Raw genomic sequence first — 57,671 nt, 5'->3', positions numbered from 1 at the left:
TCGGCTACGCGACGCGGTTGCGCAGCCGCACCCAGGGACGCGGCACGTTCACGGCCCGGCCCACCGGCTATGCGCCGGCGCCGGTCACGACGCCGGTCCGGTGACCGACTGGGCGGCCCCACTCCTGTGCGGGTGGGGCCGCCCTCGCGGTGTTGCCCGTGCCGCGGCGCTCAGGGATACGCCACCACGGTCGACGGCACCGTGGCCGTCCCCGAAGTCGGCGCCCCGGTGTCGTTGATGACGCACTCGTACTGCCCGTTCCCGCCCAGCGAGACGACGAGCAGGTTGTGGAAGCGCACCCCGGGCCGCACTGGGGCGGCGAAGCCGTGGTGCTGCACGATCGACGGGTCGACGTTGTAGTAGCAGTAACTGCCCAGGCCCCAGCCCTCGTGCGAGGTCACCGCGTCGCCGACCCGGTAGGCCGCGTAGCCCTTGACGGAACCGTTCTGGACGGCGGCCTGGTCAGGGGCGTCGTACGCTTTTTCGTTCTGGAAGAAGATCGTGCGGCCGCGCTGGCCGAACCACTGGACGTCGTACTTGTTGAAGTGCTCCACGAACAGGCCGGTCGCCAGCACGTCGTCGCCATTGACGACCACGCCGTAGTCGGCCCGGTTGGTCTCCCAGCCGACTCCCTCGCCGTGGTCGGCCCGCCACACCCAGGTGTGGTCGACGATGGTGTGTCTGCTGTTGATCACCATGCTGGTCGTGGCCTTGCCGGCGCCCGCGCCGCCGATGCGGACGAACACGTCCTGGACCGTGATCGGGTTGGCCGAGTGGTCCCTGGACGCCCCGCGGGGCCCGATCTCCAGCAGGGTCGGGGAGTTGACCGGCCCGGCGTCGACCAGGAACCCGGCGAGCCGGACCCCGTCGACGTCGGCGACCTGGACGGCCGTGGCGCCGCCGTCCGGGATCAGGGTGGCGTAGCCCAGACCCAGGACCACGGTGTTCGGGCGTTCGATCCGGATCGGCCGGTCGAGGTGGTAGATCCCCGGGGTGAGCAGGAGATGCAGTCCCTGCGCCAGTGCCTGGTTGAGCGTGGCCGCCGGGACGCCGGGCCGGGCGACGTAGAACCGCGTCAGCGGCATCGAGACGCTCCTGCTCCGCCTCACCCACGACTACGGCGCCCGTCGCCTCTACGTCACCGAGAACGGCTCCGCCTACCCGGACGTCGTACGCCCCGACGGAACCGTCGCCGACCCGGACCGCCAGGAGTACCTGGTCCAGCACCTCGCGGCCTGCGCCTCCGCCGCCCGCAAGGGTGCCCCGCTGGCGGGGTACTTCGCGTGGTCGCTGCTGGACAACTTCGAGTGGGCGTACGGCTATGAGAAGAGGTTCGGCCTCGTGCACGTCGACTACCGGACACTGGCCCGCACCATCAAGGGCTCCGGGCGTCGGTACGCGGACGTCATCCGGGCGCGCCGAAGCCAGGCACGCCAGGCGGCCTGACACCGGCCGCGGTGGGGGTCGGGGCCGGGCCCGTGCCACCGCGACCGGACGACCCATGCCGGACTGTCATGCGCACCAGCTACCCCTGGTCTGGAATGCGCACAACATGTCGCGCCGTCTGGAGGTACGCCGCAGTCCGCGTTCACCGTCTACTTCGCGAGCCTCGCGTTTACGACCGTCGACCGCCACACTCAATGCTCGGCGCGCACATTGCGGATGTAGCCGCGCAATGCCTCCGGGCTGTGAAAGATGCGATAGTCCGCGGCTTCGAGTGCCGCCTGTTCCTCCTCAGAGGTATCTGGCGCGAGGACGACCGCCACACCACCGTCGGCTCGCAGGCCCTGCGGCCAGAATGCGGCTGCCACGATGATGGCGGCTCCGGTGCGCGGGTCGATCACTTCGCTGTCCAGCTCCGGGGCAGCCAGGTCGGCTTCACGCACTTCTGACAGGAGCTCGCGGAGGCCGGGAACCTCGTCGGCAAGGTCGGGCTTCGCTGTGGTGTGCAGGGCTGTGGGAGAGGAAGCGGCCAGTGTCGGTTGGACATCCGTGAGGGCCACTGGGGACGGGCCGTCGTGCAGGCCCTGCAGGAAGTCGTTCGCGGCGCGGGCAAGCAGGTCGCGGCGGGCGGCGAGGAAGTCCGGGTAACTGGACACCTTCCAAAGGTCGCGGTCCGTGGGAATCCACTGTGTCGCCAGTGCACCCGGCATGCGCGACTCGATTTCCTCAAGGTACTCGGCTGGTTCCTTGGCTCCGATCTTGAGGTTGGTGTCCTGGGTGAGGAAGCAGAAGTTGGCCACGGCGTTCACCTCGGCCCGGCTGTAGTCGTGCTTGTAGAGCAGGGCCTTGGGGAAAATGTGATGCACCTGCAGCGAGCTGAGGCGACCCAGCATTCCGTCTCGCAGAGGCACGCCGCTGACAAAGTCCTGTGCACCGTAGACCCGGGTCAGCATGTACAGCAGGGGATAGAAGCGGGAGCCCATGCTGGAGCCTACGAAGTCGTCGGAACCCACCTCGAGGTGGCCACCACGACTTCGTCGCAGCACGCTGACCAACTGGTCGACGCCGCCATCGTCGAGAGCCTGCAGATCCTGGTTGAGAACGGTCTCCGTGGCGCCGGTGTGCCGCCCCCAGAGGAAGCTGTGCACATACCAGTAGAAGAGCCGGTCACGTGTCATGGCATCGGGGAACGAACCACCATGACGATGGAGCAGGCGGCTCATCACCGGGAAGGCGCCGCGGCCGCTGAGGACCGCACCATGGTCGAGGCCCAATCGCCCGCCGAGCGCGTTGAGCAGATACGACACGGAGTCGATGGTCTTGGCGAGCCCCGACTGGAAAGTCGGAACATCCACGTCGGCCAGCTTGGAGAACTGTGCCTCACCGGTGACGAGGGCGTTCACGTTGCGCAGGAGCCAATCGAGTTTGAAGCTGAAACCGGCGGTCGACCAATCCTCAAGAGCCTGGTTCATGGTGGGCCGAGCGGCCGGCCAGGCCGCACAGATGGCGGCCAGGGCGAGGTCACCTTTGGAGAGCTTGGTGCCGCCCGAATTGACCCGGTTGAAGATCTCCACGACCACGTCAATGGTCTTGTCCTCGCCGGTCACTTCGTCGATGTGGACGCTGCGGTCCCTGATCTGGGTGATGCGATTCAGGCGTTCGATGTACCTCACCTGCAGGTCTGCGTCACCGTTTGCCAACTGAGTCACGGCCACGAGCTGACTGGCCAGTCCGCTCTTGAAGAGCGCGGTGACGTCCACCCAGACGGGGTTGTCCTTCATCTTCGCCGGGGCGTAGAACTCGAAGGACTCAGTCTGCAGATTGAAATGGAGACCGGTGAGCGCCGAGACGTTGCCTTCAAAGAAGCTCGGGGCTCGGCCACGGGTGACGCCGTACAGGGTGGTGACGCGCTGCTGTCCGTCGAGCAGCAGGTGGATCGTACCGTCGCGGCCTGACGCACCGCCGCGCGTCTGTACACCGTCGGCCTTGGTGCTCCAGGTCAGGAACCCTCCGATCGGATACCCGCGGTAGAGAGACTGGAAGAAGCCGCGTACCTGATCGCGCGTCCAGACATAGCCGCGCTGGAACTCGGGCAGCGCGATGTCTCCGGCGTCGACCTTGTCCAGAACCTGCGAGATTTGCACTGTCCTTGAAGCCTGTCCGTCCGGTCCCGGTGACTCCATACACCAGAACGATTCCTACTGATTGAAATTACCAGCTGTAGATGGGCTTTGACGGCCTTCGCACTCAGACGCCCGCCTCCGACAGGAAGGCGCTGGGAGCGCCGGACCAGGAGACGTAGAGGCTGTCGCGGGCACGTGTGCAGGCGACGAACAGCAGGCAGCGCTCTGACAGCATGTCCGTCTCATGCTGCTTGGCGTCGACATCGGGTGGGGTAACCGCCTTCGGGAACGGCAGCGCGTCCTCGTTGACGCCGATGACCGCTACGCAGCGGAACTCCAGCCCTTTGAAGGAATGCATGGTTCCGACCCGCACGGTCGTCACTTCGCCGGCCTTGTCGGCGGCGCGCAGCGGCGCGGCGGGTATACCGGCGGCCTTTAGATGCGCCACCGTCTTCGTGCACGTCTTGTTGAACCGGGTGCTGACCCCGATCTCCCCGGCGCCGACACCCGCGTCCATCCACGCCCGTATCCGGGTGACGAGCGCGTCCAGTTCGGACTCCTCTGTCGCCGCCGCGTGCACAGCGGGTCCGTCTCCGTGGAGGGCGGAGCGGTATCCGAGCAGGGTGTCGTTGCGGTTCTCGTCCTCCAGCTCGGCGATCGGGCGGCCGACGAGGAGGGCCGTGGACCAGCGCAGGATCTCCTGCGTGCTGCGGTAGTTCTTGCGCAGCTTCACCGACCGCCCGGAAACCTTGATGCCGAGCGACTTCAGCGAGACCTTCGAGTCGTAGATGCGCTGGTGCGGGTCGCCCGCGATGAACAGGTCGTCCGGGCGGGCCGGAACTGCGGCGCGCAACAGACGCCACTGCGCCGGGTGCAGGTCCTGGGCCTCGTCCACTACGACATGCCGGTACTGCGGCCCCTTCTCCTCCAGCAGCCGCGCCGCCTCCGCACATGTCCGCAGCCAAGTGCGGGCCCCGTCCTCGGCCAGGCCGGCCGTGAACCGTTGCACCGTCTCCCACACCAGGGGCCGCTGGGCGGCGGTGAGGCGGCTTCCGCGGCCACGCCGGTCCGCCGCCTCATACTTGGCCAGGGTCCTGATGTCCTGGGCCAGGATGACGTGCCGGTATTCCTGGGCAAGGAACTGCGCGCTGCCGGTGAAGCCCGTCGCCTTGGCGGCCTTGCCCCAGCGGCTCTCCTCCTCGTTGTGCATCAGCGGCCGCAGGGCCACCGCGCCCGGTGCCTCGGCCACGACACGGCTGGCGAAGCCGTCCACCGTCGAGATGTCCACGCGCTCGCGCAGCTCCGGGTCGTCGACCAGGGATTCCAGGCCCGAGCGGAGCGCGTTGACGAGCGCGTTGGTGTAGGTCGTGAGGAGGATGCGGTCGCCGTCGCGCAGGTGCCCGAGCAGGTGCTTGACCCGGTGTAGCGCGACGACGGTCTTGCCGGTGCCCGGTCCGCCCGTGACCTGAGCGGGACCCGAGTACGACGCCCGGTAGGCCACCTTGCGCTGGGAGGGGTGCAGGAAGACCCGCCAGGCCGCGAAGGGCTTCTCCAGGATGTCCCGCAGCTCCTCGGAGGCCGTGACCAGTGCGATACGTGCCCGGCTGTGGTGGATCGCCGTCTCGTAGTCCTGCGTGTCCACCGGCTGTGTGGACGCCTGAAGGGCAGGTGCCACAATGTCCTGCCACACCTCCTCCACGGTGCAGCCCGCGGCGAGGTACTGCAGTACCTCGCGTTGGTCCTGCGGCAGCAGCGGCGCGAAGACATCCAGCTGATCCTGGTCGACCAGCGACCGAGCCTGCCGCAGCGTCTCGTCGTCGATGCCGAGAGTCTTCAGGCCTCCGTCGGAGAACTTCGCGAACAGCCGCTGCTTCGGCGATGTCTCGGCAACCCGTTCGTACGCCGGCGTGATCTCGTCCAGGGTCGCCGCGTCACGGATCTCGACTGCCCGGGTCACCGCGTTGATGCTGGACTTCTGCTTCTTCGCCCAGTCGATGGCCTTGTCGTGCTGCATGACCCGCAGCAGAACGAAGGTGTCCCCGGAGTCCGGAGCGAGGACCACACCGCGCCAGAACTGGTCGATGCGGATGGTCCGGATCTGCTTGTCCTTCGCGTTCGTCAGGCTCTCCAGCTTCAGTCCCGGGTCCTTGAAGAGCTGATCGAGGGTGAGCCGGTTGAACTTCTCCCAGGCGTCGAGAACGCCCTTCCTCACCGGAGGCTGGAGCTTGGGGAGTTCGGTGAAAAAGCCTATGTCGAAGGCGAGCTGTGGCATGCCCTTTTCTCTTCCTCGGCCTGAGTCGACTGGTTCCTGTGCTCGGCGACGCGTCCTGCGCCCGCCTCCGTCAATCGCGACCGGGCTCGTCCTCCGCTGATTCCTCAAGTTCGTCGAGTGCGCGCCACGCCAGATCCGCGAGGGTCTCGCCTGTGGCGGTTGCCCAGCGGGCGGTGCCTTGGTTGGCCACGGGCCGCTTCTCCCACTGTGCGAGCTCCCACATACGTGTAATCAGGCCGGATGGCGAGTACTGCCTGCCGTCGGCGGCCCAAAGGAGTGGTTTGGTCCGGTGGTTGACCCACGTTGCCCTCGCACGCCGTTCGTCCTCGGCGAGCCAGTCCCGCAGTGCCTCTTCTTCCAACGGGTACCCGGACTTGAGCGTGAGTGGCTCCCCATTGACGAGGATCTGCTTGTCGACGAGAACGGTGACCGCGTTGGGGCGGCGACGCTTGCGTTGTGCCTGGATCCGTCGGTATTTGTCCGGCGCCTCGGCACTGCCACCGTTTGCGATGACGTCAAGGACGTGCTTGGAGAGCTCACGGCATCGCTGGATGTCCGAGCAGACGGCACGAATCTGGGAACGCTCCTTGAACAATTCGTCGATCGACGCGGCCACGATGGGCAGCAACTGCTTGACGAGCTGTCTGGTCTTCCCTGTGGCGTCCTTGGACCACTCGAGTTTGGGGTCAGGTTCATCGATGGCCTCGATGTCCAACAGCCGAAAGACGAGATGGGCGATCACGTAGACGCCGTGCTCGGTCAGGGCCGCGCCGCGTCCTTCGTAGCGGCTGCGCAGCCCGTACAGGGTTCGGCGGACCTCACGCAGGACCTGCACTGCGTTCCACAGCAGGTACGCACCTGGCTGCGGTCGGAACAGGACATCGTAAATGCCCTGCGTTCCCCGCTCCCACAGCACGTCGAGCGAAACCCCCATGCGGGCCGCGTACTGAATGTCGATGTGAGCGCAGGCCAGTGCGCAGGCGGCCTCGACCACTGAACAGCCGGTTTCCTCCGGCGGCTCCAGCTCGCTGCGCCGCACGCTGTACTCCAGCCCGAGCTCGGCGCGCATCTCCTCGAGGATCGCCGCCTGGACCGGGTCAAGGGCGATGAAGTCGCGTGCTCCCACACTGTTCTGCCTGTTCGTGGCCTTCGTCGTCTCTCTGGCGAAGTCCTCGGCCGTGCCCGTCACGATGATGCGCACGCCGATCTGTGCCTGTGCCGCGGTTTCGTCGGAGGCCAGCGCTTCGGCCACGGACCGGACAGTCTGTGCGCCATTTACCACGCTGGCATTGTGCAGGGTGAGTGTGAGCGGGTGGTGCTGCGGGGCGCGTCTGTTCTGCTGGGCCTTCTCGACCGAGTCGCACAGCACGGTGATGCCGTTGTTGAAGTACCAGAAGTGGGACGGCTCTTGGGTGAGCGTCTCGATCAGCGCGTTGTTGATCGGGGTTCGGCCGAGTGGGTTGCGGATGTTCAGGTTGAACAGGTCCGAGCCGCTCGCGGCCCATTCGGCCACCTCTTCGGCCACGACGACCCCCTGGTAGGACTCGTACGGGGAGCTGATCCCGAACCATGGGAAAAGAGTCGCGCTGAGTTGAACCGGCTCCGGAGTGAGGTCCTCCCGGACGGAGGCCCACACCTCGGGCGCCAGGATGATCCGGTGGTCCAGGATCTCTCCGTAGCGATTGAACTCCTTCTCGCCGTTGACCAGCGCGTCCTGGAAACCGACACCGGGCTCGTCCGGGCGCATCAGGACCACGACCTGGGTCACCGGCACGGGCCCGCGGTCCATGACGGTCTTGGCGTACTCGGCCAGCTGACGTCCTTGCGGGTTGAACGGGGCGAAGTCCTCGTCGTCGATCAGGCGCAGGCCGGCGAAGAGCTCCAGTACCGCCTTACGGTCGGCTGCCGCCCTTCCCTCAGGGCTCCACTTCCCTTGCACCAGGTACACATGCGGGTTGGGGCCGTCCACCACCGCGATGGCGTCGATGCCCTGGTCAGCGTGCCCGTCGATGACGGTGCGTGCCGCCTCCTGCGGGCTGAAGCCAGTGACGATCCGTACGGCTTGTGCGGTCAGCGCCCGCGAGAGAAGACGCGGCTCTTGCTCATGGGCGGGCATGCCCTCCAGATCCCCGGTGTCCAGCAGGCTGCCGTAGACCGTCTGCAATGCCGCACCGACCTGTCGCACCTGTGTGGCCACACTCGGCGTGGTCTCCGCGGCCTTCTTCGCGCTCACGTCTTCGTCCCCTCCCACCGGCGAAGTGCACCAAGTAGGCGCGGCAATGCTGCGCCCGCCCACTTGATCGTTCCATGATGTCGCGAACTCCGTGTGTTTACGCTCGGTTTCGGCCGCGTGGCGGCCAGTTCGATCAGGAGGCCGGCCCGTCGAGGTCCAGCCGGATCACCGCGAGCGTCTCGGCGACCTCGGCTGTCAGCTCGTCGTCCGGACCGAACACGAGACACAGATCCGCGTGTAGCGGGTCCAGGACGTCGAAGGCGTCCGCCGCCCGCCCCTGCGCGAGGAGCAGCACGCCGATGTCGCGCCGCAACTCCACCGCGTTCTCACTCACGTCGCCGTCGACGGAACGGACGACGTCGAGGACGCCGTGCAGACCGGCGAGCGCCTCGGTCACCTGGCCGAGCTCTCCTCGGCAACGGGCCGCCTGCGCCCGGCTGTCCAAGGCGTCCTCGCTGCTCGGGCCGCTGACGCGCCCGTATGCGTCGGCGAGTGCCTCGAACTCGGGTAGCGCGGCCCGGTGATCACCCGCCAGCTGCCGGCTGAACGCCCGGCGACGGCGCAGCCCGAGGACCGCCTTGCTCTGCGAGCCGAGGGCACGCGCGGCCGGCTCGACCATCTCGCCCACCACCTCGGCGGCCTGCGAGTACCGCTCCTCCTCCATCAGGGCACGGTAATGCGCGTGCACGTCGAGGATCTGCTCCCGCAGCGCCTCCCGCTCGGCCGCGGGGACGGCGGGCGGTACGTCAGGACCGCCGGGGGAGGCGGCAGGGCCCGCGCTCACGCCCGCGGCTGCGGCACGCGAGCGGGGTGCGTAGGGGCGGCGGAAGATCCCGGTCGGGTCGGGCGCCCCCGCGGGCCCCGTCTGTTCGGGCGCGGCGTTCTCGCCGGGCATGGGCAGGAAGGGCCGCAGTCGCTCGTACACCTCCTGCACGTCCGCCGGCCGCGCCTCGGGCGCTTTGCGGAGCAGGTGCAGGACGAGTTCCTCCAACGCTGCCGGTACATCGGCACGCAGCTGTCGCAGCGGCGTCGGTGCCGCGTTGACGTGCTGCATCATCAGCTGCCACTCACTGTCCCCGCCGAACAGGGGCCGCCCGCAAAGCAGTTCGTGCAGTACACACCCCAGCGCGTACATGTCGGTGCGCGGCGTGACCCGCCCGCCGCGCACCTGTTCCGGCGCCATGTACTGATGCGTCCCGATCGGACTGCCCGTCGCCGTCAGCTTGGTGACGTCCGTCCGCAGGATCGCCGCGATGCCGAAGTCCAGCACCTTCACCGTGCCGTCGCGGGCGACGAGGATGTTGCTGGGCTTCAGGTCACGGTGGACGACGGGTACGTCGTGCGCGTATGACAGCACGGTCGCGACCTGTGCCGCCACGGCCATCGCCCAGCTGAGGGGCAGGGGCGGGTGCTGGTCCGGGTGCACGTACGCGGTCAGGGGTACGCCGTCGACCAGCTCCATCACCAGGAACAGCTGCTCGTACGACTCGTCGAGGTCGGCGTCGTACACCTGCGGCACACCCGGGTGCTGGATCCGCGCGGTGATGCGGGCCTCGCGTTTGAAGCGCTTCTCCAGCTCCTGAGCCAGGTGCGGTGACGTGACGGCCTGGGGGCGGATGAGCTTCACGGCGACCGGCCGGTCCAGTACGGCGTCGTAGCCGCGCCACACGTCTCCCATGCCGCCGTGGCTGAACTGCTCCAGCAGCTCGTAGCGTCCCGCGATCCGCCGTTGTTCTGGCACCTGGCCCCCGTCCCGTCCCCGTCGTCGTCCCAGTCGAGCGTCCGAAGGGTCTTCGATGTGGTTGGGGATCAGTCTCGTGGGTGGGGTTTGGTGAGTCCAGTCAGGGCGGGCGTGTGCTACGTGATCAGGACAGGCGATCAGGCCAGGCGAGGGGCGGTGCACTCCGCCCAGACGGTCTTGCCGGGCCCGCCCTCGGCACGGGGTGAACAGCCCCAGCGGTCGGCCAGTGCCTCGACGAGGAGCAGGCCGCGTCCGTTGTCGCCGTCCTGGGGGTCCTCGGGCAGGGTGGTGGGGAGGTGGGAGAGGCGTTCACCGCGGGTGTCGCTGACCTTGATCCGTACGGTGCTCGTGGCCGGGGCGGCGGTGAGGAGGACGTGGAAGTCGCGGCCGCGGACGTGGCCGTGCTGTACGGCGTTGGCGCACAACTCCGACGCGATGAGGGTGATGGCGTCGTGTACGTCGCTGCCGTAGGGGATGCCCCAGGTGTCGAGGCGGTGCCCGCACAGGCGCCGGGCCAGGCGGGCGCCGCGCGGGGTCGAGCTGAAGCGCATCGTGAACTGGTGCACCGTGAGGGGGGATTGTGTTGCGGTCATGCACTCACGGTGACCTTCTGTGGCCTAGCGTGACCAGTGGTGACGCGCTGACGCCGATCTTTCGTACGGGGCGGACGCGGGCGCTGTACGGGGCGGTACGCGGGGGAGAGGCGGCAGGGCGATGACTGAGGTGAGGGACGAGGAATCGGCGGCCGGAGGACGAGACGGGGACGGGCGTGGTGGCCGCGTTCGGCCGGCAGTTGAAGCTGTTGCGGACGCGGGTGGGGCTGGAACGGGCCGAGTTCGGGAAGAGGGTCGGGTACTCGGCGGACACGGTGGCGTCGATCGAGCAGGGGAGGCGGATTCCGCAGCCTCGGTTCATTGACAAGGCGGACGAGGTGTGGGGGCTGGGGGGTTGCTGACGGCGCTGAAGGAGGAGATTGCGCGGGCTCAGTATCCGTCGTTCTTCCGGGACATGGCTCGGCTGGAGGCGGAAGCGGTTGAGCTTTGCGCGTACGACACGCTCGTGGTCAACGGTCTTCTCCAGACTGAGGAGTACATGCGAGCGATCCTTTCCATGCGCCGCCCACTGCTGGACGAGGAGACGATTGAACTGCGCGTTGCCGCACGTCTGGCACGACAAGGGATCTTCAATCGTTGGCCTGCCCCGCTACTGAGCTTCGTCATGGAGGAGTCCTTGCTACGCAGGCTGCTCGGTGGGAAGACTGTGCTCCGAGGACAGCTTGAACATCTGCTCCTGATCGGCGAGAAGCGCAATGTTGAGCTTCAGGTGATGCCGTTGGACCGCGAGGACAACGCCGGTGTGGACGGGCCGTTCACTGTGATCACCCGCAGAGGTGGGGAGCAGTTCGTGTATGCCGAGGTCCAGGGGCGCAGCAATCTTCTGACCAAGCGCGACGAGACGAGTCTTGCAGCGGCCCGTTATGGGATTATCCGAAGCCAGGCGCTCAGTCCGCAGGAGAGCCTGGACTACATCGCGATGTTGCTGGGAGAGCTATGAACGCCGCAGTAAGCGAATCCGTGGCTACCGAACTGGCCTGGTTCAAGAGCAGTTACAGCGGCGCTGAAGGCGGCCAGTGCCTGGAGGTCGCCGCGACCAGCGAAGCTGTCCTCGTCCGAGATTCGAAGCGACATTTCGGTCCCGTGCTGGCTGTCGGGGCGCAAGCGTGGGCAGGCTTCGTGCGTATGGCCGGGCGCTGAACCGGCGGACATGTGGCGAACGGGGCTCGGTGCCAAACACGCACCGAGCCCCGCTCATGTCAGAGCTCGTCCAGCCCCTCCTCCCGGCGGATCATCCGCCAGGCGGCCCGGCGGGCGCTGCGGTCGAGGTTGGACTTGAAGTCCCGGTCGGTGCCGAAGTACCGCTTGCCGAGGGTGTCGATCGTGGAGACGTGATCCATCATGTTCTCCTCGAACTTCTTGTCGAAGACGATGCCGAAGTTCTCCTCGTCGTTGACGAGGGCGGCGGCACGGACCTTCGGGTCCTCCTTCGTGGCGTTGAAGGCCGGGAGGACGTCCTCCTCGGTGAACTCCGTGCCGAACTTGGCGTTGAACTTCTCGATCAGCTCGGACAGCAGTGACTTCTCGGCGTCCTTGGCGCCGCCAACTCCGTCGCCGAAGCCTTTGAGCTCGGACGGACCCACGGGGTTGAGGGACACGTCGTGCTCGCCGGTCTTCTCGACGCGCAGGTGGCTCAGATCCACCTCGCCTATGTCCACTCCGCCGTCCGCGAGGCGGGGGAGGCGGTTGAGGAGGTACCGCCCGTACAAGTACAGGCGCTCCAACTCGGCGTCCTGGTACGGCACGATCTGCGCGAGGAATCCGTACTTGCGGACGTAGTCGTTGAGGTTGGCCCGGAACTCCTCCGCCGTCTCGACGTCGTCCTCCTCTTCGCTCTCCAAGAGGGCGGTGAAGCGGGTGACGGCGGGGGAGAGGAGCCGGTACAGCTCGGCGTGCAGCTTCTCCCACTTGGACTGGGAGCCGCCCGCCTTCGCCTGCGCCTCGAAGTACGCGACCACGAATTCGTCCATGTCCTGCTCGGAGATGACCGGCACGGACATGACGCGGCTCTGGGCCGTGTAGAGGAGGTTCGGGTCGGAGGGCAGGGTGTGCGCCTCCTCGAAGTACGGGCGGAAGGCGTCCTGTATGTCCTCGGCCTCGTTGACGAAGTCCAGGACGGCGAGGTCGGCCTGGGACTTGCGTTCGGCGGTGCGGTTGAGGCGGGAGAGGGTCTGCACGGCGGCGATGCCGCTCAGTGTCTTGTTGACGTACATCGTCGTCAGTAGCGGCTGGTCGAAGCCGGTCTGGTATTTCTCGGCGACGACGAGGATCCGGTACTCCTGCTGGCCCTTGCAGCCGGCCTTCGCGGCCTTGTCGTCGGCGCGGGTGTAGGCGAAGGCCTTCGGCAGGGCGCCCTCGGAGAGGCCGCCGTTCTCCTTGACCTCGGTGGTCTCCTCGCCGTCGATCGTGAGGGAGCCGGAGATGGCGACCAGGACTCCCAGGTCCGGGTACTTGGTGTCGTAGTCCCGGTCCTTGATGTAGCTGCGGATGGCGCGGGCCATCTGCACGGCGGATAGGCGGGAGGCCGTGACCACCATCGCCTTGGCGCGTCCGCCGAGCCGACCGCGGGTGTGCGCGACGAAGTGCTCGACGATCACCTGCGCGTGCTGCGACACCGTGTGCTCGTGCATCAGCGCGAACCGTGCGAGCAGGCTGTTCGCCTTGGAGGGGTCGACCTCCTTCTCGTCGTGGTTGAGGTTCGCGAGCTTCCAGTACGTGTTGTACGTGACGTAGTTGCGCAGCGGGTCGAGGATGAAGCCTTCCTCGATGGCCTGGCGCATGGAGTAGGTGTGGAAGGGGCGGTAGACGGCCTTGCCGTTCTCCACGCCTTCCGTGCCGAAGAGTTCGAGGGTCTTGGACTTAGGTGTGGCGGTGAATGCGAAGTAGGAGAGGTTGGTGGCACGGGAGCGTTCCACCGCCTTCGCCTTCAGCTTGTCGTCCACGGTTACCGTGGTCGCGCCCTCGTCGTCCGAGTCGGCGTCCAGGCCGAGGTCGCGCAGTGCGGATTTCACGGCGGTCGCTGCGTCGCCGGACTGGGAGGAGTGCGCCTCGTCGACGATGATCGCGAAGCGGGTGCCCTTGATCTCGGTGGGGTTGCGCTTGATGTAGTCGAGCAGTGCGGGGAACGAGTGCAGGGTGACCGTGACGATCTTGCCGGTGTCCCGGGAGAGGGCGCGGGCGAGCTGCTCGCTCTTCGCGCCGTGCTTCTCGTCGACCTTGACGACCAGGCCGTCCGTCTGCGAGAAGCTGCCGACCGTCGCCGACAGCTGCGCGTCCAGGGCGCGGCGGTCGGTGATGACGATGACCTTGTCGAAGACGGGCTCGCCGGGCTTGATGCGGCCGTCGGCGACGGCGTCGGTCCTGAGCACCCGCGGATCGGTACGGGCGTGCAGGTCGCTGAGCCGGTGGGCCAGCCAGCCGATGGTGTTCGACTTGCCGGAGCCGGCGGAGGCCATGACCAGATAGTTCTGGCCGGCGCCGTGGACGGACGCGTGTGCGGTGAGCTTGCGGACCACATCCCACTGATGGAAGCGGGGGAAGATCGTCGACTTGGTGGTGCCGCCGCCGGGTGTCTTGTGCTTCTGCTGGTGCACGAAACGCTGGAGCAGGTCGAGCCAGTTGTCGCGCTGCCAGACCTGTTCCCAGAGGTACGAGGTGGCGTAGGTGCCGTGGGCCGTGGGCGCAGGGTTCCCGGCCCCGCCGGGCTGGCCGGGGCCGTTCGAGCCGGTGTTGAAGGGCAGGAACTGGGTGCTCTTTCCGCGCAGTTGCGTGGTGACGAAGACCAGGTCCGGGTCTACGGCGAAGTTTGCTATCACGCGTCGCGTGAAGATCAGCTCGGTGGGGTCGCGGTCGGTCCGGTACTGCTTCTTGGCGTGCTCGACGCCCTGACCGGTGAGTGGGTTCTTCAACTCGGCCGTGGCGATGGGGATGCCGTTGAGGAACAGGGTCAGGTCGAGGCGGTAGCCCCAGTCGGCCTGCTTCGTGGCGTAGGGGAGTTCGCGTACGACGGTGAGGCGGTTGGCCCGGTAGCCGTCGAGTACGGAGTCGGCGGAGATGAGGTTGGGCTTGAAGTAGGCGACGCGGAGGCGGACGCCTCGGTCCTTGACGCCGTTGCGGAGGACGTGGAGGAGGCCGTCATCGGCTATGGCCCGGTCGAGACGCTGGGCGAAGCCGCGCTGCGCCTCGTTGGGGTTGCCGCCGTAGACGGTGAGGAGTTCGTGCCACTCGTCGGGCTGGGTCGCGCCGATGAAGGTGAACAGCTCGTTGGTGTCGAGGCCGAGGTCGGGTCGGTAGTCCTCGGGGTTTGCCTCACGCCAGCCGCGTTCGCAGAGGGAGGCGACTATGGCGGACCCGAAGGAGGACTCGTCGTGCACGGGGCTCATACGGTTACTCCTTCGGTTACATTGCGGCCGCTGGCGGTGGACACGTCGAACTGGCCGGTTACGGCAGCGGTGATCAGGGCTTGGCGGCGCTCCGTCAGAGTCGTGATTTGCCGGCGAAGTGTGCATTCGAGTCTCTGAGTGAACTCCGTGGACCGCAGTACCATGTGAGCCAGCTCGGTCTGGCTGGCTTCATCGCTTGGCCACTGGAGGGAGAAGTTCGCCATATCTTCCATGCCAAGTGTTCGCTGGGCACTGTCATTTCCAGTAGCCAGTAGGGCTTGCTCCTGGAAATCCGCAGCATTGATCCAAGCAGCCAGTAGTTGACGGTTCACGTTTGCTTTTGGCCGCAGGACGGCAACAGCCCTGTTGACATTGGCTCCAGCGATGCTGTGTGGGGCTACTGCTGCGCGCCCTAGGGTGCCAACCACGCTAACGAGTACATCGCCCGCTCGTACCAAAGTCGTGGGGTGCTGGGCAGAGACCTCGGGTGCGATTGTAGTCAGATTCTGAGCTCGCCCGGGAAGGTCCAGGAGGTCGTTTACTCGAACGAATTTGACTCCGCCCTCCTCGAACTTAGGTACCAAAACTCCATACCTGGGGCGGCTGGTCAAGAGAAACTTCAACTTGGTCCGAAACGTATTGGCTTCCTGGAAGAGGTGTCGGATCGACGCCTCTTGACGGGACTGCAGCAATTGACGCTGTTGTTCTCGGTGCACCACGATTTGGTCTATGCGAGTGGTCTCTTCGTCCAGGAAGTCGGCGATGCGGCGCTGCTCCTCCAGCGGGGGCAACGGAACGCGCAGTTGCTCGATGCCAGGCATGTAAATGGTCTTGTGTGTCGACCCCGTGGCGACACGCTTGAGATCCGGCGCCATGCCACGAAGGGCATGCAGCAGAAAGCGAGGCTCCAGCTTCGGACCGCAGGTCCAAGTGGCGAAATCCTGACTCGTGGCCATGTCACGGCCCATGATCGCGGAAAATCCCACCGAAGCGGTGCGAGAGAGGATCACGGTTCCGGCTGGATGCTTTACGGCCGCCGAGTTCGCCAGTCCGAGTGGGCTGACCATCTCTTTGGTCTCTGTGATGACGTTGGTCTGGCCGTCACGCAGCTGCCATACGTCGGCGAGTGTGATCCACGGAACCGTGCAGTCCTCCCAGTACTCGGGCTTGCTGCGGCTGGGCGTGTGCCCAGATCCCAAGCGGGCTACAAGCCGGATCGGCGCTGTGGGCCATCGCGAAGCAGAAAGCCAGGGTGCCAGACGCGACTCCGTCATTCCGTTACCTCCCCCAACAGCCCCTGAATCTCCGCTTCCAACGCCTTCAATTCCGCGTCGATCTCCGCCAACGGCCGAGGCGGCTCGTACACATAGAAGTGCCGCGTGAACGGAATTTCGTACCCGACCTTCGCCTTCCCGTGGTCGATCCACGCATCCGGCACATGCGGGTGCACTTCCCGCTTCAGGTACTCCTCGACATCCTCACCCAGAGGCACGTTCTCGTAGTCCCGAAGCTCACTGTCCGGCTCGGGCTGGCCCTTCACCAGCTGGACCTCACCCTCCGGATCCCGCACCCCGATGGCGTCACGCAGCGCCTTGTTGAAGGGCGCGCCCGTCGGCCATGTCGACCCGGCCGCGACCACCGCGTCCTTGAGAGCGAGCCAAGCCTCCTGCTTCGTAGCCCAACTCCTCACCTCCATCGACTCGAAGGCGTCGAACATGACCGAAGCCTGCGGCAGCTTCTGGATCACCTTCGACGCCTCCAGCGCCGCGAGCGTCTCCTCCGTCACCTCGAACCGCAGCTTCAACGGCCGCTCGACCGTGATCCGCTGGTACCCGAAGTCCTCGTTCCAGAAGACCTTCACCTTGCCGTGCAACGGATGCTCCGCATCCCCCGCCGCAGCCAGCGCCTCGCCGTACAGCTTGACCACCGTCGCAATGTGGTCCTTGCCCAGCTCCTTGCGCTTGTCGCCCAGCGACTTCCGCATCTTCTGCCACTGGTCCCGCGCGTCCAGCAACACGACCTTGCCCTTGTGGTCCGGGCTCTTCCGGTTGGTCAGGATCCAGAAGTACGTGGAGATACCGGTGTTGTAGAAGAGTTGGTCCGGCAGGGCCACGATGCCCTCCAGCCAGTCGTTCTCCAGGATCCAACGGCGGATCTCCGACTCCCCCGAACCTGCCGCGCCCGTGAACAGCGGCGAACCATTGAAGACGATCGCCAGTCGCGAGCCGCCCCCGCCGTTCACATCCACCGGCTTCATCTTCGAGATCATGTGCTGGAGGAACAGCAGCGAACCGTCGTTGATGCGCGGCAGCCCCGCCCCGAAGCGGCCGGCCTCGCCCAGCGACTTGTGCTCGTGCTCGACCTCCTCCTTGACCTTCTTCCACTCCACGCCGAACGGAGGGTTCGCCAGCATGTAGTCGAAGGACTTACGGGCGTGTCCGTCGTCGGAGAAGGAGTTACCGAAGGCGATGTTCTCCGGGTTCTGGCCCTTGATCATGAGGTCGGACCGGCAGATCGCCCACGACTCGGGGTTGAGCTCCTGCCCGTACACCTCCACCGTGGCGTCCGGATTGAGCTCCGTGATGAGGTCGTCCATCGCCGAGAGCATGCCGCCCGTGCCGCAGGCCGGGTCCAGGACCGTGCGCACGGTGCCGGGTAGCTGGAGTCCGTCACCGTCCGGGGCGACCAGTAGCCGCACCATCAGCTGGATAACCTCACGCGGCGTGAAGTGCTCACCGGCCGTCTCGTTGGACTGCTCCGCGAAGCGGCGGATCAGTTCCTCGAAGATGTAGCCCATGTTGTGGTTGGGCACGATCTTCGGACGCAGGTCCAGGTCCGTGAACTTGCCGATGACCTTGTAGAGCAGCCCTGAGCTGTCCAGCCGCTTGATCTGCTGAGCGAACTCAAAACGGTCCAGAACGCCCTGCGCGTTGTCGGAGAACGCCCCCACATACACCTGTAGGTTCTTCGCCGCGCTCCCCGGATCTCCGGCGATCTTCTTGAGAGTCAGATCGGACCTGTTGTAGAAGGAGTGGCCTGAGGCCCGGCGCAGGAAACGGTCCGGGTCGATCCCGCTGTCCTCGTACTGAGCCGCCAGCTCCGCGACCTTCTCGCGCGTCGGCTCCAGCACGCACTCAAGCCGCCGCAGGACCGTGAACGGCAGGATGACCTTGCCGTAGTCGGACTGCTTGTAGTCCCCCCGCAGGAGGTCGGCGACGGACCACGCGTGGTTCGCCAACTCCGTGTGCTTGCTGCTGTTCAACTGGATCCCCGGATTCCTTCCGAAATGTCCCAACCCACCGACCGAGCCGAGCCAAGTCCATCGGCCGACCGGGACGGTCTGACAAGTGTGGTCTATGTGTGAAGGTCTGCGTGCCTAACGGGGCGAATCGCCACCCCTGCCGCTGCCGCGTACCTCCGCGGTTTCCTTCGACGGCAGCAATTGGCCTCCCGTGAGCCCGCCCGCCAGCAACCGCGCCGTCTCCTCCGCCAGCCCCGTCGCCCGCCGCGCCCCCGCCCGGAGCTCGTGCACGTGCCGGAACGCCTCCCCGTACCGCCGCTGCTCCTCCAGCGGTAGCAGCGGCACGCGCAGTCGGCCCGGGCTGACCGTCAGGACCGTGCTGCCCGTCGACGCGCCCGCGATGTTCTCCTCCGCGCCCAGGAACCCGACGAGGAACCAGGCGTCCAGGCGTGCCGGGTCCGGCCGGAAGAGATGGACGTGAGGGCCGAGCGGCGCCCCCGTGTCCTCGTCGCCCGCGACCCGGGCCATCGGGCCGTCGCCGCTCGCGACCGCCCTTACGAGGACGTCCCCGACGGCGATCAGGGGCGCGGCGGTGCCACGTAGCTCCGCCGGGTCGCCCGTGGGGCCCGACCCGCGTGCAATGTCCGACCCGGTGAGCACTGCCTGGGCATGCGGCTGCTCCCCGCTCCCGCCCTCGCTCCCGCCTTCCGCCCGGCCCCGCGTACCCTCCGGCACCGTCCGCAACAGCGTCAGCGCCCCACCTCGCGCGAGGTCGGACGCCGTCGCCGTCCGCCACTCGCGTGCCGAGCCGTCGCCCGCCGTGCTCCAGCCCTCGTGACCGGCCGTCCGCGCAAGGGACTTCGCGGCTCCGACCAGACTCCGGCGCGCCGCGTCGACCTCCGCCGACAGCTCCGCCGGATCGACCTCCGCCCGTGACGCCCGTACGAGCCGTGCCGGGGTCAGGTCCACCACGTCGTCCAGCAAATCCACCACACTTGCCGCGTGTGCGACGCCGGGTTCGCTCTCGAAGGCTTCCGGGCTCTCGATGAACGCCCGCCACACTCCAAGCACTCGGGCCGTCAAAGCCGGCCAATCCAGGGATGCGGACCGGCCCACCCCCCGCGAGCGGGCGGCGGGCACCGCCGTACCACCACGCCCGACTGCCACCGTCTCGGCCGCCGCATCCACGAACAGGACCGACTTCCGCTCCGGCCCACCCGGCTCCGGCCGCTGCAACACCCACACCTGCAGCCCGACGTGCAACGGCACCGACGCCCCGACCGGCAGCGCGATCACTGCCCGCAGTGCCCCACTGCGCACCAGCTCAGCCCGCACACGACGCCCCGACGCACGCCCGGCCGCGGCCGGCGGCAGAAGCAGGGCCGCGTAGCCGCCCGGTGTCAGATGGGCCAGCGCGTGCTGTACCCACGCCAGCTCCGACTCGGCGCGGGCCGGTACGCCGTACGCCCAGCGGGGGTCGTACGCCAATTCGTCGTGGCCCCAGTCGCGGACGCCGTAGGGCGGGTTGCAGACCACCGCGTCCACTACCAGGTCGGGGAAGGCGTCCGCGCGGAGGCTGTCGGCGGCGCGCACGGTGACCGTGGCCTCGGGGGCAGTCAGCTTCAGGCTCACGAGGCTGCGCTGGGCCTGCACGGGAAGCGTGTCCTGACCGTACAGCTCGTGTGAGCCCCGGCGGGCAACAGCCGCCAGCAGGCTGCCGCTGCCGCAGGCCGGGTCGAGGACGCGGGCTGGTGAGCCGGGGATCAGGCGGGCGAGCAGGTCCGCGAGCGGCGCGGGGGTCTGGTACGCGCCGGATGCGGCACTGTCTTCCAGTTCCCGTTCCGCGAGCACGGCCAGCGCGGCCTGGCCGCCCTCGTCGCGTACACACGCGTACAGCGCGCGGAGCATCGGCGCGTCACCCGCCTCGAAATGGACGGGGTCAGCGGTCGGTACGGCCTCGGCCACTGTCGCCGCGTCGCGCTCCGCGCGAGCGACGAGCTCCGCGTCCGGCAACCGCGTGGCCGTGGTCAGCTCCTCCGGTGAGCGCCCCGCCGCCGAGAGGACGAGGAGCAACGAGTGCTCCGACCGACTGCCCCCGCCCTGGCCGTGCAGGCGGAGAGTCGTACGAAGTTCCTCCGCCGGCGTCGCCGCCGATTCGTGACCGCGCGAGGCGAGCCACGCACGCACGGCCTCCAGGTCGTACAGCGGACTGCTCTCCGTGCCGCCGGTCGGCGCGGGGAAGTCCTCGTGCCGACGACGCCAGTTGCTGACCGTGGCGCGCGTGACGCCCGCGATGCGGGAGATCTCGGCGGCGGTCACCTGTGCGGATGGCTGGGGCATGGCGGGAGTCCTGAGCCTCTCTGGAGTGAACAGTCAACAACCTACAGCACTCGTCAAATCCGTCAATGTGTTTGACGATGCTTTCACGGCATGCTTCTCTTGTGTTGCTTCCGAGTGGGAGCTGCTGACCTCCGGGGGAGTCTCATGCGTCTGACCATGCCGACCGCTGTCGTCGAGGGAACCCAGCTCACCGTGGCGCCGTTCCGCGCCGACGCCGTCGTCGGAACGATGTCCGTGCCGACACTCGTCCAGCTCGTGCCGTCGCCCCGCGCCGAGGAGGATCCGCGCAAGCTGAAGGCCGCCTCGGGCCTGGTGCGCCGGCACGCCGAACTGCGGGCGACCGTGCAGCGCACGCTGAAGTCCTCACAGAAGGGCAAGAACGTCGACCCGTACGCCGAATACATCGCCGCCGGGCTGAAGGGCGAACTCGGCGCCGCTTGGTCAACGCCGCCGGTCACCCTGTGGCACGCCGGACCGCTCGCCGCGCTGAGTGACGAACTCGTGCCCGGCAGCGGCCTGCGGACCCTCACCATCGCGCCGGGCACCATGGTCATCGCCATCGACGGCGAGACCCAGACCGCCGCCTGGCACGACCTCCACGACGATCCCGAGGCGCACGGCCTGACGTACCCGGAACTCGCCCAGGTGCGCCTCTCGTTCGAGCTGTACATCGACCTCGCCCCCGCCGACGCCCGGCAGATCTTCTACGACCGCAACGTGCAGGGCGTGGCCGTCGCCAAGAACCTGGCCATGTCCATGGACCAGCGCGACTACGGCACGCAGCTCGCTCATCTGGTCGCCGACTCGGTGCGGGTCGACGTGGACGGGCAGCGGGTTCCCTTCGGGCGGCTCGTGAACGTCAGCAAGCGGCAGGTGTCCGCGAGCGACCGCGAGGTCGTCACCCTCTCCGCGCTGCGCGCCCTCGTCGTCACCACGCTCTACGGGCGGAACGGTCTTCAGCGGTCCGCCGAGTCGGTGCACGAGGACGAACTGCCGGCGGGGTACCGGCCCGAGCAAGTGGAGGCCGCCGTCGTGCCGATCCTGGGACAGCTGATCGCTCGTCACGCTCGCGACTTCACCGAGCGCGGTGCCATCACCGCGCCCGCCGTCCTCGCCGGGATCGGCATCGCCGCCCACCACACCATGCCGTGGAGCGACCCGGCGTCCGCCTTCCGTACCGACGACCTGGTGCCTCCTGGACGGCATCCACTGGGAGCGCGAGGCGAAGTACTGGGACGGGGTCGCCGCCAAGACCGGCACCTCCGGCCGCCTCAACTTCAGCGGTGGAGTCAAGGACTCCGGCGGCCGGGTCGCCGAGGCGATCCTCTACCCGGCGACCGAGACGGGGCGGAAGATCCGCGGCCGCTGAGTCCCGGCGCGCGAGCCCGGTCGCCGAAGGGAGCTCTGGGATGCGGTGGTGCCGCCCCCTCCTCCCGCATCCCCATCACGTCACACGCAACGCGACGCCACGGAAACGGAGCACGTCCATGACTTTCCAGCATCCCTCCCCGCAGCCTGACCACGGATCGCAGGGCCCCTTCGGCCTCGGCACCCCCACCGGCCCCGAACAGCCCGCCCGTGCTCGCAGACGGTGGATGAAGTACGGGGCGGTCGCCTTGGTCTCCCTGTTCATCGGCGTCGGCATCGGCAACAGCAGCGGCTCGGCGGAGACGGGCAGGGACACCGCCGACACCAAGGCCGAGCCCCGGCCGACCGTGACCGTGACCGAGACCGCCGAGGCCGAAGCCGCGGCGCCCGCGCCCACCGTCACTGTGACCAAGACGGTGAACGCGAAGCCCAAGAAGACCAAGGAGCCCGGTCCCGCGACCAGCTTCTCAGGGGAGGGCGAGTACCTGGTTGGCGAGGACATCAAGGCTGGTACCTACAAGACGGTCGGCCCGGACAGTGAGTTCGGTTGCTACTGGGAGCGGGCCAAGGATGCCAGCGGCGAATTCGGCTCCATCATCGCCAACAACAACCTGAACGGGCCGGGGCGGGTGACCCTCAACAACGGGGAGTACTTCAAGACCAACAGGTGCCGGCAATGGACGCGGGTCGGCTGAAGCGACAGCGTCGCGGCGACTTCGCGCCCGGGGCTGGACGCCTCCGCGTGTCGTTTCTGCTGGTGACGATGACGTTTGGCTACGAAGTCGGTGATTGTCTGCCTTACGATCGGGGCGTTCACCGCGACGGAACCGCTTTCGGGGAGGGAATCGGACGTGCGCGGGGAAGGGGGGACTGCGTTGATGACGACGGAACCGGCTGCCTCAGCAGATGTGGAAGACCTGAGGCGCGCCGAACTGCAGCGGCGCGAGCAGCGGCGCCGGGCCCGGGAGAGCGGCGCCCTGGCCCCGTTGCGCGCCCGGCGACGGTCTGGTGAGAGCGACGTGCTGTCCGGGTTCGGCGCGGAGCCCGAGCCGGACGAGCCTGCTCCGCAACCGGTCCTGCTGCCGGACCGGGTGACGCAGACCCTACGGCGGGTTGTTGACGAGGCGGGCGAGGATCTCGCGCTTCTCGACCGGATGTTGGCCCGAGCTTCTCGTGCAGACGACCCGCTGACGGCGGTGGCTGTCGAGGCCGTCGACCTGCTGGGCAGGGCTGCCCCGCTGCCTGCTATAGGGCATCTTGTCGATCTGGCCGCCGGCGGTCTCCCTGTTCTCATCGAGGAGGAGCGTTCGCGTGCCGAGGCGATACGCTCTGGCCGTCTGCCCGCACCGGACACGCAACCGGATGTCCTCGACGCATGGCAGTTGCATCTGGAGGCCGCCGAGGCGCGAGGACGTGCCGTTCTGTCGACAGACGCCTGGCAACGGCTCGTCGAACACCTGCCGCTCTCCGTCGTGGACGACCTGATCGACCAAGGCGCTCTCCGACGGAACGTCGCGCCCCACACCTGGCCACAACAGAATGATCGTGTCAGGTATGTGACGGCACGTCTGCTACCTGGCGAGCTCGGTGACGCCGACGTCGAAGCCCTGGAATGGCGGGACGAGGAGAGCCGTCGAATCCTGTGGGCGGGCGGCACCGTATACGCCGCCGACAGCGGGCACGACCAGTGGAGCCTCCGGTCCGCTCTGTTGGGCGGCGACGTCTCGGCCCTCGACCCAACCGAATCCTACGGAGATCAGGACCTGCCCCTGGACCTGGCCGACCTTGTGCTGTCCCTGCGTCGGGTGCGGCGCGGCGCACCGGTCGACGCGCGTCTGGGCCGCGATCGGTCGCTCTTCGGACTGCTGGAGGACTGCGTCCCCGACGGCCGCCTCATCTCCGGCAACACGGCGTTCCACTATTGGGCCGGGACCCGACGCCTGTACCGGCTCCTGGACGACATGCACTGGGCGATGGCCTGTGAGCCGGAGCGGACGGAACAAGCGGTGCGCGCCGTCGTGCAGCAGGCGACTGTCCTGCGTAACCGCGAGCCTCACGGAGCGGCCGGCGCGGCGGACCGCGAGGCACGGGCCGTCCAGGCGTATCTGATCTTCTTGCACGCCCGCCCAGGCGACCGGGACCGACTCGATCAAGGTGTCGGCCTTCTCGAAGACGTGCTGAATCGGGGTGGCACACGACGTGGGGGAGTGGACGGCGCACAACGCAGGCGCCTGAGGATCCTCAGCGAACTCCTGCAGTCCCTGCGGGTCAAGGCGAAGCCGCACGATGTCCTCAACCCCTATCTCGCCCTGTGCGTCGAACATGGCTCCTCCGAGTGGGGGCAGGGGTGGCGGGACCTGCGCAGACAAGTGGCCGCGGAGCAGCTGGAGTACATCAACGGGGCCAAGGACCGCATCCGGCGCAGGGAGACGGCGCACCGCCTGGGGCAGGACGCTGAGGTCCTCTACGAAATCCCGCTGAACGAGCGGTTCCTGTGGGTGCCCGAGGACCGCAGTGAGGTGCTTCAACCCGGCCCGCGGCCTCTGGAGCGCCGCACCGGCCCCAGTGACGGACAAGAGCAGTTGTGGACCGCCACCGAGGCGGCCCGGGAGATCATCGGCCGCTGCGCCGCGAGACTGAGGAACGACAACTGATGCCCCCGAAGAAGAAGCCCCACAAGCCGACGGCCGAACCCAGGCACATCAAAGAGTTCGAGGGAGTGCGCACAAGGCCCGCCAAGGGCAGAAGCCGCAGTGGTCAGCCTCGCGGCGAGGCGAATCAAGCTGCCCGCCGGGACGACCAGGGAACTCGACCGGCGACGGCCGAAGCGGGCAACGCCAGCGGCACAGGCCCTGGAAAGCGAGTCGACGACGCGTCTGGCGCACCCGTCACCGCCGGCCCGCTGGTCGATCCCCGCTCCGACCCCGAGGTGATGTTCCGCATCCTGAGCGACAAGATCGCGGCGAAGGTGGACCGTGCGGCCATGAAGGCGGGTGCGAGCGCTGCTCAGGAAGTCGGCCGAAGACTCACCGCGGAACTGGACGCGGCCATCGCGGGAGCACAGTCCACCGCGGGCAAGATGGGCAGTCTTGTGCAGCGGGCCGTGCAAGCGGCCGTGGATGAGGCCCTGCGCACGGCCGTACTCAACGCGACGCGCGTACACGAAGAGCACCTGGCGCAGTTGGCGCTGATCGACCGTACGGCGCAGACCGGACAGGACATCGGGGCCGTAAGGCTGCGTATCGAGGAGGAGATGCGCCGTTCCGGGCTCACGAGGATCACCGCCGCCGACCCAGAGGCCTTCAACCTGGTCAATCCGACGGAGCACACGGACAGCGGCACCTACGAAGTCCTCGCGCCGGCTTACGCAGACAGCCACACCGGACGGATCATTCAACGGGGCGAGATGAGACGCATGCTGTCGGGGCCCACCGCCCCCGTCGCCGACGGAGGGAGCGACCGATGACATTCGGCATCGACTTCGGGACGAGCAACTCCGTCGTCGCCCGGTGGACCGGGAACGGCACCGAGGTGATCCGGGTGGACAGCGCCGCGCTGCCTGCCGAGTGGAACAGGCCCGGCTTCGACGAGCTCTTTCCCTCCGTCGTCTCCCTGCGGGACATTCAACGCACGCTGTGCTTCGGCTGGTCCGCCAAATGCGAGACGGCGGAACCGCAGGACGCGGTCAAACGCATGCTCGCCTCGCGGCCGAGGGCGATGGACGAGGACGAGAGCCTCCCCGCCGGCACCGTGCCGGAGGAACACGAGGTCTGGTTCGGTGATGAGCCGTTCCGCAGCACGGCCGTGGCCGCGGCCCTCTTCGATCAGATGAGAGCTGGAGTGCGCCGCAACCTCCGAGAGATGGAGGAGGCGGTCGTCACGGTGCCGGCCAACGCCACAGGAGCCGCACGCTACCGCACCCGGGCCGCGGCGCGACTCGCGAAGATCAAGGTCAAGGCCCTGATCAACGAACCCACCGCCGCAGCGATCAGCTATGCGCACGATTTCCCTGGTGAAGGACGGTTTCTCGTCTTCGACTGGGGCGGCGGCACCATCGACGTCACCGTCCTCGAGCACTACGACGGCATCTTCGACGAGATGGCATCGCGCGGCATCACAGCGCTCGGGGGCCTCGAGTTCGACGAGGCGCTGGTGAAGCTGGTGCTCGCCAAACTAGGCACCCATCCCGACAGACTGACCCGGTTGGAAGCGCGCCGCTGGAGACGCCATGTCGAACTGACAAAGATCGTGCTCTCCCAGCCCGGCACGGATCAGGTGCTCTTCGAGCCGCTCGGCGGCCTGCCTCCCGTCGTGGTGCACCGGGAGGAGTTCGAGGAAGCGGTCGAACCGCTGGTGCGCCGCGCGCTCGTCCCGCTGGACGAGTGCCTTCAGGACGTGGGTCTTACCGCGCACGATCTGGACGCCGTACTGATGATCGGTGGCACTTCACAGATTCCGCTGGTGCGACGCGAGGTCGAGCGGGTCCTGGGCAAGGCCGTCGTCGACGCCCGACTGTGCAAGCCGATGACGGCGGTCGCGAGAGGAGCTGCCATCACGGCGGCAGAGATCGACGGCCTCGTCCCCGAGACCACCATCTCGGTCGCCACGAGCCACGACCTCGGTCTGTCCTTCGAAGCGGGCGGACGGCGCGGCTTCGCCACCTTGGTCCCTCGCTACTCGACCCTGCCTGCCCGTGGTACGCGCAGTGCCATGCCAGCGGTCCGTGGGGCCTCCAAGGTTGTCCTGGAAATCGTCGAGGGCGACGGGAAACGTGCCGCGGACGATGAGCGGACCTTCCCCCTCGCACGACTCGAACTGCCGGTGCCGCAGCCGGGTGCCGAGCCTCCGAGTAACGTGTTCGACGTCGACTACCACTACGACCGCAGCGGCATCCTCAAAGTGCATGCCAAGGCCCGGCACACCGGTGCCGTCATCCTGGACGAGGAACTGGACTGCTTCGGCCCGGATGGCACCCCCATCGCCCAAGGGCTGGATCGCGAACTTGAACGACTGCTCAGGCGCGTCACCGAACCGGCTGTGAGCGAGGCCGTGCCGGTGCCTCCGACGACGGAGACATCCTTTGAACACGGGCTTTCGCCAGAGTCAACGGGAGCCGAGGAGACACCGAGCCTGGTCGTCGACGGACGCGGCATCATGACGGCCGGTCGTACGGCAGCGTCGCCTCGTCCCCCCAGTGTTCGTCTGCTCGGGTCTGCTCTCACCGCCATCAAACGTCGCTATCCGGACCACCGTGTGGTGACCGTGCTGGGAACGGACCTAGTTGACTCGGTCGAGTACGAGGACAGGCACATCGTGGACCGAGGGGTGGGAGAGGGTCTGATCGTGACCGTTCCCGCGTCCTCTCCTCAATTGGTGCTCAGCGTGGCACAGCAGCTGGACGCGGTCGTGGTGTCCATGGAGGACTTGACCCGCTTTCGAACGCCGCATCCCTGGGTGACGGAGAGCGGGCGGTTCGTGAAGTTGGCGCGGGTCGATCGTGACTGGCTGTTCGTATGAGCTGATACGGACGCAGCACCCCGACGTATCGAAGGGACGGCGGGGTCCAGCGCCGGCCGACGTTCAGCAGTCCCGGAACTCCGGCGACTGATTCAAAACCTGCGACCGCACCGACGTGAACCGCGCGTACCTCTCCCCGTCCCGTGCCTCCGGCCGGAACGCCGCCACCCGGTGGCAGTTCTGGAAGGCGAGCGTCACGCCGAAGTGCCGTTCCAGGCTGCCGCGGATCGCGTCGCTGGCGAGGGCGCGCAGGAGCTGGCCGCGTTCCTTCTCGGACGGGGGAGGGGTCTGGTTGTCCGTGAAGTCGGCCGTGCCCTCACGGAGTTCGGTGGCGAGGGAGGCGATCAGGTCGTAGGCGTACGGCAGCGAGGTGCGGACGGTGGCCACGAAGTCCTCCTCGCGGATGTCACCGCTTTCAGCTTCGGCGAGGAGCTTCGGGGAGACGTCGAGAGACATGGTGTGCCTTCCTGTTCAGGGGGGGTGGGGGAGGGGGGTGGTCGTCGTCAGGCCAGGGCCGGCGGGCCCGGCACGAAGTCCGGGTCGATCTGGGCGGCCAGGTCACCGCCCGTCCGGTCGTCCGCCCACGCGCGGGCGTTGCGCAGATGGAATTCGACGGCGTGGCCGTGCGTCGTGGCCCAGTCCTTCGGCAGGGCGTCGACCGTCTCGCGCAGGACGTTGAGGGCGTGCAGGTTCTGGTACTCCAACTCGCCCTGTTCCCGGCCCTGTTCGGCCGCGCGGACCCAGGAGGAGTGGACCAGGTGGGTGAGGAGGTCGTCGCCGACCTCCTCCTTGAGGAAGAGCAGGTCGTCCTCGCCCGTCACCTTGTTGCCGATGACCGCGACGCGGATGCCGAACTCGCGGGCGTGGTCGCGGTACTGGCGGTAGACCGAGACGCCCTTGCGGGTGGGTTCCGCCACGAGGAAGGTCATGTCGAAGCGGGTGAACAGGCCCGAGGCGAAGGCGTCCGCGCCGGCTGTCATGTCGACCACGACGTACTCGCCGGGGCCGTCGACCAGGTGGCCGAGGTAGAGCTCGACCCCGCCGAGCTTGGAGTGGTAGCAGGCCACCCCGAGGTCGCTCTCGTCGAACTCGCCCGTGACCATCAGCGGTACGTCGCCCACGCGCCGGACGTGCCGCGCGTGCAGTTCGTCGTCGCCGAGCAGGGTCAGCAGACGGGAGCCGCGGCCGGGCGGAGTGGTCTTGATCATGGCGTCGGCGGAGGGGATGCGCGGGTTGGTGCCGCGCAGGTACTCCTTGATGTCCCGCAGGTGGGCGCCGAGCGGCGGGGCGTCCAGGGGGTCGCCGTCGTGGCCCAGTGCCTCGGCGAGGTGCTGGTTGATGTCGCCGTCGATGGCCAGCACGGGCGCCCCGGAGCGGGCCAGGTGGCGGGAGAAGAGCGCCGACAGGGTGGTCTTGCCGCTGCCGCCCTTGCCGACGAACGCGATGCGCATCAGCGGCACCCCGCCTTCGCCGCCAGGGTATCCTTTTTGAAAATGGATGTCATGTAGCAAGGTTGGCGTTGATCTTCGCGCACTGTCAAATCACCTGAGGCGTAAGGGTGTTGTGCCGGAGGGAGGGGTGGGCGGAAAGGCCTTTCGCCCTTGATGCCTATGATGTGCAAGTGCACGACTACAGCATTAGGGCGGCGAGCCCGGACGACCTCGACGGTGCGCGGGCCCTGATGCTCGACACCGTCTACCACGACTTCGGCACCGGCTATGTGCCGCGCTGGCACGCGGACATCATCGACCCGGTCGCCGCCTACCTCGCCTCCCCCCGCCACACCCTCCTCGTCGCCCTCGACCCGCGCGACAAGGGTGTCGTCGCCACCGCCGCCCTCGACTCCCACGGCCCGGCCCACCCGCCGAACCCGCGCGACCTCGCCGAGCGCTACCCCTCCGGCGACACCGCGCAGCTGCGCCGCGTCTACGTCCGCCCCGAGCACCGCAGGCACGGCCTCGCCGGGCGGCTGGTCGACGAACTGCTCGCCTTCGCGGCGGCGGACGGCGGCTACCGGGCCGTCTATCTGCACACCGACCCGAAGGTCCCCGGCGCCGAGGCCTTCTGGCGCTCGCGCGGCAAGGTCGTGCTGGACGAGCGCGAGAACCCCGACGGCGCCATCGGCGTCGTCCACTTCGAGATACCGATGGAGCGATAGCCCGTGCCACGCCGACTCCGCCCGCTCCTCGCCCTCGCGCTGGCCCCGGTTCTCGCCGGCTGCTTCGCCTCCGGCGGCGGAACCGACTCCGCCGACAGCGCCGACGGAGGCTCCCGCCTGCGCGTCGCCCTCGCCTTCCCGCCCGCCGAGAACCTCTCGCCGTACGGCGCCGACGCCACCATCCTCAGCCGCCTCGGCGTCACCGAGGGCCTGACCGCGCTGGACGCCAACGGCGCGGCGGCCCCCGCCCTCGCCGCCTCCTGGCGCCAGGAGAACGACCGCACCTGGTTCTTCACCCTGCGTGAGGCCACCTTCCAGGACGGCTCCACCGTCACCCCGGCCGCCGTCGCCACCGCGCTCACCCACGCCGCGCAGGCCAAGCCCGCCCCCGCCGGCCTCGCCGGAGTCACGTTCACCGCGAAGGCCGACGGAAGCACCGGCGTACGGATCACCACGAAGACCCCCGACCCCGTCCTCCCGCTGCGCCTGTCCAGCCCGTCCCTCGCCGTACTCTCCGGCAAGGCCTACGGCACGAAGGACAAGGTCGACCCCGTCGGCACCGCCACCGGACCCTTCGAGCTCACCAAGGTCCTCGGCGCCACGGCCGTCACCCTCGACCGCTACGACGACTACTGGGGCGGCCGCGCCCAGGCCCCCGGCATCGACGTCAAGTTCGTCGCCGACGGCACCGCACGCGCCAGTGCCCTGCGCACCGACCAGGTCGACCTCGCCGAGGCGATCCCCGTCGCCCAGGCCGCCACCCTCGACAAGGACACCGTCGAGGCCACCGCCACCACCCGCACCACGAGCCTGCTCCTCAACACCCGGAAGGGCGCCTTCAAGGACGCCGCACTGCGGGCCGCCGCCCGCGAGGCCGTCGACACCTCCGCGCTCGCCAAGGGCGTCTACGAGGGCTACGCCGACCCCGGCGCCGGTATCTACGGGCCCGCCGTCACCTGGGCCGCGGGCAAGCGGACCGAGCCGGCCGGACGTGCGAAGGCGGGCAAGCCCGAGGGGACCCGCATCACGATCGCCACGTACGACAACCGGCCCGAACTGCCCGAGGTCGCCCAGGTGCTGAAGCAGCAGCTGGAGAAGGCGGGGTTCGAGGTCACGCTGGAGGTGCGCGAGTACTCGCGGCTGGAGAGCGACGCGCTGGACGGCAGGTTCGACGCGTTCGTCGGCGCCCGCAACAGCCTGGTCGACACCGGCGACCCCGTCGGCGTCCTCGCCAGCGACTACACCTGCGACGGCGGCTACAACCTGGCCCTGCTCTGCGACAAGGACGTCGACCGGGCCGTGGCCAAGGCAGCGGACACCGCCGAGCGCCAGGACGCGGCGATGGCGGCCGAGGCCGAGATCCTCGGCACCGACGCCGTCGTACCGCTCGTCCACCAGCGCGTCATCACCGGCGTGGGCGGCTCAGTCCGCGGCGCGCTCCTCGACCCGTACGAGCGCACCCTCGTCGGCATCGGCACCCGGCGCTGACGCGTGCGACACCAGACAGTCACGCTTCTGTGGCGTGCGGGGATCGCGGCCGCCCTGGTGTGCGCCATCGGCGTACTGCCCTGGCTCACGCACACCGACCCGGCGCTCACCGTGCTCAAGGCCCGCTCGGCGGAACGCGACCCCACGCCCGAGGTGCTCGCGGACATCCGCGCCCAACTCGGCCTGGACCGCGGCCCGTTCCACCTCCTCGGTGACTGGCTGGGCGGGCTGTGGCACGGAGACGCCGGCCGGTCCTGGATCTCCGGCAACGAGGTCGCACCCGCCGTCCTCCAGGCCGTCGGCGTCTCCCTGATGCTGATGGCGGTGGCCCTGGCGGTCGCGGCCCTCACCGCCGCGCTGATCTGCGCCCGCACCCTGTGGCTGGGCGCCCACCGCCGACTCGACGGACGGCGCGCGGGAGGCAGCGGCTCCGCGGTCCTCGCCGCCCTGCCCGAGTTCCTCACCGCCTCCGTACTCGCCACGGTCGTAGGCGTCCAACTCGGCTGGCTTCCGGCCCTCGGCTGGTACGGCCCCCAGTGGACGATCCTCCCCGCACTGGCCCTCGGCCTGCCCGCCGGCGCCGTCCTCGGCAGGCTCCTGGACGACCTGCTGCCCGGCGCCTTCGCCGAGCCCTGGGCGCTGGCCGCCACCGCACGCGGCCTCCCCGGCCGCACGGTCGCCTGCCAGGCCCTGCGCCGCTGCCTGCCCGGACTGCTGCCCAACACGGGCCTGTTCGTCGTGGGCCTGACCGGCGGATCGGTCACCGTCGAGCAGATCTTCGACATACCCGGCCTCGGCCGCACCACCCTCCAGGCCGCCCTCGCCCAGGACCTGCCCGTCCTCCAGGCCGGCACCCTCGCCCTCGTCCTGCTCGCCGCGGTGGCCGCCGGAGTGGCCCACGTCCTCACCCGCCTGCTGATCGGTCCGGCCCTGCGGGACGGCGAGCTGTCGTCCCTGCACCGGCCGGCGCCGCCCGCCCGCACGATCCTGCCGTTCGTCCACGCCGGCCTGCTCCTCACCGTCATCGTCTGCGGCCTGCCCCGCGACCCCCTGGCCCTCGACACCGCCGAGCGCCTGGCCGCCCCCTCCCCGTCCCACCCGTTCGGCACCGACGCCCTCGGCAGGGACGTCCTCGCCCGCGTCGCCCACGGCGCCCTCGACACCCTGCTGCTCGCCCTCGCGATCACCGCCGCCACCCTGCTCACCGGCCTGGCACTCGGCCTGCTGCCCCGGCTGTCCGGCCCGCTCGTCGACACCGTCACCGCGCTGCCGCCGGTCCTCGTCGCCCTGCTGGTCACCGCGGTCGTCGGCAGCGGAACCGCCACCCCCGCCCTCGCCGTGGCCGCCGTCGCCTGGGCACCGCTCGCCGCCCACACCTCCGCACTGCTCCAGCAGGAACGCGCCGCCCTCCACCTCACGGCCACCCGAGCCCTGGGCGCCGGCCCCTGGTACCTCCTACGCCACGAACTCCTCCCCGCCGTCGTCCCACCCGTCACCCGCCACGCCCTGCTCCGCCTCCCCGGCATCGCCCTCGCCCTCGCCTCCCTCGCCTTCCTCGGCCTCGGCGCCCAGCCCCCCTCCCCGGAGTGGGGCCTCCTCCTCGCCGAGAACCAGCCCTACGCCGAGCGCGCCCCCTGGGCGGTCCTCGCCCCCGCCGCCGTACTCGCCCTGCTGGGCGCGCTGGCCGTGACGGCGGCCGGAGGGGTGCGGGGCGCGCGGCGACGGCGCGGTGGGAGCGAGACCGCCGCTCGGTCGATGCCCGAAGAGCAGTCACCGGTCAGGCAGTTGGTGAAGCAGTGATGGCATCGCTCATCTCCCGCGGCCTGTGCCGAAAGGCACCGGACCAGCCTCGGCTCTCCCCCCTCCTCCGCCTCCTCATCCTCACCCAATTCGCCTTCAACATCGGCTTCTTCGCCGTCCTGCCCTTCCTCTCCGAACACCTCGGACAGGCCGTCGGCATGGCGGGCTGGATGGTCGGTTTCGTGCTGGGGCTGCGGACCTTCAGCCAACAGGGCCTCTTCGTGGTGGGCGGGGCGCTGGCCGACCGCTACGGCATACGGCCGGTCGTCCTCATGGGCTGCGTCCTGCGGATCGCGGGGTTCGTATGGCTCGGCTCCGCACGTGAGACCTGGGCGGTCATAGGCTCAGTGCTGCTGATCGGGTTCGCCGCCGCGCTGTTCTCACCGGCCGTGGAGTCCGAGGTGGCCCGGCAGGCGGTGCTCTGGGAGGAGTCGGGGGCCGGTTCCCGTACCCGCGTGCTCGCCCTGCTCACCGTGGCCGGACAGGCGGGCGCCTTCGTCGGACCGCTGCTCGGCGCGCTCCTGCTCTCGGTGGACTTCCGTACGGTCTGCCTCGTCGGCGCCGGCATCTTCGTCCTCGTCCTCGCCGGGCACGCGTGGCTGCTGCCGCAGCACATACCCGGGCGGGGAGGCGTCAAGTTCCGCGGCGGCATGGGGAAGCTGCTGCGCAACCGCCGCTTTCTCGCCCTGTGCTGCGCGTACGGTGCCTACCTCCTCGCCTACAACCAGCTCTATCTCGCCCTCCCCGACGAGGTCGAGCGCGCCACGGGCTCCCAGACAGCCCTGGCCTGGCTGTTCGCCCTGTCCTCGCTGCTGGTCGTGACCGCCCAGCTGCCCGTCACCCGGTGGGTGGGGGAGCGGCTCACCCTGCGCCGGTCCATGGTGGCCGGGCTGCTGCTGATCGCGGTGGGGTTCGCGGTCGTGGGCGCCGCTCGGCCTGCCGGCTGGACGGGTGCGGCAGGTCTGTTGCCCGCGGCCGGCTTCGTCGTCCTGCTCACCCTCGGGCAGATGCTCGTCGCACCGGTCGCCCGTGCGTGGGTGCCCGACCTCGCGGAGGACGGCCGACTGGGGCTCTACACCGGCGCGCTGTCCTCCGTCTCCGGTCTGATCGTCCTGATCGGCAGCTCGGCGACGGGCACCCTGCTCGACTCCGGTCTTCCCGAGGCTGTGCCCTGGCTGGTGCTGGCGGCTGTACCGGTTGCGGCGATCGGGTTGCTTCCACGCCGATAGGCCGCACCGACTTGCGGCACACCCGGGCCCTCCCAGGCTTTCCTCGCCCCCGCCGCCCCTACCCGTCCCATCCCCAGGGGCTCCGCCCCTTCGACCCCGCCAGGGGGCTGCGCCCCCTGGACCCCCCATCGGCCTTCGGCCTCGTCCTCAAGCGCCGGACGGGCTAGAAGTGCCTGGGCCGGCCCTGGAAAGTGACCGTCGGCAGCCGTGAAGTGCAGCACCGGCACGGCACGGCGCACCGTGGCTTCGCAGCACGCCAGCAGGCGAACCCCCACCGGCACGGGCCGCCGCAGGCACCCCGGCTCAACCGCCGGAGGCCACCAGTTCGCGAACCTTCGTCACGCGCGCCCCCCGCTGCGTACGCGACGTGCGGTACAGCCACAGGACGTCCCGGCCGAACGACCAGACGAGCGCGGCCAGAGCCGTCGCGGTGACCGCGAACGTGGCCGCGTACGGGAAGAAGCTGGACGCGGCCAGCAGCAGGAGCACGCCCTGCAGAGCGGCGACTGTCTTGCGGGCAGTGCTCGGCGGGAGCGGGGCGTTGAGCCAGGGCCAGACGCGGGCGGCGGCGACGAAGGCGTAGCGCATGGCGCCGATGAGGAGGACCCAGGGGCCGAGCGACATGGAGACGTACACGCTCAGCACCAGGATCAGGAACGCGTCGACCTCCATGTCGAAGCGCGCGCCCAACGCCGTGGACGTGCCCGTGCGACGGGCCACCTTGCCGTCCACGCCGTCGAGGATCAGAGCGACGGCCGTGAGGCCGACGAACAGCGTCACCGGCGGCGAGCTCTCGGAGGAGTCCGCCACCAGAGCGGTGACGCCGCCCACCAGCGTCGCGCGGCCCAGTGTGACCCGGTTCGCCGGGCCGAAGGAGCGGAGCCCGGACCGGTGCAGTGCCAGCGAGAGCATCGCCCACGTGGCGATGGCGAAGACGAGGCCGGTCAACCAGCCCGCCGGCCCCATGCCGATCGCCGAACCGAGCAGGGCCAGCAACAGGATCTGCACGCCCGCTCCCACAGCGGTCTCCTGCTGGACCAGCCTTGCTTCGTACGTGTTGTTCAGGGCCACCGCACATTCCTCCGGCCAGATGACAGAGTCGATCAAGGCCGCGTACTGTGCGCGACCTGTGCACACCTCGGTACGTGAACAGCTTCCCGATCGTTCAGGAGGATTCCGATGAACCGCACCGCACGTGCGTTCTGGCTCAGCTCTCCGGGTGAAGGAGAGATCCGGGAGGTCACCCTGCCGGAACGGGGCGAGAGTGACGTCCTGGTGCGGTCGCTGTACTCCGGAGTCAGCAGGGGCACGGAGACGCTCGTGTTCCGCGGCGGCGTCCCCGAGAGCCAGCACGCGGCCATGCGGGCACCGTTCCAGGAGGGCGAGTTCCCCGCCCCCGTGAAATACGGGTACCTGAACGTCGGGACGGTCGAGGAAGGACCCGACGGACTCCTCGGCCGCACCGTCTTCTGCCTCTACCCGCACCAGACCCACTACGTCGTCCCCGCGAGCGCCGTCACCGTCGTACCGGACACCGTGCCCGCCGAACGGACCTTCCTCGCCGGCACCGTCGAGACCGCCGTCAACGCCCTCTGGGACGCCGCGCCCCTGGTCGGCGACCGGATCGCCGTGGTCGGCGGCGGCATGGTCGGCTGCTCGGTGGCCGCGTTGCTGGCCCGCTTCCCGGGCGTACGGCTCCAGTTGGTCGACGCCGATCCGGGCAGGGCCGATGTCGCCAAGGCACTCGGCGTCGCGTTCGCCTCGCCCGGGGAGGCGCTCGGCGAGTGCGACCTGGTCGTCCACGCCAGCGCCACCGAGCAGGGACTCGCGAAATCCCTCGAACTGCTCAGGGCCGAGGGCACCGTCCTCGAACTGAGCTGGTACGGCGACCGGCGTGTCGGCCTGCCCCTCGGCGAGGCCTTCCATTCCCGGCGCCTGAACATCCGCAGCAGCCAGGTAGGCACCGTCTCCCCCGCCCGCAGCGGCAGCCGCACCTACGCCGACCGGCTCGCCCTGGCCCTCGACCTGCTCGCCGACCCCGCCCTGGACGCGCTCGTCACCGGGCAGAGCGCCTTCGAGGAACTGCCCGAAGTGATGCCGAAGCTCGCCTCCGGGGAGATCCCGGCGCTCTGTCACCGCGTCAGGTACGCGGACACGCCCTGACGGACTCGCTCAATTGGGGACGACAAGAGCGCCTGACCTGAGAAAAGAGTGAGAGACGGCTGAACACGGGGAAGCCAAGAGCCGTACTACACGGCATCCCCGGCAGCGATGAGCCGGGGACTAGGCGTACCGCACCTGGAGGGTCGTCCGTTGTTCAGCATCACCGTCCGCGATCACATCATGATCGCCCACAGCTTCCGCGGCGACGTCTTCGGGCCCGCGCAGCGACTGCACGGAGCGACGTTCCTGGTGGACGCCACGTTCCGGCGCGAGCAGCTGGACGACGACAACATCGTCGTCGACATCGGACTGGCCACCCGGGAACTCGGCGCCGTCGTCGGTGAGCTGAACTACCGCAACCTCGACAACGAGCCCGACTTCGCCGGTATCAACACCTCCACGGAGTTCCTGGCCAAGGTCATCGCCGACCGGCTCGCCGAGCGGATCGAGAAGGGCGCGCTCGGCGAGGGCGCCAGGGGCCTCGCGGGTCTCACCGTCACGCTGCACGAGTCGCACGTCGCGTGGGCGAGTTACGAGCGTGCCCTGTGACCGACGTGACCCTGGAGAAGAGGGCCCTGCACCAGCCCGGCCCGGACAAGACGGGGACGGCGGGGACGACGGGGACGACGGGGGCGGCCGAGAAGACCAAGCTCGGCTACGTACCGGTCCAGCACTCCGTCCTGAAGAACGCCGAGATCATCCCCATGTCCCTGCGCTCCGTGCACTTCGTGATGCCGGGCGGCGTCGACGACCCGACCGTGCCGAGCGGCGGCAACGCCTATGACCGGCGCGTGAGCCTGGACCTGCCCGGCTTCGGCTGGCAGGTGCACAAGCACGCGGTCGACGGCAGCTGGCCCAGCCCCGACGCCGCCGCCCGCACGGAACTGGCCCGCACGCTGCGGGAGTTCCCGGACGGCACCGTCGTCCTGCTGGACGGGCTCGTCGCCTGTGGCGTGCCCGAGATCGTCGTCCCGGAGGCCGAGCGGCTGCGGCTCGCGGTCCTCGTCCACCTCCCGCTCGGCGACGAGACCGGGCTCGACCCCGCCGTGGCCGCGGAGCTAGACGCCCGGGAGCGCACCGTGCTCCGGGCCGTCCCCGCGGTGATCGCCACCAGCGACTGGGCGGTCCGCCGCCTCGTCTCCCACCACGGCCTCGCCCCCGAACGGGTCCATGTCGCCGCCCCCGGCGCCGACATCGCGCCCCTCGCGTCCGGCACCGACGGCGTCTCGCGCCTGCTGTGCGTCGCCGCCGTGACTCCGCGCAAGGGACAGCACCGGCTGGTGGAGGCACTGGCGACGGTGACCGACCTGCCGTGGAGCTGTGTGTGCGTGGGCGGGCTGAACCAGGATCCCGAGTACGTGGCGCAACTGCGGTCGCTGATCGCACGGCACGGCCTGAAGGACCGGCTGATCCTGGCGGGCCCGCAGGCCGGCGCCGAACTCGACGCCAGCTACAACTCCGCCGACCTCATGGTGCTCACCTCCTACGCCGAGACATACGGCATGGCGGTGACGGAGGCGCTCGCGCGCGGTATCCCGGTACTGGCGACGGACGTCGGGGGAGTGCCGGAGGCGGTCGGCCGGGCCCCCGACGGAGGCGTCCCCGGCATCCTCGTCCCGCCGGAGAACCCCGCCGCCATCGCCGCCGAACTGCGCGGCTGGTTCGGCGAGGCGGACGTACGACGCCGACTGAAGGCGGCGGCCCGGGGACGCCGGGCCGCCCTGAACGGCTGGGCCGGCACGGCCCGCAGCCTGGCCGCGGTACTGGGCCGGCTGCCGAACGAACCCCGGAGGGCGGCATGAGGAAGACGGCGACGACACCGGCCGGCGGGACCATCCCGGCTCAGCCCGGACCGAGGGACGCCACGGACGCCACGAACGTCACGGACGTCACGGACGCGGCGCAATCGCCCGAGCCGCAGCGCGGGATCGTTTCGGCGGAGGGCTCGGAGGGCGCGGAGGGCTCGGAGGGCTCGGTGAGCTCGGTGGGCGACATCAGCGGCGTGTCCGGACCGGCGGGACCCGACAAAGACGCCGTCATCCTCGGAGCCGGGCCCACCTTCCGCCCCGGCGAGCGGGCCACCGTACGACTCCGGGACGCCGGGCCCGACGACCCGCCCCGCTACGCCCCCGAGTGGCTGGAGCTGCGCGAAGGCGCCGACGCCGCGGCGCGGGCCCACGAACTGCTCGATCCGCTGCGGATCCGGCTCGCCAACCTGCCCGGACGCGCCGGAGTGGTCATCCACGACGTGGGCTGCGGCACCGGCTCCATGGGCCGCTGGCTCGCACCCCATCTGGACGGCGCCCAGCACTGGATCCTGCACGACCGCGACCCCTACCTGCTGCACTTCGCGGCCGTTGCCTCCCCGCGCTCCGGCGCCGACGGCAGCCGGGTGACCGTCGAGACCCGCCGCGGCGACATCGGCCGCCTCACCCCGGACGCTCTCAAGGGCGCCTCGCTGGTGACCGCCTCCGCGCTGCTCGACGTCCTCACCCGCGAGGAGGTCGACACCCTCGCCGCCGCGTGTGCGGGCGCGGGCTGCCCGGCGCTGCTGACGCTCTCCGTCGCCGGGCGGGTCGAACTCACCCCGTCCGACCCGCTGGACACGGAGATCACCGAGGCGTTCAACGCCCACCAGCGTCGCTCGGGCATGCTCGGACCGGACGCGATCACCGCGGCGGCCGAGGCGTTCGCCGAACACGGCGCGACCGTGCAGGTGCACCCGAGCCCCTGGCGGCTCGGCCCCGCCGAGTCGGCGCTCACCGCCCAGTGGCTGCGCGGCTGGGTCGGCGCGGCGGTCGAGGAACGCCCCGAACTCCGCGAGCGCGCCGACCGCTACCTGTCCGAACGGCTCGCCGCCTGCGAGGCCGGCGAACTGCACGTCGTGGTCCACCACAGCGACCTGCTCGCACTGTGCCGGCCGACGGGCGGAGCGTCATGAGCGTGGAGACGGTGACAAGGCTGCGCGTCACACGGCGTACGGCGGCACGTACGGCGGCCCCCGCCCCGGCCCCCGCGACGCCCCCGGCCCCGGCCCTCGCGCCTGCCCTGGCGCCCGCCCCGGCCCCCGCGCCCGCCGCCCTGGCCGTCTCCCCCTCCCGCATCGGCGTCGTCGTCACCGAGCCCCGCGCGAAAGCCGCCGCCCCCGACGCGCCGGGCCCCCGCCCCCGCCCCCGTCCCCTCCGCGCCCTGCTGTCCCGCCTCAACACCCCCGCCGTCCGCACCCACCTGGGCACGGCCGTCGGCGTCGCCATCCTCGTCGTGCTGTTCTGGCGGCTCGGCACCGGCGTCTTCCTCGACGGGCTGCGGCGGATCGACGCGACGGCTCTGGTCGTCGCCCTCGGGATCGGGGCCGTCACCACCGTGTTCAGCGCCTGGCGCTGGCAGTTGGTGGCCCGGGGCCTCAGGATCCGGCTGCCGCTCGGCGCGGCCGTCGCCGACTACTACCGCGCCCTGTTCCTGAACGCGGCCCTCCCGGGCGGCGTCCTCGGCGACGTGCACCGGGCGGTCCGGCACGGGCAGAGCGCCGGTGACCTGGGACGCGGTGTGCGCGCGGTCGTTCTGGAGCGGACGGCCGGTCAGCTCGCCCTCGGGGTCGTCGGCGCCGTCGTGCTGCTGACCATGCCGTCGCCGGTGCTGAACGAGGTGCGTGACCTCACCCCGCTCGTGCTGTTCGCCGCCGTGGGCGCGCTCGCCGTCGTGGCCGCCGTACGCATGAACCGTGCGCCGTCCCGCCGCGACCGGACGAAGCCGACGGCCCTGCGCGCGACCCTCGGTGAGGCGCGCGAGGCCCTGCTGTCCCGGCGCAACGGACCCGGTGTCGCCGTCTCCTCCGTCGTCGTGCTCGCCGGCCATCTCGCGATGTTCGTGCTCGCCGCCCGGATCGCCGGCTCCGCCGCCTCCGTGGCCGCCCTGCTGCCGCTCGCCGTCCTGGCCCTGCTCGCCATGGGACTGCCCCTGAACATCGGCGGCTTCGGCCCCCGGGAGGGCGTCACCGCCTGGGCGTTCGGCGCCGCGGGCCTCGGCGCCGACACCGGGCTGGCCGTCGCCGTCGTGTACGGCGTCCTCAGCTTCGTGGCCGCCCTGCCCGGCGCCCTCGTCCTCGTCGCCCGCTGGTACACCGGCCTGCGCGCCGACTCCGGATCCGCCGTCACCATGGCGGACCCGGAACCCAGCCGCTATTTTCGTGCGTCTCCCGTTTCCCGTACGGAATCGTCCGCGGAGGTCAGCAGTGACACATACGCGCCGAAGGAATCCGCGAGGCTCGCCAGCAGCCGCTTGCCCTTTTCCGCGGAGCCCAGCGAAGGACGTCCGATGACACCCGAATCGGTATAGCCGGACATACCGAGGGTGAGCAGATGACGGCGGTCGTCCGAGACGAAATCGGAAGTCTCATAACCGGGTCGGATCAATTCGGGATGAGCGTGCAGAAGGATGGAGGTCTCGATTTCTCCCGCGTGCATGTCGGTGAGCAGCGAGGTCTCCACCCCCGCCCGCTCCCGTGCCGCCTCCCAGTCCTCCGGGGCCGGGAACAGCGCCATTCGCTCACCGCGCGCGGAGGACTCCTGAACGACGTTGCCCAGTACGTAGTTTCCGCCGTGTCCGTTGACCAGCACCAGGGCGTCGACACCGGACCGGCGGAGCGAATCCGCTATGTCCCGTATCACCGCATGAAGGGTCACGGAGGAGATGCTGACGGTCCCCGGCCAGGCGGCGTGCTCGTGCGAGCAGGAGATCGTCACCGGCGGAAGGAGGTGCACCGGGTACGCCGCGGCTATCTCGCGCGCGACCGCGCAGGCCACCAGCGTGTCGGTCGCCAGCGGGAGGAACGCGCCGTGCTGCTCGAAGCTTCCGACGGGAAGGACCGCGACCTGCCGTGAAACGCCCGCTCCTCGCGTCCGTACGTCTTCGGTGGTGTCCGCCGGCACCAGCGAGTGTGCCGCCGGCCGCGTTTGTGAACCACTCATCTTTTCACGGCCTTTCGTCTCTGCTTAGGAACTGAAGAATCATGACAGAAAAAATTGGCGTACTCGGCACGAAGTCCGGACAGCGGACGCAGCGTTCCGGAGTGGAGCGCGTGGTGAATGCCCCCCTGCCCACGGTGTACGGGGAATTCCGGGCGATCGGCTATCTCGACCATGACCGCGGTGACGAGCAAGTGGCCCTGGTGTACGGCGAGACCGGCACGGACGACGTCCTCACTCGGCTGCACTCCGAATGCCTGACCGGCGACGCGTTCGGCTCCCAGCACTGCGAGTGCGGCGACCAGCTCGCCTCCGCGCTGCGTGCCGTCGTCGCCGAGGGCAGCGGCATCGTCGTCTACCTGCGGGGCCACGAGGGCCGCGGCATCGGTCTGCTCGGCAAGCTGCGGGCGATGGCCCTCCAGGCGGAGGGCCTGGACACCGTCGAGGCCAACCTCGCACTCGGTCTGCCCGTGGACGCCCGCGACTACGGCGTCGCCGCAGAGATCCTCCACGACCTCGGCGTGAACAGCGTCCGTCTGATGTCGAACAACCCGCGCAAGCGCGAGGCGTTGGTGCAGCACGGCATCCAGGTGGCCGAGCAGGTCCCGCTGCTGATCCCGCCCTGCGAGAACAACATCACCTATCTGCGCACCAAGCGGGAGCGCCTCGACCACCACCTGCCCCATCTGGACGCGGTCGCGCACCTGTCCTGACGAGGCGCTCCGCCGGGCTGTGCCTGGACGGCCAGGCGTCGACGTGCCGTCGGCCGTCAGTACAGCCCCGCGCCCCTCAGGCCTCCGTGACGGCCTCGTTCACGAGCCGCTTGAGGTCCTGGAAGAGCGTGTGCGAGGTCCTGGGCCGCACCTGTGTCATGAACTGCACCGTCAGGTCGTGGCGCGGGTCGACCCAGAAGGTGGTGGTCGCGACCCCGCTCCAGCCGTAGGCGCCGAGGACGGTCGGGGCCTTGGTGCGCGCCGGGTCGATCACCACGGAGACGCCGAGACCGAAGCCCATGCCGTCGTTGCCGGCCTCGTCATGGGCGGGGCGGCTGCCGAAGGAGCGCAGGTCGACGCCGCCCGGGAGGTGATTGGACGTCATCAGGTCCACGGTCCCGGGGGACAGCAGACGGGTGCCGTCGAGTTCGCCGCGGCGGCGCAGCAGCTCCATGAAGCGGTGGACGTCGTGCGCGGAGGCGGCCATCCCGCCGCTGCCGGACAGGAAGCGGGGCCGGCCGCGCAGCGGGAGACCGGGGATCGGCTCGATCCCGCCGTCTTCGGTCCCCCCGTACAACTCGGCGAGCCTGTCCGCCTGTTCGTCGCTCACACAGAACCCGGCGTCGGTCATCCCGAGCGGCCCGAAGATCCGCTCGGCGAAGAACTCGTCGAGCGGCTGCCCGGACACGACCTCGATGATCCGGCCCAGGACGTTGGTGGCGACCGAGTAGTTCCACTGCGTCCCCGGCTCGAACTGCAACGGCAGGCTCGCGTACACGTCGACCGTCGTGGCCAGGTCGGAGCCGGGCAGCACGGCCGAATCCAGGTTGGCGTCCCGGTAGAGGGCGTCGACGGGGTGCGTGCGGTAGAAGGCGAAGGTCAGCCCGGCGGTGTGGGTCATCAGATGCCGGACGGTCATCGGCCCGTCGGCGGGACGGGTCACCGTGTCGGCGCCGGATCCGCCGACGTACACCCGGGGCTCGGCGAAGGCCGGCAGATGGCGGCCGACCGGGTCGTCGAGCGACAGCCTGCCCTCCTCCACCAGCAGCAGCGCGGCGACCGTGGTGACCGGCTTGGTCATGGAGTAGATCCGCCACAGCGTGTCGGCCTCGACGGGCAGCCCGGCCGCGAGGTCCCGGTGGCCGTGCGTGGCCAGGTGGGCGACGCGTCCACCGCGGGCGACGGACACCAGGTAGCCGGGTATCCGCCCCTCGTCGACCTGGTGGGCGAAATGCTGGTCGAGGCGGTCCAGCGCCTTCGCGTCCAGCCCGGCCTCACCCGGGTCGACCTCTTGTGTCAGCAGTGCCATCGCTCTCCTCCGCATACGTACGACGAGGGTGCGCTCCGGCATACCCCGACGGAACGGCCTCTGATCTCATCGTCGCGCAGGAACGCGTGTACGGTCCCGCGATTGGCCATGATCGTCGATCGTCGCGGCCTGCCGCCCGGGAAGGGCCCGCCCCAGCCCCGCGCCGGCCAGGGCGAGGGCGGCGAAGACCCCCAGCGGCAGCCCGGAGCCGCCGTCCGCTCCCATGAGGGCGGTCGCGGCGGCCACGCCCAGCACCGGCCCGACGTTCATCGCGGTCTGCTGGAGCCCGCCGGCCACCCCGGACGACTCGACGGCGGCTTCCCGCACGACGACATGGGTCGCCGCCACCATCACCGTGCCGAACCCGGCTCCCACCAGCGCGAACCCGGCGCAGAGGACAGGCACGGCCGACGCGCGGGAGAGGACCAGAACCCCCAGCGCCAGGACCGCCATGGCCGCCGTGGTCGTACGGCGGGCCCCCGCCCGGCGCAGCAGAACCGCGCAGGCCGGCGCCGCGAGCACCATCAGCAGGGCCAGCGGCAGACTCACCAGGGCGCTGCGGAACGGGTCCAGACCGAACGGGCCCTGCAACAGGAACGTGCCGACGAACAGCGTGCCCGACAGCGCCGCCGACGCGGCCACCAGCATGCCGAGCGCCGATCCGACGGCCGCCGATCCGACGACGTCGGGCGGCAGCAGCGGGCTCGCGGTACGGCGCTCGTGCCGGACGAAGGCGACGCCGGTGATCACGGCGGCCGCGGCGGTGAAGGCCCACCCCGGCATCGCGACCAGAGCGTGCACGAGACCGGCCAGGGTCACCGCGAGCAGGAGCGCTCCGGGCAGGTCGAGCCGGGCCGGGGTGGCCCTGCGCGGGGGCCGTACGGTGAGGGCGAGCAGGCCGAGGACGAGGGCGGGCACGACATTGAGCAGGAACACGGCCCGCCAGCCCGGCCCCGCCACCAGCGCACCGCCCGCCACCGGCCCGATGGCGGCCGCCACCCCGATCGCGGCGGTCCGCACGGCGATCGGCGTCCGCAGCCGCTCGGGCGGGAACGCGGCCCGCAGCATCCCGAGCGTGGCCGGTTGCAGCAGCGCGCCGAACACGCCCTGCACGACCCGCAGCCCGATCACCCAGCCCACGCCGGGCGCCATCGCGATACCGGCCGACGCGGCACCGAACCCGAGCATGCCGAGGCCGAAGACCCGATGGTGCCCGAACCGGTCGCCGAGCCGCCCGCCGAACACCAACAGGCCTGCCACCGCCACGAGATAGCCGGTGCTGGTCCACTGCACCTGGGCGAGAGAGGCGTCCAGGTCCCGGCGCAGGGCGGGCTGGGCGACGGTCAGGACGGTGCCGTCCAGCGCGACGATCACGGCCCCGACGACACTGCTCGCGAGAGTGAGCCGCGGGTTCACTCGCCCACCGGCCCGAGGTGCGCGTCCAGCGCCGACCGCAGCAGGGGCGCGAAGTCGTCGCCGCCCGTGGCGAGTTGGAGACTGCCCCAGCACCACAACTGCGCGATCCCGTGCAGATTGGCCCACAGCGCGCCCGCGACAAGCCGTGCGTCGACGTCCGGACGCGCCTGCCCGACCAGGTCCACCAGTCGGCCGAAGAGGGGAAGGCTGGTGTTCCGCAACCCCAAGTGGCCGCTCTCCAACAGATCGTGACGGAACATCAGTTCATACATGCCGCGATTGCCGAGCGCGAACTCCAGATAGACCCGCCCCAGCGCGGACACCTGCGCCCGCGGACTCGCCGTACCCCCCTCGACCGCTTCCGTCGCCCGACGGCCCAGCTCCTCGAAGCCCCGGCCCGCGATGGCCGACAGCAGCTCCAGATGGGTGGGGAAGTAGCGGCGCGGCGCCCCGTGCGAGACGCCTGCCCGGCGGGCGATCTCCCGCAGGGTCAGCGCCTGGACGCCCTCGCGGGCCACGAGATCCACACCGACGTCGATCAGCCGGGCCCGCAGCCCGGTCGCGTTCTCCTGCATAGACAGTGTCTACCATGATCGAGTAGACGGTGTCTACGGAGGGTGACGGGTGCGGGAGGGCGAGGTGGGGGAGCCCGGGAATGGCCGGACTCCCCGGCACCGTTGTTGCAGACATGACTCAGGACGCCACCCAGAACGCACTGCTCGCCCTGCTCTCCCAGGGCCACGGCGGGGTGCTGGTCACCCTCAAGCGCGACGGCCGGCCCCAGCTGTCGAACGTCGGCCACGCCTACTACCCCGACGAGCGGATCATCCGCGTCTCGATCACCGACGACCGCGCCAAGACCCGCAACCTGCGCCGGGACCCCAGGGCGTCGTACCACGTGACGTCCTCCGACCGGTGGGCGTACACCGTCGCCGAGGGAACGGCCGACCTGTCGCCGGTCGCGCAGGACCCGTACGACGACACGGTCGAGGAGCTCATCCGCCTCTACCGGGACGTCCTGGGCGAGCACCCCGACTGGGAGGACTTCCGGGCGGCGATGGTCCGCGACCGGCGGCTGGTGCTGCGGCTTCGGGTGGAGCGGGTGTACGGCATCCCGAAGGCCGCCGACCGGGACTGAGCCTCCGTCACCACCCCTGCCTGCCGCTAGGGTTGATCACCTGGAAGCGACGTGGGACCACCGACGGGGGAGTGCGCGGCATGTTGGATCCGATTTCTTTGGGCGCGATCGGCGCGGTGCTCGGAGCGGTCGGATCGGGCATGGCGAACGAGGCCGGCAAGTGGGCCTGGGAGTCGGCGGGGGGCCTGGTCCGCCGTATCGCCGGACGCGAGGTGGCCGCACCCGGCACGCCCGGCGAACTGGACGACGTGGCCCGCCTGGTGCACAACCGGGTGCGGGCGGATCCTCAACTTGCCGACTCCTGGGCGCAGTTCGCAAGCGGTGTACGCCTCCCGGGCGTGCCCGACACCCTCGACCGCCCCTGTCTGCCCACCGCACCCCGCTTCTTCACGGACCGTCAGCAGGCCCTGAAACTCCTCGACAAGGAAGCCGCCCGGCCCTTCGGGGGACGCCCGAGGCTGGCCCTGCTCCACGGCCCCGAAGGCATCGGCACCAGCACGCTCGCCGTCCACTGGGGCTGGCGGCAGACCGCCCGCTTCCCCGACGGGCAGCTGTACGCCGACCTGGACGGTCTCACCCCCGACGCGGTCCTCGGCAGACTCCTGCGCCAACTCGGCCTGTCGGACGAGGAGATGCCGCCGACCGCCACGGACCGCGCCGACCTCCTCCGGCGCTGTCTGACCGACCGGCGGCTGCTCCTCGTCCTCGACCACGCCCGGTCCGCCGCACAGGTACGACCGCTGCTGACCTCGGCGCCCGACGTCTTCACCATCGTCGTCGCCCGGCAGCTCCTCACCGGCTTCGATGCCCTGCGCATCCCCGTCGGGCCGCTGGCCAAGCGGGACGCCACCCGGCTCCTCACCGAACTCGTCGGCAAACCGGCGATCAGCGCCGCCCGCGCCACCCTGCCGGCCGTCCTTGACCGCTGCGCCGGCTCCCCGTACGCCCTGCGCGCCGCCGCACCCCGCCTGACCTCCCCGCCCGAGCGCACGGAGGCCCCCGCCATGCCCGAGACCGACCCGGTCCACGCCGCCGCCGACGACGCCTACCGCGCCCTCGCGCCGGACGCGGCCCGTCTCTACCGCCTCGCCGGCCTGCGCGCCTGGCCCTCCCTCGACACCACGACCGCCGCGCGCGCCGCCGACCTCGACGAGACCGAGACAGCCCGCCACCTGGAGGACCTCGCCGACGCGCTGCTCGTCGAACGCACCGACAGCGGCCGCTACCGCTACCGCCCCGCCGTCCGCGCCCACGCGGAACGAACGGCGGCCACCGCCGACGGCATCGCGGCCTGCTCGGCGGCCGTGGCCCGCGTCGTCGAGCGCTACCGCGACCTCGCGGTCGGCGCGGCCCGGGCCGCCCTGCCGGAGAGCTGGCGGGTGCCGTCCGCCGACTCACCCGTGACCTTCCCGGACCGGGGCGCGGCCGTAGCCGCGCTCGCCGCCGAGGCGCCCGGGCTCGTCGAGGCGGTGCACACGGCGGAGGAGTTCCGCGACCCGGACACCGTCGTCCTGCTCTGCCAGTCCCTGTGGCCGCTCCAGCTGAAGGCCGGTCACCACGAGATCCTGCTGCCGGCCCTCCGTACCGGGGCCCGTGTCGCCGACGAGTACTTCCCCGGGTCCCGCACAGCCGGCGCCCTGCACGCCCAACTCGCCCACACACTCACCGAGTTGCGCCGCTGGGACGAGGCGGAACCCGAGGTGGTCGCCGCCGCACGCGACGAACGCGCCGCCGGACACGTACGCGGCCACGCCTCCGCCGTCGAGTTCCTCGGCCTGCTGCGGCTGCGCCAGTGGCGCTTCGACGAGGCGTTCACCTGCTTCGATGAGGCGTACGGCATCCTCGAAGCCATCGGCCCCGACGACGAGGGCGCGGCCGACCTCCCGCGCGCCCGCGCCCTGCTGGAACGGCACCGCGGCCGTGCCCTGCGCGGCCAGGGGCGCCGGACCGAGGCGGTCGAGCACCTGGAGCGCGCCCTGCGCTTCTTCCGTGCCGGCGGCGAGGCCTACAACACCGCCCGCACCCTCACCGACCTCGCCGAAACCCTCCTGGACGGGGGCGGTTCGGAGGCCGCGCTGCCCCTGATCGACGAGGCGCTCGCGGCGCTCGGTCGGGAGAACGCGGCGTACCACGTGGCACGGCTGCGCGTGCTGCGGGAGCGGTGTGTCACGCCGGAGTGACCGTCACTCCGAACGGATCACGGGCGTCGACGGCACCGACACCGGGTGAGCCGTCGCTTGCGTCCGCACGGTAAACCCCTGCTCGACCAGCTCCGCCAGTGACCTGCCCGCCCCGAGCCACGCGTACAACGCCGAGGCGTACACGGCCGGATCGGCGTCCGCACCGGGCCCGGCCGTCAGCTCCAGCAGCGCCCCGGCCCGGGTGCGGACGACGCAGGTCCCCGGACCCGTGACGTACGCCGCGAGGGCGCACTGCGGATGCCGTTCGAGGATCTCCGCCGTCCAGTGGGCGGGGGACACGAAGCGCGGATCGTCGGCCGACCCGTACCGGAACACCACGTCCGCGAGGGCGAGTCGGTCGACCTCGCGGGTGTCCTCGTGCACGGCCGTGTGCGCGTCGCCCGCGGTGTCGTACGGCGGCGGGTGCGGGCCCGCGTAGCGGGTGACGGCGACCTCTCCGGAGCCCGTGAGCCCGGTGAGCACGGACAGCGGCACCGAGCGCACGGCGGGTTCGTACGGCGGGAGAGGGAGCGGTTCGAGGCGGGCGGGGCCGTCGGGCTCGGGGATGCCGATCAGGTCGTAGAAGAGGCGTCGCAGGAGGGCTGCCGACTCGCCGGGAGCGGAACTGACGAACTCGGCTGGTGCGGGCGGCGGTTGGTGCCCGTCGAGCAGCGCGTCGATCTGTGGGCGCAGGGGGCGTGCGGGGTCGAGGCGGGGAGCGGTGCGGACGAAGGCGTGCACGGGGGCGTCGGGGGCGAGGCCCGCGAGGGGCGCCGCACCCAGGAGCACCGGGGTGCCGAGCGCGGCCGCGTAGTACGTGACCGAGCCGTGGTCGCCGATCACGGCGTCGGCGGCGATCAGTGCCTGCCGCCAGCCTTCCAGCGGGTCGATCAGAGCCAGTCCCGCGCGTCGGGCGCGGTCCAGCCACGCACGGATCTGCCCGGGGCCGTGACCGTGCCAGACGTTGGGGTGCAGTACCGCCGCGAGACGGTACTCGTCGGCCGGGAACTCCGAGGTCAGGCGGGGCAGCAGGGAGGGCAGTACGTCGTCGCCGCCGCCGTCTCCGAACAGTGACTCCGGGTTCCATGTGGAGCTCAGGACGACCAACCGCTGCCCTTGGCCGACACCCAAGGCACGGCGGAAGCGCTCGCGGTACGGGCGGGCCGCCAGCATGCGGTCCCAGCAGGGGTCCCCGGCGAGGACGGCCGTGTGCGCGGCCTCCGGGCAGACGACGCGCAGTCGCTCGTACTGCTCGGGATGGGAGAGGACCAGGGCGTCGGCGACCGGTTCGCCGGCCCCGTCGAGCAGCCACTCCGGTGACAACCCGAAGACCGGTTCCGATCGCGCCCCCCGACCACCGGCCGTCGGGTGTCGGGTGTCGGGTGTCGGGTGTCGGGTGTCGGGTGTCGGGTGTCGGGTGTCGGGTGTCGGGTGTCGCCAGCCTCTTAGTATATCCGACACCGTGGGACAGTACGGCCAACAGTCCACCAACTGACCGGAGTTGACCGCCGAAGCTCGCGGAGACGGCGAGTGCGACCGGAGTCTCGATCGCCTGCTCCCACGGCACCACGGTCACTCCCGTGTCCGCCAGCAACTCGGCGATCCCCGCCCGGAAGGCCGACGACCCCGGACACGTCGCCAGCAACTGCACCCGGAGGTCGTCATGGAACAGCGGAAGCACGTCCAGCAGCCGGGTCGCGGAGGTCACGTTGTGGACGACCAGGAGGACCTTCTCGGTCTTCCCGCGTGTCGCCCAGCGCGCGGCGTCGTCGCCGACCGGTACCCGTATCCACCCGGCCCCCGCCACGTTCCGTCCGCCTCTCGTCCCCGGTCGAATGATCGGGCAACGATAGTCAACGCCCACTTCGCGCACGCCGGCCGCCCCTGAAACCGGCCGGTGCGCGCGAAGCCCTTTTGTGCCGTTCTCTTCTGTTCGTTCTGGCCGATGGTCTTGCGTGAAACGTCAACTGTCAACGGGGCGTATTGACGGCGACGAGGCCTAGGGCGCCGGGCGGAGGGCCTATGGCCGATGGTTCCGGGGCACCCGGGCCGCCTACGCTGCCGAATGGATCAACGCAGATCAGGACGTCAAGCTGAGGGGGAGCGCATGCCGGTCAACGGCCGCAGCCACATCCGGATCGCCCGCCCGTCCCGGGACCTCGGCGCCGCGGAGCGGTTCTGGTGCGAAGGGCTGGGACTCGCCGTCGTATGGCGGGCGGAGGGCGGCCCGGAACCGGGTGAGCACGACCTGCTGATGCTCGGCTGGCCGGACGCCGACTGGCACCTGGAACTCGTCCACGAGCCCGCCCGCCCGGTCGAGCCCCGGCCGACCGAGGAGGACCTCCTCGTCGTCTATGTGGACGGTCCCGTGCCGGACGCCCTGGTGGCCCGGCTGGAGCGGCACGGCGGCAAGCGGGTCCTGTCGCCCAACCCGTACTGGAACGAGTGGGGCGTCACGATCGAGGACCCGGACGGGTACCGGCTGGTGCTGTGCAGGAGGGGCTGGTCGAACGCCTAGCGCCGCCACCCGCGAGGCCGGCGTGGCATGACTCAGGCCCTCGGCGCCGTCTCCGCGCCGAGGGCCTGAGTGGCCGGTGGGCCGGTGATCAGGCCGCGACCGTCTCCCGGTCCGCCGACTTGCCGGAGGCCCGTTCGCCGAGCTGTTCCGTCGGGACCTTGGCGGTCTCGCGGGCGGAGAGGGCGGCCACGATCGGCGGCACGCACAGGGCCGCCGTGAACAGGGCCACCGCGGACCAGTCGTCGCCGTCCGGGCCGGCGATCTGCGCGGCGAAGGTGACCGCGAAACCGGCGACCGCGAAGCCGATCTGGGTGCCGATGGCCATGCCGGACAGCCGGACCCGGGTGGAGAACATCTCGCCGTAGAAGGAGGGCCACACGCCGTTCGCGGCGCTGTAGACCACACCGAAGGCGACGATGCCCAGCACCAGGGTCAGCGGGTAGGAGCCGGTGGAGATCGCCCACAGGTAGAGGAACATCGTCACCGCGCTGCCGGCCGCGCCGATCAGGTACACGGGACGGCGGCCGATCCGGTCCGACAGCGTGGCCCACAGCGGGATCGCGCCGAGCGCGACCAGGTTGGCGAGCGCGCCCACCCACAGCATCGCGGACCTGTCCATCCCGACGGCGTCGCTGGTGGCGTACGACAGCGCCCACACCGTGAAGATCGTGCTGACCGAGGCGACCAGCGCACCGGCGACCACCCGCAGCACATCCGCCCAGTGGTCCCGCATCAGCACGGCGAGCGGCAGCTTGACGACGCCCTCGGCGGCCGCCTGCTGCTCGAAGGCCGGCGTCTCGTCCAGCTTGCGGCGGATGACGTAGCCGACGACGGCGACCGCGATGCTCATCCAGAACGGCACCCGCCAGCCCCACGACAGCAGCTGCTCCTCCGGCAGCGCGGCGACCGGGATGAAGACGAGGGTGGCCAGCAGCTGCCCGCCCTGGGTGCCGCTCAGCGTGAAGCTGGTGAAGAAGCCGCGCCGGTTGGGTGGCGCGTGTTCCAGGGTCATCGAGTTGGCGCTGGCCTGCTCGCCGGCGGCCGAGATGCCCTGGAGCACCCGGCACAGGACGAGGAGGACGGGCGCGAGGGTGCCGACCTGGTCGCGGGTCGGCAGACAGCCGATGAGGAACGTCGACACGCCCATCAGGATCAGCGTGAAGACCATGATCTTCTTACGTCCCAGCCGGTCGCCGTAGTGACCGAGGAACAGCGCGCCGACCGGCCGGGCCGCGTACGCCACGCCGAACGTGGCCAGCGACAGCAGGGTGGCGGTCGCCGGGTCGGACTCGTCGAAGAAGACCTCGGGGAAGATCAGCGCGGCGGCGCTGCCGTAGATGAAGAAGTCGTAGTACTCCAGGGCGCTGCCGATCCAGGCAGCCATGGCCGCTTTCTTCGGCTGGCCGACGGCGGTGTCGGGGACGGACACGGGGGTGCTCCTTCGAGGGGACTCCACCGTACGGCGGAGTGAGTGCAGAGGAGAGGCGCCGGATCCCTGGGGTGACGGGTCGGCCGACCGGGAGCTACCCGGTTAATTAACCCACTGGATAGTTAGTAGCGGATGGCTACGGATGTTGCGCCGAGGTTTCCCGGGTGTCAAGAGGTCGGGCCGAAGGATCTTGTTGGTCAGTCCTCCGCACGCGGTGCCGTCAGGTACGCGATCACCATGTCGCCGAGCATCGCGCGGTAGTGCTCGCGCTGCGCCGGATCCACCAGGTCGCGGCCGAACAGGGCGCCGAAGGTGTGCCGGTTGGAGACCCGGAAGAAGCAGAAGGAGCTGATCATCGCGTGCAGGTCGACGGCGTCGACGTCGGCCGTGAACAGGCCGGACTTCTGCCCCGACTCCAGGATCCGGCGGATCACGTCCAGCGCCGGTGAGCCGATCCTGCCGAGCTTCTCGGAGGCGGCGATGTGCTCGGCCCCGTGGATGTTCTCGATGCTGACCAGGCGGATGAAGTCGGGGTGCTGCTCATGGTGGTCGAAGGTCAGCTCCGCCAGCCGGCGGATGGCCGCGACCGGGTCCAGATGCTCGACGTCGAGTTCCTGCTCGGCGTCCCGGATCACGCCGTACGCCCGCTCCAGCACGGCCGTGAACAGCTGCTCCTTGCCGCCGAAGTAGTAGTAGATCATCCGCTTCGTGGTACTGGTGCGGGCGGCGATGTCGTCGACCCGCGCCCCGGCGAAGCCGACCCGGGCGAACTCCTGCGTCGCGACGTCGAGGATCTCGGCCTGGGTGCGGGCGGCGTCACGGGTCCGCCCGTTGCTGCGTGCCGGCTCTTCGACGCTGGTCATCGGCTTCCTTCGGCGAGGGGCGGGCGCGCCCCAGTGGCCCGCCCGCGTGCCGGTGATTGTAGAAGCCCGGTCGTCCGGTGTGTCGGGACGGGCCTTCCCAAGCTTCCATCCGCCTGCTATTACTAACTCACCAGTTCGTACATTAGTGAGCCGCTCAGGAGGTCCCCCGGTGGGCAAGGACACCAAGGACTCGTATCTCGTCGGGCTGATCGGCTCCGGCATCGGTCCATCGCTCAGCCCGGCGCTGCACGAGCGGGAGGCCGACCGACAGGGCCTGCGCTATCTGTACCGGCTCATCGACATCGACACGCTCGGCGTCCCGCCGCAGGCCGTCGGCGACCTGGTGCGGTCCGCCCGCGACCTGGGTTTCGACGGGCTCAACATCACCCACCCGTGCAAGCAGCTCGTCATCGAGCACCTGGACGCGCTCGCCCCGCAGGCCGAGGCGCTGGGCGCGGTCAACACCGTCGTCTTCGAGGACGGCCGGGCCGTCGGCCACAACACGGACGTCACCGGCTTCGCCGCGTCGTTCGCGCGCGGACTGCCCGACGTACCGCTGGAGCGGGTCGTGCAGCTGGGCGCCGGGGGCGCGGGAGCGGCCGTCGCGCACGCCATGCTGACCCTCGGCGCCGGACGGGTCACCGTCGTCGACGCGCTGAGCGACCGGGCCGCCGATCTCGCCGCTTCCCTGAACCGGCACTTCGGCGAAGGCCGGGCGGTCGGCGCCACCCCGGACGCGCTGCCCACCCTGCTCGGCCACGCCGACGGCCTCGTCCACGCCACCCCCACCGGCATGGCCGCCCACCCCGGCCTGCCCCTCCCGGCCGAGCTGCTCCACCCGGGGCTGTGGGTCGCCGAGGTCGTCTACCGCCCGCTGGAGACGGAGCTGCTGCGCACCGCCCGGGCGCTGGGCTGCGCCACCCTCGACGGCGGCGGCATGGCGGTCTTCCAGGCCGCGGACGCGTTCCGCCTGTTCACGGGGCGGGAGCCGGACAGCACTCGGATGCTCGCGGACATCGCCGAGCTCGCCGAACGCGCGGGCGCCGTGGGAACCCCCAGCTAGCAGGAACAGGAAGAGGTACCGGCATGCGCACGTCCATCGCCACCGTCTCCCTCAGCGGATCCCTCACCGAGAAGCTCACGGCCGCCTCCCGGGCCGGCTTCGACGGCGTGGAGATCTTCGAGAACGACCTGCTGGCCAGCCCGCTCACCCCGGAGGAGATCCGGGCGCGCTGCGCGGATCTGGGGTTGAGCATCGACCTCTACCAGCCGATGCGGGACATCGAGGCCGTGCCCGCCGACGAGTTCAACCGCAATCTGCGGCGCGCCCGGCACAAGTTCGAGCTGATGCGGCGGCTCGGTGCCGACACCGTCCTCGTCTGCTCCAGCGTCCACCCGCTCGCCGTGGACGACGACGCGCTCGCCGCGTACCACCTGCGCCAACTCGCCGATCTGGCCCAGGAGTTCGGTATCCGGGTGGCGTACGAGGCGCTCGCCTGGGGACGGCACGTCAGCACCTACGACCATGCCTGGCGCATCGTCGAGGCGGCCGACCACCCGGCGCTCGGCACCTGCCTGGACAGCTTCCACATCCTCTCCCGCGGCTCCGACCCCAAGGGCATCGAGAGCATTCCCGGCGAGAAGATCTTCTTCCTCCAGCTCGCCGACGCACCCCTGCTCGCGATGGACGTCCTGCAGTGGAGCCGGCACTACCGCTGCTTCCCCGGCCAGGGCGGCTTCGACGTCGCCGGACTCGTCCGCCACGTCCTGCGCACGGGATACGACGGCCCCCTCTCCCTGGAGGTCTTCAACGACGTCTTCCGCCAGGCCGAGGCCGGCCCGACCGCGGTGGACGCGCTCCGCTCCCTCCTGGTCCTCCAGGAGACGCTCGGCGTCACCACCCCGCCCGCACCCGTCGTCCCCACCGGCGTCGCCTTCGCCGAGCTGGTCACCCCCGACGCCGAACCCGTCTCGGCCGTACTCGGCGCCCTTGGCCTCGCCCGCACCGCACGGCACCGCAGCAAGCCGGTCGACCTCTGGCAGCAGGGCGAGGCCAGGATCCTGGTCAACACCTCCGGCGCCGCCCGCCGCGACGGCACCGGACTCGCCGCGATCGGCCTGGAGTCACCCGACCCGACCGGCGCCGCCCGCCGGGCCGAGGCCCTCCTCGCCCCCGTCCTGCCGCGCCGCCGCGCCCCGGAGGACGCCCCGCTCGACGCGGTCGCGGCACCCGACGGCACGGAACTGTTCTTCTGCGCGACGCGACGGGACGAACTGCCGAACTGGCGCGCCGACTTCACGGACGTCGAACACGCGGCGGGGACACCGGGCGTCCAGGGCATCGACCACCTCGCCCTCTCCCAGCCCTGGCACCACTTCGACGAGGCGACCCTCTTCCACCGCAGCGTCCTCGGTCTGCACGCCCAGGAGAGCGTGGACGTCGCCGACCCGTACGGCTTGATGCGCAGCCGCGCCGTCACCAACGCCGACGGGAGTGTGCGGATCGCGCTGAGCGTGGGCGCGGCGCCGACCGACGACACCGTGCACGCCCAGCACATCGCGCTGGCCACGGACGACGTGGTCGCCGCAGCGCGCCGCTTCCGGGACGCGGGCGGCCGGCTGCTGCCGATCCCCGCGAACTACTACGACGACCTGGCGGCGCGGTACGCGTTCGCGGACGGTGAGCTGGAGACCTACCGCGAGCTGGGCATCCTCTACGACCGCGACGCGCACGGCGAGTTCCGGCACTGCTACACCGTCACGGTCGGCCGCGTCTTCTTCGAGCTGGTGCAGCGCGACGGCTACCGGGGTTACGGCGCCCAGAACGCGCCGGTGCGGCTGGCCGCCCAGCACGCCGGGCGGCCGGTCCAGTGAACGGGACCGACCGGACTACTGCCGGCTGACCGTTCGGGTCACGCCGGCGATGACTGTCGTGGCGAGGATCCAGCCGGTGAGGACGAGGACGTACGACAGCCATTGCTGTCCGCCCTGTGGGGCGAACGCCGGTTCCTGGCCGAAGGAGATCACCGGCAGCAGCAGGTCGAGCGTGTAGAACACCGGGTTGAAGTGCGGTGCCTCGTCCGCCTTCAGGGGCGGGGGCGCGTGCACCGCGAACGTGACGGAGCCGACGGCGAGCAGCGACAGCAGCCAGCCGAGCGCACGCATCGGACGGAACCCGTAGCCGACCGTGGCGTCCTGGACGTGGCCCCACAGACGGCCGTACCAGGGCAGGGTCGTGCGGTGGCGGCGCTGCTTGGCGAGCTGGACCAGGCGGGCGGCGTGGTCGTCGCCGATGCGGCGGTAGGCGGCGGTCAACTGCTCGTAGGCATGCGGAACATACCCGTCGACGTCCCGCTCCAGCATCGGCAGGCGGCGCTCGGCCGGCTCGTGCGGGGTGAGCGTGGTGTAGCCGAGCCCGTCGAGACGGACCCGGTCCGGCAGCTTCTCCGGCTCCACGAACAGCACGTCCATCTGGGCCCGGCGCAGGTTGAGGCCGCCGTCCAGCGGTTCGCCCCGGCGCAGCCACAGTTCTCCGACGGTGCAGCTGGCGGCCCTGAGGGCCATGTCGCCGGGGTTGGACAGGCGGGCGTAGGACAGGTCGAGGCGACCCGCGATGCGGGCACCCCGCAGCCCTGTCCATCCGTCGACGTCCACGCGTCGCAGCAGGAAGTCGCCGCCGACGCCGAGGGTCATCGCGTCGAGGGCGAGACGGCCGGGGTTCTTGAGATGGGCACCGTCCAGGTTCACCGACCCGGAGACGTTCGAGCCGTTGAGGACCATCTCGCCGTGCACACGCAGTCGTCGTCCCCGCAGGTCTTCCTCGATGACGACCTGGTTGAGCTGCAGCACGGGCTTCGAGGTGCCGGGAGCCGTGAGTTCGGCGCGGTCCAGGCGCAGAGAGCCGGATATGTGGGCCCCGCCCATGTTGACCCGTCCGCGTACCCGGCAGTCCGACAACTGCACCCACTGGTCGACCCGCGCGCTGCCGAGATCCAGGCCAGGGAGCACGGAGGCGCGCAGACTGATCCTGCGCAACTGGGCGCCGTACAGCTCGGGCGGGTCGGTGAAGTAGGAGTACGCCAGTCGGATCGGGTGCTCGACGACGCCGTGCGTGAGGTTGAGTCCGCCGGTGACGCGGGCGCCCAGGACCCTGAGGGCGGCGATCTCACCGTCCTCCTGCGGTGCGCTGACCAGTAAGGCCTTCAGCACCGAGGCGCGCAGCGTGCGTTCCGGGCCCCAGGCGGCTCCCGTCGCCGTGTCCTCGGTCGCGTCGGGGCGGAAGTCCACGACTTCCCCGCGTGGAAAGGCCTGCCACACCCGTAGTTCGGCCGGCGTCAGATCGTTGATCTCCATCAGCGGGGACTCTGACGCCGGCCTGCCGAACCTGTCAACTCCGCCAAGGGAGTTACGGCCGTGCGTTCCACTCGGCGATCACAGGCCGACCATGCTCCGTCGACAACCGGCTCACCGTGCCCGTCGCCAGCTGGAACAGTCGCCCCTCCGCCGGGGCGAGCCCCAGCCGGCGGGCCGTCACCACGCGCAGGAAGTGGCCGTGGGCGACGAGGACGACGTCGCCGTCGAGCAGCGCCACGTCCACCCGGGAGAGCACCCGGTCGGCCCGCGCGCCCACCTCGGCCGGGGATTCCCCCGGGTGACCGTCCGGGCCCGGTGGCACTCCGTCGGTCCACAGGGACCAGTCGGGACGGGAGCGGTGGATGGTGTCGGTGGTGACACCCTCGTAGCCGCCGTAGTCCCATTCGTGCAGGTCCGGTTCGGGTACGGCGCCCGTCACGCCCGCCAGTTCGGCGGTGCGGACCGCGCGGCGCAGCGGGCTGGTGAGGGCCAGGGAGAAGGGGCGGCCGGACAGGAGCGGGGCCAGGGACTTGGCCTGTTCCTCGCCGGCCTGCGTGAGGGGCAGGTCGGTCCAGCTGGTGTGCTGTCCCGACCTGCTCCACTCCGTCTCTCCGTGGCGGACCAGTAGAAGATCCCCCACGGCGGACTACTCCTTCGACTCGACGGCGTGACCGCC

Annotated in this window: 43 protein-coding genes and 4 pseudogenes (2 of these 47 only partly in view); 24 read left to right on the top strand and 23 right to left on the bottom strand. The window is 70.2% G+C overall.

What is annotated here, in order from left to right; translation table 11 throughout:
• A protein-coding gene (gene fusA / locus AQJ67_RS03250; RefSeq protein ID WP_062716414.1) for an elongation factor G crosses the window boundary here: on the top strand, positions 1–104 show its end. The gene continues 1,945 nt to the left of window position 1, outside the view; the window shows 104 of its 2,049 coding nt (coding positions 1,946–2,049); the start codon falls outside the window, past its left edge; it ends in the stop codon at positions 102–104.
• A 66-nt stretch (positions 105–170) separates the two neighbouring features.
• On the opposite strand, the pseudogene AQJ67_RS03245 reads toward fusA, so the two are convergent.
• Positions 171–1,097, bottom strand: a pseudogene (locus AQJ67_RS03245) (coagulation factor 5/8 type domain-containing protein); the annotation flags it as partial.
• Between AQJ67_RS03245 and AQJ67_RS44660 the strand changes: the two are divergent.
• A pseudogene (locus tag AQJ67_RS44660) lies at positions 1,078–1,446 on the top strand (family 1 glycosylhydrolase); the annotation flags it as partial. The pseudogenes AQJ67_RS03245 and AQJ67_RS44660 sit on opposite strands and share 20 nt — an antisense overlap.
• Positions 1,447–1,637: 191 nt before the next feature.
• On the opposite strand, the gene AQJ67_RS03240 reads toward AQJ67_RS44660, so the two are convergent.
• The 5 genes from AQJ67_RS03240 to AQJ67_RS03220 form a co-directional block, all read right to left on the bottom strand.
• Positions 1,638–3,587, bottom strand: coding sequence for a GmrSD restriction endonuclease domain-containing protein (locus AQJ67_RS03240; protein ID WP_062716413.1), 1,950 nt, complete (start codon positions 3,585–3,587; stop codon positions 1,638–1,640).
• Between the two features lie 103 nt (positions 3,588–3,690).
• Complete coding sequence (locus AQJ67_RS03235) at positions 3,691–5,838, bottom strand: UvrD-helicase domain-containing protein (RefSeq protein WP_062716412.1); 2,148 nt, start codon at positions 5,836–5,838, stop codon at positions 3,691–3,693.
• A gap of 70 nt (positions 5,839–5,908) precedes the next feature.
• Positions 5,909–8,071, bottom strand: coding sequence for an AIPR family protein (locus AQJ67_RS03230; protein ID WP_062716411.1), 2,163 nt, complete (start codon positions 8,069–8,071; stop codon positions 5,909–5,911).
• A 133-nt stretch (positions 8,072–8,204) separates the two neighbouring features.
• Complete coding sequence (locus tag AQJ67_RS03225) at positions 8,205–9,812, bottom strand: serine/threonine-protein kinase (RefSeq protein ID WP_062716410.1); 1,608 nt, start codon at positions 9,810–9,812, stop codon at positions 8,205–8,207.
• Between the two features lie 137 nt (positions 9,813–9,949).
• The gene (locus AQJ67_RS03220) at positions 9,950–10,405 is read right to left on the bottom strand and encodes an ATP-binding protein (RefSeq protein WP_062716409.1); all 456 of its coding nucleotides are present in this window, start codon (positions 10,403–10,405) and stop codon (positions 9,950–9,952) included.
• A 176-nt stretch (positions 10,406–10,581) separates the two neighbouring features.
• On the opposite strand from AQJ67_RS03220, the pseudogene AQJ67_RS03215 reads away from it, so the two are divergent.
• Together AQJ67_RS03215 and AQJ67_RS44655 are read left to right on the top strand one after the other, a co-directional pair.
• Positions 10,582–11,366 (top strand): annotated as a pseudogene (locus AQJ67_RS03215) (helix-turn-helix domain-containing protein).
• Positions 11,363–11,566, top strand: a complete 204-nt coding sequence (locus AQJ67_RS44655) for a DUF397 domain-containing protein (RefSeq protein ID WP_079055733.1) — start codon at positions 11,363–11,365, stop codon at positions 11,564–11,566. Before AQJ67_RS03215 ends, AQJ67_RS44655 begins: the two are co-directional and overlap by 4 nt.
• A 59-nt stretch (positions 11,567–11,625) precedes the next feature.
• Here AQJ67_RS44655 and AQJ67_RS03210 read toward each other — a convergent pair whose 3' ends face one another.
• From AQJ67_RS03210 to AQJ67_RS03195, 4 genes are all read right to left on the bottom strand, one after another.
• Complete coding sequence (locus AQJ67_RS03210; protein ID WP_062716408.1) at positions 11,626–14,808, bottom strand: type I restriction endonuclease subunit R; 3,183 nt, start codon at positions 14,806–14,808, stop codon at positions 11,626–11,628.
• Positions 14,805–16,082: a restriction endonuclease subunit S gene (locus AQJ67_RS44650; RefSeq protein WP_079055732.1), complete on the bottom strand. Its 1,278-nt coding sequence runs from the start codon at positions 16,080–16,082 to the stop codon at positions 14,805–14,807. Before AQJ67_RS44650 ends, AQJ67_RS03210 begins: the two co-directional genes overlap by 4 nt.
• The gene (locus AQJ67_RS03200) at positions 16,079–18,070 is read right to left on the bottom strand and encodes a type I restriction-modification system subunit M (RefSeq protein ID WP_062716406.1); all 1,992 of its coding nucleotides are present in this window, start codon (positions 18,068–18,070) and stop codon (positions 16,079–16,081) included. Before AQJ67_RS03200 ends, AQJ67_RS44650 begins: the two co-directional genes overlap by 4 nt.
• Positions 18,071–18,184: 114 nt before the next feature.
• A complete protein-coding gene (locus AQJ67_RS03195) occupies positions 18,185–20,389 on the bottom strand; it encodes an N-6 DNA methylase (RefSeq protein ID WP_208614891.1) in 2,205 nt (734 codons plus the stop codon).
• Between the two features lie 144 nt (positions 20,390–20,533).
• Between AQJ67_RS03195 and AQJ67_RS03190 the strand changes: the two genes are divergently transcribed.
• The 5 genes from AQJ67_RS03190 (at position 20,534) to AQJ67_RS03165 (ending at position 27,274) form a co-directional block, all read left to right on the top strand.
• Positions 20,534–21,880: a ParB N-terminal domain-containing protein gene (locus AQJ67_RS03190; RefSeq protein WP_244190347.1), complete on the top strand. Its 1,347-nt coding sequence runs from the start codon at positions 20,534–20,536 to the stop codon at positions 21,878–21,880.
• Positions 21,877–22,452: an Rv1352/Rv1906c domain-containing protein gene (locus AQJ67_RS03185; protein WP_244190346.1), complete on the top strand. Its 576-nt coding sequence runs from the start codon at positions 21,877–21,879 to the stop codon at positions 22,450–22,452. Before AQJ67_RS03190 ends, AQJ67_RS03185 begins: the two co-directional genes overlap by 4 nt.
• Positions 22,453–22,635: 183 nt before the next feature.
• On the top strand, positions 22,636–24,411 hold the full coding sequence (locus AQJ67_RS47450; protein ID WP_159058705.1) for a hypothetical protein: 1,776 nt from the start codon (positions 22,636–22,638) through the stop codon (positions 24,409–24,411).
• Between the two features lie 278 nt (positions 24,412–24,689).
• Positions 24,690–25,223 carry a hypothetical protein gene (locus AQJ67_RS03170; protein ID WP_062716402.1) on the top strand — a complete coding sequence of 178 codons (534 nt, stop codon included), beginning with the start codon at positions 24,690–24,692 and terminating at the stop codon, positions 25,221–25,223.
• A complete protein-coding gene (locus AQJ67_RS03165; RefSeq protein ID WP_062716401.1) occupies positions 25,220–27,274 on the top strand; it encodes an Hsp70 family protein in 2,055 nt (684 codons plus the stop codon). The genes AQJ67_RS03170 and AQJ67_RS03165 overlap by 4 nt, the downstream gene beginning before the upstream one ends.
• Positions 27,275–27,337: 63 nt before the next feature.
• Here AQJ67_RS03165 and AQJ67_RS03160 read toward each other — a convergent pair whose 3' ends face one another.
• Positions 27,338–27,730 (bottom strand): SCO5389 family protein, encoded by a 393-nt coding sequence (locus AQJ67_RS03160; RefSeq protein ID WP_062716400.1) that lies wholly within the window; start codon positions 27,728–27,730, stop codon positions 27,338–27,340.
• Positions 27,731–27,777: 47 nt separating this feature from the next.
• Positions 27,778–28,725 (bottom strand): ATP-binding protein, encoded by a 948-nt coding sequence (locus tag AQJ67_RS03155; protein WP_062716780.1) that lies wholly within the window; start codon positions 28,723–28,725, stop codon positions 27,778–27,780.
• A 170-nt stretch (positions 28,726–28,895) separates the two neighbouring features.
• Here AQJ67_RS03155 and AQJ67_RS03150 point away from each other — a divergent pair, with 170 nt between their 5' ends.
• From AQJ67_RS03150 to AQJ67_RS03135, 4 genes are read left to right on the top strand one after another with little or no spacing between them, the layout of a single operon-like run.
• Positions 28,896–29,432, top strand: a complete 537-nt coding sequence (locus AQJ67_RS03150) for a GNAT family N-acetyltransferase (RefSeq protein ID WP_062716399.1) — start codon at positions 28,896–28,898, stop codon at positions 29,430–29,432.
• A gap of 3 nt (positions 29,433–29,435) precedes the next feature.
• Positions 29,436–30,920 (top strand): ABC transporter substrate-binding protein, encoded by a 1,485-nt coding sequence (locus tag AQJ67_RS03145; RefSeq protein ID WP_062716398.1) that lies wholly within the window; start codon positions 29,436–29,438, stop codon positions 30,918–30,920.
• A 3-nt stretch (positions 30,921–30,923) separates the two neighbouring features.
• The gene (locus AQJ67_RS03140; protein WP_062716397.1) at positions 30,924–32,720 is read left to right on the top strand and encodes an ABC transporter permease subunit; all 1,797 of its coding nucleotides are present in this window, start codon (positions 30,924–30,926) and stop codon (positions 32,718–32,720) included.
• Positions 32,720–33,949, top strand: a complete 1,230-nt coding sequence (locus AQJ67_RS03135) for an MDR family MFS transporter (protein ID WP_062716396.1) — start codon at positions 32,720–32,722, stop codon at positions 33,947–33,949. The genes AQJ67_RS03140 and AQJ67_RS03135 overlap by 1 nt, the downstream gene beginning before the upstream one ends.
• Positions 33,950–34,252: 303 nt before the next feature.
• Here AQJ67_RS03135 and AQJ67_RS03130 read toward each other — a convergent pair whose 3' ends face one another.
• Positions 34,253–35,020 (bottom strand): CDP-alcohol phosphatidyltransferase family protein, encoded by a 768-nt coding sequence (locus AQJ67_RS03130; RefSeq protein ID WP_062716395.1) that lies wholly within the window; start codon positions 35,018–35,020, stop codon positions 34,253–34,255.
• Positions 35,021–35,128: 108 nt separating this feature from the next.
• On the opposite strand from AQJ67_RS03130, the gene AQJ67_RS03125 reads away from it, so the two are divergent.
• From AQJ67_RS03125 to AQJ67_RS48905, 5 genes and pseudogenes are all read left to right on the top strand, one after another.
• Positions 35,129–36,112, top strand: a complete 984-nt coding sequence (locus AQJ67_RS03125; protein ID WP_062716394.1) for a zinc-dependent alcohol dehydrogenase — start codon at positions 35,129–35,131, stop codon at positions 36,110–36,112.
• 150 nt (positions 36,113–36,262) lie between these two features.
• Positions 36,263–36,661, top strand: coding sequence for a 6-pyruvoyl trahydropterin synthase family protein (locus AQJ67_RS03120; RefSeq protein WP_062716393.1), 399 nt, complete (start codon positions 36,263–36,265; stop codon positions 36,659–36,661).
• Positions 36,658–37,914, top strand: coding sequence for a glycosyltransferase family 4 protein (locus AQJ67_RS03115; protein WP_079055730.1), 1,257 nt, complete (start codon positions 36,658–36,660; stop codon positions 37,912–37,914). Before AQJ67_RS03120 ends, AQJ67_RS03115 begins: the two co-directional genes overlap by 4 nt.
• A complete protein-coding gene (locus tag AQJ67_RS03110) occupies positions 37,911–39,053 on the top strand; it encodes a class I SAM-dependent methyltransferase (protein ID WP_062716392.1) in 1,143 nt (380 codons plus the stop codon). The genes AQJ67_RS03115 and AQJ67_RS03110 overlap by 4 nt, the downstream gene beginning before the upstream one ends.
• Positions 39,050–40,141: pseudogene (locus AQJ67_RS48905) on the top strand (lysylphosphatidylglycerol synthase transmembrane domain-containing protein); the annotation flags it as partial. The gene AQJ67_RS03110 and the pseudogene AQJ67_RS48905, both read left to right, overlap by 4 nt.
• 149 nt (positions 40,142–40,290) lie before the next feature.
• Here AQJ67_RS48905 and AQJ67_RS44640 read toward each other — a convergent pair.
• Positions 40,291–41,079 (bottom strand): creatininase family protein, encoded by a 789-nt coding sequence (locus tag AQJ67_RS44640; RefSeq protein WP_079055728.1) that lies wholly within the window; start codon positions 41,077–41,079, stop codon positions 40,291–40,293.
• Positions 41,080–41,120: 41 nt separating this feature from the next.
• Between AQJ67_RS44640 and ribA the strand changes: the two genes are divergently transcribed.
• Positions 41,121–41,789 carry a GTP cyclohydrolase II gene (ribA, locus tag AQJ67_RS03100; protein WP_062716391.1) on the top strand — a complete coding sequence of 223 codons (669 nt, stop codon included), beginning with the start codon at positions 41,121–41,123 and terminating at the stop codon, positions 41,787–41,789.
• Between the two features lie 76 nt (positions 41,790–41,865).
• Here the strand turns inward: ribA and AQJ67_RS03095 are convergent, their stop codons facing one another.
• The 3 genes from AQJ67_RS03095 to AQJ67_RS03085 form a co-directional block, all read right to left on the bottom strand.
• Positions 41,866–43,098 carry a serine hydrolase domain-containing protein gene (locus AQJ67_RS03095; RefSeq protein ID WP_062716390.1) on the bottom strand — a complete coding sequence of 411 codons (1,233 nt, stop codon included), beginning with the start codon at positions 43,096–43,098 and terminating at the stop codon, positions 41,866–41,868.
• 66 nt (positions 43,099–43,164) lie between these two features.
• Positions 43,165–44,514 carry an MFS transporter gene (locus tag AQJ67_RS03090; protein WP_062716389.1) on the bottom strand — a complete coding sequence of 450 codons (1,350 nt, stop codon included), beginning with the start codon at positions 44,512–44,514 and terminating at the stop codon, positions 43,165–43,167.
• Entirely contained in the window at positions 44,511–45,089 is a 579-nt protein-coding gene (locus tag AQJ67_RS03085; RefSeq protein WP_062716388.1) for a TetR/AcrR family transcriptional regulator, read from the bottom strand. The genes AQJ67_RS03090 and AQJ67_RS03085 overlap by 4 nt, the downstream gene beginning before the upstream one ends.
• Before the next feature lie 113 nt (positions 45,090–45,202).
• Here AQJ67_RS03085 and AQJ67_RS03080 point away from each other — a divergent pair, with 113 nt between their 5' ends.
• Together AQJ67_RS03080 and AQJ67_RS03075 are read left to right on the top strand one after the other, a co-directional pair.
• Positions 45,203–45,652 carry a PPOX class F420-dependent oxidoreductase gene (locus AQJ67_RS03080; protein WP_062716387.1) on the top strand — a complete coding sequence of 150 codons (450 nt, stop codon included), beginning with the start codon at positions 45,203–45,205 and terminating at the stop codon, positions 45,650–45,652.
• 80 nt (positions 45,653–45,732) lie between these two features.
• The gene (locus AQJ67_RS03075) at positions 45,733–47,832 is read left to right on the top strand and encodes a tetratricopeptide repeat protein (RefSeq protein ID WP_062716386.1); all 2,100 of its coding nucleotides are present in this window, start codon (positions 45,733–45,735) and stop codon (positions 47,830–47,832) included.
• 3 nt (positions 47,833–47,835) lie between these two features.
• On the opposite strand, the gene AQJ67_RS03070 is transcribed toward AQJ67_RS03075, so the two are convergent.
• The gene (locus AQJ67_RS03070) at positions 47,836–49,155 is read right to left on the bottom strand and encodes a hypothetical protein (protein WP_244190345.1); all 1,320 of its coding nucleotides are present in this window, start codon (positions 49,153–49,155) and stop codon (positions 47,836–47,838) included.
• A gap of 784 nt (positions 49,156–49,939) precedes the next feature.
• Here AQJ67_RS03070 and AQJ67_RS03065 point away from each other — a divergent pair.
• The gene (locus AQJ67_RS03065; protein WP_062716385.1) at positions 49,940–50,350 is read left to right on the top strand and encodes a VOC family protein; all 411 of its coding nucleotides are present in this window, start codon (positions 49,940–49,942) and stop codon (positions 50,348–50,350) included.
• An 88-nt stretch (positions 50,351–50,438) separates the two neighbouring features.
• On the opposite strand, the gene AQJ67_RS03060 is transcribed toward AQJ67_RS03065, so the two are convergent.
• Entirely contained in the window at positions 50,439–51,779 is a 1,341-nt protein-coding gene (locus AQJ67_RS03060; protein WP_062716384.1) for an MFS transporter, read from the bottom strand.
• Positions 51,780–51,976: 197 nt separating this feature from the next.
• Positions 51,977–52,642: a TetR/AcrR family transcriptional regulator gene (locus AQJ67_RS03055; RefSeq protein ID WP_062716383.1), complete on the bottom strand. Its 666-nt coding sequence runs from the start codon at positions 52,640–52,642 to the stop codon at positions 51,977–51,979.
• 169 nt (positions 52,643–52,811) lie between these two features.
• Between AQJ67_RS03055 and AQJ67_RS03050 the strand changes: the two genes are divergently transcribed.
• Entirely contained in the window at positions 52,812–53,705 is an 894-nt protein-coding gene (locus AQJ67_RS03050) for a shikimate dehydrogenase (RefSeq protein WP_062716382.1), read from the top strand.
• A gap of 23 nt (positions 53,706–53,728) precedes the next feature.
• Positions 53,729–55,516 carry a bifunctional sugar phosphate isomerase/epimerase/4-hydroxyphenylpyruvate dioxygenase family protein gene (locus AQJ67_RS03045; protein WP_062716381.1) on the top strand — a complete coding sequence of 596 codons (1,788 nt, stop codon included), beginning with the start codon at positions 53,729–53,731 and terminating at the stop codon, positions 55,514–55,516.
• Between the two features lie 15 nt (positions 55,517–55,531).
• On the opposite strand, the gene AQJ67_RS03040 is transcribed toward AQJ67_RS03045, so the two are convergent.
• The 3 genes in view from AQJ67_RS03040 to gnd are tightly spaced (at most 52 nt apart) and all read right to left on the bottom strand, a layout consistent with a single transcriptional unit that may run on beyond the window.
• Positions 55,532–56,995, bottom strand: a complete 1,464-nt coding sequence (locus tag AQJ67_RS03040; RefSeq protein ID WP_062716380.1) for a translocation/assembly module TamB domain-containing protein — start codon at positions 56,993–56,995, stop codon at positions 55,532–55,534.
• 52 nt (positions 56,996–57,047) lie between these two features.
• On the bottom strand, positions 57,048–57,635 hold the full coding sequence (locus AQJ67_RS03035) for a histidine phosphatase family protein (protein WP_062716379.1): 588 nt from the start codon (positions 57,633–57,635) through the stop codon (positions 57,048–57,050).
• A 6-nt stretch (positions 57,636–57,641) separates the two neighbouring features.
• Positions 57,642–57,671: the final stretch of a phosphogluconate dehydrogenase (NAD(+)-dependent, decarboxylating) gene (gnd, locus tag AQJ67_RS03030; protein ID WP_062716378.1), read on the bottom strand. The gene runs 849 nt beyond the window's last position; 30 of the gene's 879 nt are visible here — the last part of the coding sequence; its start codon lies off the right edge, out of view; it ends in the stop codon at positions 57,642–57,644.

This window comes from Streptomyces caeruleatus, from assembly GCF_001514235.1.
GTDB classification, from domain to species: domain Bacteria; phylum Actinomycetota; class Actinomycetes; order Streptomycetales; family Streptomycetaceae; genus Streptomyces; species Streptomyces caeruleatus.
The sequence above is the reverse complement of the archived record's forward strand: the minus strand, read 5'-3'. Positions and strand labels throughout refer to the sequence as shown.

Bases quoted from the DNA above. Each gene is read 5' to 3' on its own strand.
- AQJ67_RS03235 (WP_062716412.1), bottom strand. From the start codon at position 5,838: ATGCCACAGCTCGCCTTCGACATAGGCTTTTTCACCGAACTCCCCAAG.
- AQJ67_RS03220 (WP_062716409.1), bottom strand. From the start codon at position 10,405: ATGACCGCAACACAATCCCCCCTCACGGTGCACCAGTTCACGATGCGC.
- AQJ67_RS44655 (WP_079055733.1), top strand. From the start codon at position 11,363: ATGAACGCCGCAGTAAGCGAATCCGTGGCTACCGAACTGGCCTGGTTC.
- AQJ67_RS03210 (WP_062716408.1), bottom strand. From the start codon at position 14,808: ATGAGCCCCGTGCACGACGAGTCCTCCTTCGGGTCCGCCATAGTCGCC.
- AQJ67_RS44650 (WP_079055732.1), bottom strand. From the start codon at position 16,082: ATGACGGAGTCGCGTCTGGCACCCTGGCTTTCTGCTTCGCGATGGCCC.
- AQJ67_RS03195 (WP_208614891.1), bottom strand. From the start codon at position 20,389: ATGCCCCAGCCATCCGCACAGGTGACCGCCGCCGAGATCTCCCGCATC.
- AQJ67_RS03190 (WP_244190347.1), top strand. From the start codon at position 20,534: ATGCGTCTGACCATGCCGACCGCTGTCGTCGAGGGAACCCAGCTCACC.
- AQJ67_RS03185 (WP_244190346.1), top strand. From the start codon at position 21,877: ATGACTTTCCAGCATCCCTCCCCGCAGCCTGACCACGGATCGCAGGGC.
- AQJ67_RS47450 (WP_159058705.1), top strand. From the start codon at position 22,636: ATGACGACGGAACCGGCTGCCTCAGCAGATGTGGAAGACCTGAGGCGC.
- AQJ67_RS03170 (WP_062716402.1), top strand. From the start codon at position 24,690: ATGTTCCGCATCCTGAGCGACAAGATCGCGGCGAAGGTGGACCGTGCG.
- AQJ67_RS03165 (WP_062716401.1), top strand. From the start codon at position 25,220: ATGACATTCGGCATCGACTTCGGGACGAGCAACTCCGTCGTCGCCCGG.
- AQJ67_RS03160 (WP_062716400.1), bottom strand. From the start codon at position 27,730: ATGTCTCTCGACGTCTCCCCGAAGCTCCTCGCCGAAGCTGAAAGCGGT.
- AQJ67_RS03155 (WP_062716780.1), bottom strand. From the start codon at position 28,725: ATGCGCATCGCGTTCGTCGGCAAGGGCGGCAGCGGCAAGACCACCCTG.
- AQJ67_RS03135 (WP_062716396.1), top strand. From the start codon at position 32,720: ATGGCATCGCTCATCTCCCGCGGCCTGTGCCGAAAGGCACCGGACCAG.
- AQJ67_RS03125 (WP_062716394.1), top strand. From the start codon at position 35,129: ATGAACCGCACCGCACGTGCGTTCTGGCTCAGCTCTCCGGGTGAAGGA.
- AQJ67_RS03110 (WP_062716392.1), top strand. From the start codon at position 37,911: ATGAGGAAGACGGCGACGACACCGGCCGGCGGGACCATCCCGGCTCAG.
- AQJ67_RS44640 (WP_079055728.1), bottom strand. From the start codon at position 41,079: ATGAGTGGTTCACAAACGCGGCCGGCGGCACACTCGCTGGTGCCGGCG.
- ribA (WP_062716391.1), top strand. From the start codon at position 41,121: ATGACAGAAAAAATTGGCGTACTCGGCACGAAGTCCGGACAGCGGACG.
- AQJ67_RS03095 (WP_062716390.1), bottom strand. From the start codon at position 43,098: ATGGCACTGCTGACACAAGAGGTCGACCCGGGTGAGGCCGGGCTGGAC.
- AQJ67_RS03085 (WP_062716388.1), bottom strand. From the start codon at position 45,089: ATGCAGGAGAACGCGACCGGGCTGCGGGCCCGGCTGATCGACGTCGGT.
- AQJ67_RS03080 (WP_062716387.1), top strand. From the start codon at position 45,203: ATGACTCAGGACGCCACCCAGAACGCACTGCTCGCCCTGCTCTCCCAG.
- AQJ67_RS03075 (WP_062716386.1), top strand. From the start codon at position 45,733: ATGTTGGATCCGATTTCTTTGGGCGCGATCGGCGCGGTGCTCGGAGCG.
- AQJ67_RS03065 (WP_062716385.1), top strand. From the start codon at position 49,940: ATGCCGGTCAACGGCCGCAGCCACATCCGGATCGCCCGCCCGTCCCGG.
- AQJ67_RS03055 (WP_062716383.1), bottom strand. From the start codon at position 52,642: ATGACCAGCGTCGAAGAGCCGGCACGCAGCAACGGGCGGACCCGTGAC.
- AQJ67_RS03045 (WP_062716381.1), top strand. From the start codon at position 53,729: ATGCGCACGTCCATCGCCACCGTCTCCCTCAGCGGATCCCTCACCGAG.
- AQJ67_RS03040 (WP_062716380.1), bottom strand. From the start codon at position 56,995: ATGGAGATCAACGATCTGACGCCGGCCGAACTACGGGTGTGGCAGGCC.